We start from the raw sequence: 56,137 nt of genomic DNA, 5'->3' as shown, positions 1-56,137 counted from the left end.
TAAAGATCTTTCCGTTATAGGCTCGCTGTCCTTCAAAGACCGCGCCGCCATAGTGCAAGGCATGGGTTAACACATGGGCGTTACAGTCGCGCCAGGGGCGGTATTCACCGTCCATCCAGATCCAACCGTCGCGGTCATCATAAGGGGCAGATGCCATTTTAGTTCTCCAAACACACGAAACAAATAAGAATATGTCGCTTTTTACTTGATCGATGTAACATTCTGTCGATATTATGTCAATAACACTGACATATATCGCTAATCAGGCTTATGCAAAGAAAATTACCACATTCAAACCTTTATTTACGTGAGGAAGAGCTCAGGCGCGGCATCGAGTTGCTGTATTTCGCCTATCGCGACTTCACGCGTGACCCAGACAATATCCTCGCTGATTCGAGCTTCGGCCGGGCCCACCACCGCGTGCTCTATTTTGTCGGGCGCAATCCGGGCACGACTGTCTCCGGGCTCCTGAGCCTGTTGCGCATTACAAAGCAAAGCCTGTCGCGGGTTCTGGGGCAACTTGTTGAGGACGGCTATGTGGACCAGGTGTCCGGCGTTGAAGACCGCCGACAGCGGCTGTTGTATCTGACCGACAAGGGCAAGGCGTTTGAAAAGGAACTGTTCGAAACCCAGCGCCAGCGCGTAGCCGAGGCTTACAAGAAGGCTGGCCCCGAAGCAGTAGCGGGGTTCTGGGAAGTGCTTCTCAACATCGTGAATGAAGAAGAACGCGAAGCGGTCTTGCGCCAAATCGAAAAATAACGTGCAATAGGGCCTTCAGGTTGCAAAAGGAGCAAACCAGGCCCGAATGTTTAATCTGCCACCAGAGCTGGACCGTTTCTTTACCGTATGGAAAGCCCTCCCCCGAACGGCCCATTCCCTGCTTCCCTGCAAGAATGAAATAACGCCTGCTGCGCTCGGCGATCTCCTGCACTCTACGGGCATCGCCAAAATGGTCGCGCCCTTTAACCTGCAGGTCACATATGCTGGCAGTGGATATGAAAAAAGTGCAAGCACCCATGTCACCGGCAGCAATTATTACGACCTGTTGCCACCCGCGTTCCACAAGCCCATGGCCTTGTTCCACAATAACTTGTTGGGCACCCCCTGTGGCGCCTTTGTCGCAGATGTGATTACCACCACATCAGGCAGTCAGTATCTGCACGAGACCATCCAGCTGCCGATGGCCGACCCTCAGGGTGATCCGATTTATCTGGTTGCTTATGCCCATGGTCGCAAGCCATACGGTGATACTGGCGAACGGAAGCCCGGTAACCACAATGCTTCCAGTGTCAGGGATATGTTTTATCTGGATCTTGGGGCCGGTGCGCCTGGGGACTATATCAAAAACTTCCGCCTTTGCGCGCCAGCGGGTCGGCAGCCTGTTTGAACCATCCGCCCTTTCACCGCGTATCAATTAAGCAAAAAATAACCGGATTGCACCATGCTGAACAAGCGCGCAGCTGAAGGAAAAAGATGTTTGTACCACCCGGAGAATTTTCGCCGTTTCTGACAGCGTGGGAAAACCTGCCTCGCAAGCATCACCCTCTACTACCTCACAAGAAGGATATCAGCCCGGTGCGGTTCGGCGAATTCCTGCATTTGGTATGCATCAGTGAGTTTATCGGGCAACGGCAAATGGAGATCAGGTTCGCCGGCACCGAATTCGAACGCCTGGCGGGTTTCGGGACCGAGCTCAAGAATTATTATGACATGTTGCCAGAAAAGTTCGTCAAGCCCACCGAAACATTCCATCGCCTGATAAGAACCACCCCCTGTGGGGCGTTCGTTGGTGATGTCATCACGGCCACATCGGGTGCCCGCTACCTGCATGAAACCCTTCATCTGCCGCTGGTGGACGACGCCGGCGACGCCAGGTACCTGATGGTTTACGGTGTGGGCCGCAAGCCCTACGGTGACCAAACGCCCAGGTCGGCGGGCAACCATAACGAATCCAATATCAAGGAACTGCATTATCTTGACCTTGGCGAGGGCGCCCCAACGGCGCATGTAAGCGACTTCAGGTTTCATGCAGGATAAGCCTGAGCTACCTTCCCCCCCATAAAAGATATGCCCTGGATCAATCGCTGCAGAATTGCCATGCCCCCGGTTGCGTGCCAAGATAGCGCCTCTTGCACGAGGGGAAGCTGCATGAAGGTTTTACCGGAAACATTTCGTCCATTCACGGAACGATGGAACGACCTGACGCGGGGCGCGCATACTATCCTGCCCTGCCGCTCAGACCTGTCGCCCCTGCGGTTTGGGGAATTCCTGCCCCACATTTGCGTTACTGAAAGGATTGGACCAATGGACTTGCCAATCCGCTATGCCGGCAGCGCGTTTGAACGGGCCGCTGGCTATCCGTTGACAGGCAGGAACTATTACGACCTCCTGCCCGAGGCCTTCAAGAAGTCGGTAGCCGTTTTTCACGATTATATTGTGAACACACCATGTGGTGCTTTCGTCCGTGATATCATCTCAACTGACACAGGCAGCCGGTATCTCCATGAAACCATTCACCTGCCGCTGGCGGACGATGCCGGGCAGGTTCGGTATGTCATGGCTTATGGCCTGGGCCGAAAAGATATTGAGGACCGGGGCATCCGGCCACTGGAAGACCAGAGCGACTCACACATCAAGGATTTGTTCTATTTGGACCTCGGTGCCGGGGCACCGACAGATTATATTGAAAACTTCATCTTCCATAAAAACGGGTCCGGCAAAATCCCCGTCAAATTGACCTTGCAACACTCCGAAAAATGGACGAGTTAAGTCATATGAGCAAGATCGACGATCGCCTTATCAAGGGCTACCAGAAATTCAGGGATACGGTTTTCGAAAGTGACCGCGCCCTGTATGAAGAATTGGCATCCTCTGGCCAAAAGCCCCATACCTTGATGATTGCCTGTTCAGACAGCCGTGTACTTCCGCAGCAGATCCTTTCTGCCGGTCCTGGCGACTTGTTCGTTGTCCGCAACGTGGCGGCCATGGTCCCACCTTATGAACGCGACAGCGGGTATCACGGCACATCTGCTGCCATCGAATTCGCGGTCACCGTGCTTGAGGTCGACAACATCGTCGTGATGGGGCATGCGGGCTGCGGTGGTGTGGCCAGCGTCATCGACCACAGCATGCCTACCGACAGCTTTGTCCATAACTGGATGCGCCCCCTCAGGGAATGGCTGCGCGCCCACGAAGACTTCGACGAACAGGATGACGCGGAAAGCCAACGCATGTTGGAACGCGCCGCAGTGCACCTGAGCCTGCAAAACCTCAAGAGCTTCCCCTTTGTGCGGGAGCGCATGGAAGCCGGAACCCTATCTGTCATCGGCTTCATTTTCGACATCCACAACGGCGACCTGAGCCAGGTTCGGGCGAAACAGAAAATCACGCTTGATGTCGAGAGCCTGGGATAGTCATGTCACAGGAAACCCAGCAATCTGTTGCCGCCTGGGCAGAGGAAACCTTTGGTCCGGCCAAGGACCAGACAGTGCTTGTCCGGCGCGCGTTAGTGGAACTGGATGAGCTTCTGGAAGCGACAGCGGCAGGCGACAAAACAGAAATCGGAAAAGAAACCGCCGATATCGCCATCCTGCTTTATCGCCTGATGGAACTGAATGGCCTGGATCTCGGGGCTGAAGTCACCAAGAAAATGGCGGAAAACAGGGCCCGAACCTGGCGCGCCAAAGGCGACGGTACCGGCAGCCATATCAAGAATTGAATCTGTCCCAGCTTGCCAGCTGGAATGCCTATGCCTAAGCTCTTCCGAAATCCCAAGGGAGGGGACAGCAGCATGATTATGCCCACCATATTCCGGACTCTTTCGTCAGTAGCATTCATTGGTGCCTTTAGTTGGGTATCGAATGCCGATACGCTGACTGACCTGATGCCTGAACCCGCGCTTACGGCCATTGCCGAAGAAACTTCAGGCGTGCTCGCCAAACGGAATCTTGACCGGATAACGCTGTATCACCGCATGCGCGCCAGCGATCAATTCGACGAGGCGGCGGCCTTTGTTCTGTCGGAACTGAAGTCATACGGCTTCGACACCGCCGAGATCATGGCATTCCCGGCCGACGGAGAGACAATGTTCGGAACCCAAAAATCCCGGCTCGCGTGGCAAGTGGATTTTGCAGAGCTTTGGGAAGTTGAAGGAAAAGACGCCGGGGGAAAACGTATTCGCCGCCTTGCTGACTGGAAAGCTCGCCCACTGACCCTGGCCCAGGATAGCGACAGCGCCGACGTAAGCGCAGAGCTGGTCTATGTTGGCAAGGGTACAAATGCCACAGACTATGACGGCAAGACAATAGCAGGAAAAATTGTACTGACCTCCAGCCAGCCGGCAGCTGTTGAGGCCCTTGCGCTCCGCAGATATGGCGCTGTAGGCATATTGTCCTATGCAGCCAATCAGAAGTCGGCATGGTGGCAGCTTGACGACAGTCTGGTACGCTGGGGGCACCTGTCATCTTTCCGTCAGGAACCTGCATTCGCCTTCATGACCAGTCTTGGCGAGGCCCGCGCGCTGCAGGCACGCCTGACGGCAGGGGAAACGATCCGCCTCCACGCCAAGGTGGTCGCACGCCGTGAGCCCGGCGAATATCGTATTGTCACGGCAACCATTCCCGGGAGTGACCCGAAACTGGCCCAGGAAGAAATTGCCTTCAGTTGCCATCTGGACCACCCCCGCCCGGGCGCCAACGACAACGCCAGTGGGTGCGTGGCAATCCTGGAAGCCGCTCGTGTAATCAGGGGGCTGGTAAATGACGGCGCCCTGCCCGCCCCCAAACGCACTATCCGTTTTTTCTGGCCATCCGAGATAGAAGCCACTTTGATCATGCTCAATGCCCGCCCCAAGCTGGCAGCGCGACTGAAGCATGTCATTCATATGGATATGGTTGGCGGCGGGCCTGCCACCAAGGCCGTCTTCAGGGTGTCGCGCGGGCCCAAAAGCAGCGCGGATATCTCAGGCGAAATCGCTTTTGCTCTTGCGGACTTTGTCAACAGCCACACCCAGGCGTACGCGGACGGTAAAGCCACAGCCTTCACGCTTGCATCCCCTGAAGGGGGGCGCGAACCGCTAATGGCACTCAAGGAATGGCTGTCGGTTGGCAGTGACCATGATGTATTCGCCTCCGGCAGTTGGAACATCCCGGTAACCTATCTGCATGACTGGCCGGACCGCTATATCCATACGACAAAAGACGTGGCAGCCAACATTGACCCGACAAAGCTGAAGCGCGCTGCCTTTATCGGCGCCGCTCAGGCGGCCATTCTCGCGGGCCTGACAGACGGCGATGGCGATACGCTGGTCTCACTTATGGGGCCCAATATTGTGATGCGAACGGGCGAGCTGATGGCGCAAACCTCTGAGCTTGGGACTGATGACCGCAAGGCAGCCCTGCGAGGCCACTGGAGCATCGAGAAGAGGATAAGACACAGTATCACGTCCTATGTCCCTAATGTCGACATTGGGGCACTACACGCACTTCAGTCCGCCCTTGAACAGCTTATTGGAAATGGTGGGCAAAGCACCGCGGGCACCGTTTATATCCATAACCCCAATCTCAAGGGCACCATGCATGGCTTTGGTTATTCTTATCTTGAGGACAAGCTAGGTACAGCGGCGACAGCCGCTCTTGCGCTGCCAAGGCTGGAACTGGGATATGAAAAGGCCTATGAAGCGCTCAATTTCGTTGACGGCAAACGGACCGTAAATGATATTTACGACCTGCTCGTAGCAGAGTTCGGTCCCGTACCCTTCACGGCCCTGTCAGACTATCTGCTGGCGCTATCCAGCATCAATGTGATCAGCGCACGTTGATCATTGCGCGTCGGTCACTGTTGCCAGACACTCAATCTCCACCCTGGCGCCCAGCGCCAGACCTGACGCGCCCATGGCGCTGCGGGCAGGAAACTTCCCATCAGAGAAGTAAGTGCGGTACACGTCGTTCATCGCGGCCCACTCGTTGATGTCCGCCAGCATTACAAGACATTTCACCACATGGTCCATGTCTGACCCGTTGGCTTCCAGCGTGGCCTTGATATTGTCCATCGTCTGTCTGGTTTCAGGGCCAATGCCGCCGGGTACCATTGCCATCGTGCCTGGCTTTGCCCCGAGTTCCCCGGATAGATACAGCATGTCGCCCACACGCACCGCTTTGGAAAAGGGCAAGGACGCCTGTTCATCCGCGATAGCAGCGCTACCGGCACCAGCCAATGTGCACAGGGCGACCATCGCAGCACCAACTTTCAAGTTCACCTTCATAAGTCACCTCTTTTAATGTTGCGTTTGATCATACGTGCCCCAACACATGCGGGCAATGGGGCGGCAAATCGAATGCGGCAAATCAGACCAAGTCTCGCGCAACCCAGATATTGGCAAGATTAGGACAAATCCAATAGGCATGGCGCCCCAGAAGTGCTGATGTCAGGCGCAGATATAGGCTCAGCCACGCCGGCGGGGCATGCTTCCATACACCACCACCATAAGGGCTATAAACCGGATAATGATCACGCCATGCACGATGATCTTCAAAGATCAAGGTCTTTGCCTGCGGTTGAAACCGTTGCCGCAACCGCCGCAGATGCCACGGCGTTGGGAAATGATTGAACTCCCTATGCCTGACACCAAAAATCCTGCAGAAGCCACTACGCCAGGCAATGGGCAACCAATGGGAAAACGGCACGCGGGCATCATGGCTAACCAATGGCGAAAGCTGGTTCGGCGCTGTTAGAATAATAGCCTGACGGGTGATGCGGTCCATGTTGGCAACCGCCGCTGCAATATTGGCCCTCCCCACGTGCTCCAGTGTCTCGACAGACGCAAAGACATCGACGGACTTGTCAGGTAAATCCAGATCCTGGAGCAAATCGCTGCGGAACTCGCAACGATCAGCAACGCCCAGTATCTCTGCCAGCTCCCGTGCTGCTGACAGCTTACCGGCGTGGGGCTCCACCAATATGGCGCGGGCGCCACCCGAGAGCAGAAAGGCAAAAGAGAGCCAACCGAAACCTGCCGCGCAGTCGCACAAAACGGCATTCTTAATCTGGATATGGGATTGAAGCGGCGTCACATATAATGTGGCCATATAGTGCAATGTGTCGGCTACCGACAGGGTGTTATGCTCCCTGTTCCCGCTCAACCCATTGACCTGCCCAATCGCTGTCTGCTGCACAGTAGAAACAGTGAAATCAGACACTTCAACCCCCGTTCGTGCCAGTCCTAATTTGTATAATTTACGCGATCTAAACACAGTGGCAGGAATCCAGCAAGACTGAACCGCTGGTTCATGGCTTTGACTTTGGCGAGAAACCTAATCCGAGCAAAGAAAAAGGGCCGCGCAACGCGCAGCCCTTTCAATCATTCACTCTGGAAAGGCTTACTTCTTGTAGAAGTTTTTGCCTTCTTTAACCGGCTTCCAGATCTTCTTCATGGAGAAGTAGAGTACAACAACCAGCACCAGCAGATACAGCAGTACATTGAGGCCCATGTGGTGGCGAGCCTCAAGTTTCGGCTCAGCCACATACATCAGGAAGTTCACAACGTCCTTGGCCATCTGCTCTTCCGTTGCGGCAGTACCGTCTTCATATTCAACGATACCTTCCATCAGCGGAGGTGCCATAGAAATGTTGCCACCCGGGAAGTATGGGTTGTAGCTCTTACCAGCTGGCGCTTCGTGATCCGCAGGCGCGTCCTCGTAACCTGTCAGCAGGCTATAGAGGTAATTCGGACCATCGTGACGCGCTTTGGCGATCAGCGACAGATCCGGTGGCACGGCGCCGCCGTTGGATGCTGCAGCAGCTTCCGGGTTCGGGAACGGGCTTGGGAACGCATCCTGTGGCAGGCCATTGCGCTCTTTCGGATCCCCTGCATCGTCAACACCGTCAACAACGGTGTATTCAGCGGCCCATGCCTTGATCATATCCTCTTCGTAGCCCAGCTCAGCCAGGTTGCGAAAACGGAAATACTTCAGGCTGTGACACGCGGAACATACGTTCTTGTAGATTTGCCAACCGCGCTGTGCGGAGGCAAGGTCATACGTGCCGGTTGGGCCCTCGAAGGACCATTCCATTTGCATTGGATGCTTCGCAGCACCCGCGCCCATCGCAGTGCCGGCAAAGCCGGCAACAGCAGTAAGGGCAATCGCGATAGTCTTAGCGAGTTTCATCGTCATAATCCCCTTACTCTGCAGCTTTGACTACTGGGTTCGCGATGCTTTCCGGCAGCGGCAGCGTCTTCTCGAATTTAGCGAGGAGCGGCAGGACCACCAGGAAGTGAGCGAAATAGTAGGCTGTGCCGATCAAACCAATCACTGGCCAGATACCCTCAGGCTTCTTGCCGCCAACGATGGTCAGAACAACCATGTCGATCACCAGGAACCAGAAGAACCAGCGGAACATCGGACGGAACTTGCCCGAGCGTACCTTGCTGCGATCCAGCCATGGCAGGAAGAACAGCACGAGGATGGCAGCGAACATTGCAATCACGCCCAGCAGCTTCGCAGGAATGATCACAACATCAGTGAACGGGATGCCAATGTCGAACGTGATCGAGCGCAGGATCGCATAGAAAGGCAGGAAGTACCACTCAGGTACGATCGAGCCAGGCGTCACCAGCGGATCAGCCGGGATATAGTTGTCCGGGTGACCAAGCGCGTTCGGCATATAGAACAGGAAGGTTGCAAAGATGGCGAAGAATACCGCAGCACCGAAAGCGTCCTTGACCGTGTAGAACGGGTGGAACGGGATCTGGTCTGCGCTGGACTTCACATCGATACCCAGCGGGTTGCCGCTGTCGGATACCTTCTTGGCCCAAATGTGCAGGATAACAACACCGGCAATCACGAACGGCAGCAGATAGTGCAAGCTGAAGAAGCGGTTCAGCGTTGGGTTATCAACGGAGAAGCCACCCCACAGCAGGGTCACAATGCTGTCGCCCACAACCGGAATTGCAGAGAACAGGTTGGTAATCACGGTCGCGCCCCAGAAGGACATCTGGCCCCATGGCAGCACGTAGCCCATGAAGGCTGTTGCCATCATGAGAAGGAAGATCACCAGGCCGAGCATCCACAATACTTCGCGTGGCGCCTTGTAGGAGCCATAATAAAGACCGCGAAGGATGTGAATATAAACGGCAATGAAGAAGAAGCTGGCGCCGTTGGCGTGCATGTAGCGGATCAGCCAACCATAGTTGACGTCGCGCATGATGCGCTCAACGCTATCGAACGCCATCAGCGTGTTTGGCGTATAGTGCATTGCAAGCACGATACCGGAGATGATCTGCACCACCAGCATGAGGCCAGCCAGGGAACCGAAGTTCCACCAGTAATTCAGGTTACGCGGGGTTGGTGTGTCCACACCCACGACATTGTTCACGAGACCGATGACCGGAAGGCGTTCTTCCAACCAGGCGGCAGCCTTGTTTTTAGGCTTTGCGTCGATCCATTCAGCCATGATTGCTCCCCTTAACCGATCTGCAGCGTCGTATCATTGAGGAAGGTGTATTCTGGCACCGCGAGGTTCTTCGGTGCCGGGCCCTTCCTGATACGACCAGCCGTGTCATAGTGCGAACCGTGGCAAGGGCAGAACCAGCCGCCAAAGTCGCCTTTATCTTCACCGTCGGATGTACCAACTGGCACACAGCCAAGGTGTGTACAAATGCCGGTTACGACCAGCCACTCGTCGCGGCCTTCCTGGACGCGCTCTGCGTCGGCTTGCTTGTCAACCAGCTCAGACATGTCAACAGAGCGAGCTTCCTCGATCTCTGTGGCTGTGCGGTGACGAATAAAGATTGGCTTACCCTGCCACATCACCTTTACCGCTTCGCCTACGCCAATGGCGCTAAGGTCCACTTCTACAGTGGCCAGGGCCAGTGTATCGGCTGCTGGGTTCATCTGGTCGATGAATGGCCAGGCTGCCATAACGGCGCCCACGCCACCCAAACCGGTGGCAGCTACGTGAAGAAAATCACGCCGTGTGGCGCCCTCTTCACCCTCAATTGTTTCGTTGATTGTGCTCATCTAATCTTCCCTGACAGGAACGCGATGCGAAAGGCGATCACTCGTTTGCTTCCCGAATTTGCTTCCCGAAAGTTTATGTCCAGTCGCGCGTATTTCTACCCGAGCTTGGTTGCAAAGTCCCGCGTCACAAAGTCGCAGCAAATGCTTACCATAAATTCAATCGCCGGACAGCCCCTGCCCAGCGAATTGGGATTTGTTTAGTCGTCTGGACCACAAGAGGCAAGGCTTTATCCTGAATATTTCCAAAAAAAAGCCCAATTTCGCTCACTTGATCCCGCTTGTCATTGCACCGCCCGCGCCTTGCCATTAGCTTCGCCGCCATGGATATTGCAATTTTTCAACCAGACCAGCCACAAAATACCGGCACAATGCTGCGCCTTGCCGCCTGCATGGATGTGCCCGCGCACGTTATTGAGCCCTGTGGCTTTCCCTTCTCGGCCAAGGCCTTCCGCCGCTCGGCGATGGACTATGCTGACCTGGTCCAGCTCCACCACCATGGCGACTGGCAAGCTTTTGAGGCCTGGCGTACCGGTCAGCGCAAGCGACTCGTTCTCTTGACCACAAAGGCTGATTGCGCCTACACGGAATTCGCTTTTGAGCCGGACGATATCCTGATGGTAGGCAGCGAATCTTCCGGCGCGCCGGATTTCGTGCATGATAAAGCAGACGCGCGGATCACTATCCCGATGCAACAGGCAGCGCGGTCCATCAATGTCGCGGTCTCGCTCGCGATGGTAATCGGCGAGGCACTGAGACAGACAAACACTTGGCCAGATACAGGGCCGCGAGGATAACGAGATGAATATACAAGAAAAAAAGCAAGCCGCTGCAGACTGGTTCAAAGACCTGCGCGATCAAATTTGCGCCAGTTTCGAAGCCATTGAAGACGACAACCAGGGCCCGATGGCCGACCGGGAGGCTGGCCGATTCGAGCGTAAAACCTGGGACCGAACCAACCAGGCAGACGGAGCCCAGGGCGGTGGCGGCACCATGTCCATCATGCGTGGCGGCCGTGTGTTCGAGAAAGTCGGTGTGAACATCTCCACTGTGCACGGCACCTTCACACCGGAGTTCGCCAAGAACATCCCGGGCGCAGACGAAGACCCAAGCTTTTTCGCCACCGGCATCTCGCTTGTGGCCCACATGAACAGCCCGCGTGTCCCGGCAGTCCATATGAACACCCGGTTCATCGTTACCACCAAAGACTGGTTCGGCGGCGGGGCAGACCTGAATGCACCGCTTCCCAATGCCCAGGACACGGCGGATTTCCACAAGGCGCTTGAGGAGTGCTGCGACCGGCACGATCCGGCTTACTACGCCAAATACAAGAAATGGTGTGACGAATATTTCTATATCCAGCACCGGAACAGGGCTCGCGGCGAAGGCGGTATCTTCTATGACCAGCTGAATTCGGGCGACTGGGCCAAGGACTTCGCTTTCACCCAGGATGTTGGCCGTACCTTCAACGAGATTTACCCGGCGCTTATTCGCCGTCATATGAATGAAGAGTGGACGCCAGAAGAACGTGAAACACAGCTTGAGTATCGCGGCTATTATGCCGAATTCAATCTCGTCTATGACCGAGGCACTACCTTCGGGCTGAAGACCGGCGGCAACGTGGAGGCCATCCTGATGTCCCTGCCGCCCGAGGCCAAGTGGCCATAGCATGCCTGACCTTGCCATCTATGCTGGCTTGTTCCTGAACGCCTTTGTGGCGGCGACCTTGCTACCGGCCTACTCGGAAGTGACATTCGCGGCATTGCTGGCGGCCGGCAAAGGCGACCCAGGCCTCCTGTTCCTTGCGGCGACGTCCGGCAACACGTTGGGCGCCATCCTGAACTGGTGGATCGGCCGTGGGATCGCCCGGTTCCGTGACAAGCGCTGGTTCCCGGTGAAGGAAGAGCAGTTTGAGCGCGTGTCGCGCTTTTTTGTGAAATACGGTCGCTGGTCACTCCTGCTCGCGTGGGCGCCAATCATTGGCGACCCACTCACCGTTGTCGCCGGCACATTCCGTGTTCCCTTGCGCTGGTTTATTCCCCTGGTCGCGGCGGGTAAAGCCTTTCGTTATGGTGCGATTCTCTTCGGCATAGACGCCCTTGCGCTTGCACCCTGACAGGCCTAACCTGCACTGAAACTCCAACGAACACAGGCGGTTAGTATATGGCCACCCATACAGACTTTATGGCTGAAGCGCTCAAGCAAGCACAAAAGAGCTATGATGAAGGCGGCCTACCCATCGGCGCCGTCATGGTCGAGAACGGTGAAATCATCGCGCGCGGCTACAACAGACGGGTACAGGACGGTGATCCCACCGCCCACGGTGAGATGGATTGCCTGCGACAAGCCGGGCGGCGGGCGCGCTATGACGGTGTTACGCTCTATACCACGCTCAGCCCCTGCATGATGTGTGCAGGCACCATCGTGCAGTTCGGTATTTCGCACGTGGTAATCGGCGAAGCGGAAAACTTCCATGGAAACGAGGCGTTCCTGAGGGAAAATGGCGTAAACGTGATCCGCCTGGACGACCCGGATTGTATAGAGTTGATGAGTCGATTTATTGCTGAAAAACCAATCCTTTGGGACGAAGATATTGCCGGAAATGATCCGGCCTGAGGCCTGCTGTCACAGAGCTGCCACGTTTGCGGCATATCTCTGTTCCCAGGGACATAAACAAGAAAAGAGGCATCCCCATGAATGTACTTCGAATTTCGACAGTTCTTCTGTTGGTTTTCGCCGTTTCCATGCCCAGTTTTGCCGACAAACGAGAAAAGAAACGGCTGGAAATCCAGGAAATGCGCGAAGAGGTTCTCACTGACCTGTTCAGGGAACGCCCCCAGGCCCGGGCGGAAATTGATGAAGCCGAAGGCTATGCCGTTTTCTCGAACATCGGCGTTCAGATTTTCCTGATTGGCGGCGGCGGTGGTCGCGGCGTGGTTCGGGATTTGAAGTCAGGCAACGATACCTACATGAAAATGGCCACGGCCAGTGTGGGCTTGGGCCTCGGCCTAAAGGACTTCCGTGCTGTCTTTATCTTTCATGACCGCGAGGCACTGAACACCTTCATTGAAAATGGTTGGGACTTTTCAGGCGAAGCTGATGCCGCTGCTGTTTCCAACGACAAGGGCGGTGAAATCGGCGAAGCTGCGTCTGTCAGGAAGAAAGTCAGCGTCTACCAGTTCACGCAGGCAGGCCTTGCGCTTCAGGCGTCGCTGCACGGTACCAAATACTGGCAAGACAAGAAACTGAACAAGAAATAGCCACTGTATAGGGGATGGGGACCTTCCATCCCCTTCTAACACTTGGCAATTATCGCTGTAACCGCAGCAAGTCTTCTTTTGTGAGCTTAAAGTCGCTGGCGACCCAGGCTTCTTCCAACTGCTTCAATGCCTTGGAAATATCAGGTCCGGGCTCCATACCACGAGCGATCAGGTCCCGTCCCCGTACCGGCAACTCAGGGATAGGCCAGTTAGCCACCATGTCCGCCAATTCATGTCCGCACGCTTCCGGATGGGCCATCACCACGCCCTGCCCGGCATCACGCCCCTTCCGGTAAAGATAGACCCGCATGGATTGCGCGTCCTTGGGCACGGCATCGTGGAAGCCTGCGCTGAAATCCTTCAGCGTCTGCATGTCCCGGTTGGACATCTTCAGGAGCCGCCCGACAGACCCGGCCCGATTGCCCACCAGACCAACCAAACGCATCAATATGTCCGCGCCCATACCAAGCGTTTTCTCTGCGGCCATAACACGCTTAAGGCCATTGAGGTCCACATCGACGACAGGGGTATGCGACCAAATATCTGCCTGCTGCATCGCATCAAGGCACTGCAGCGGATTCGGCGCCGCCAGGAGCTTGCACAATTCATCCCGGATGCGCTCAACCGACAGGCGCTCAAGCATGTTCACATTGGCCTTCGCGGCCTGAAGCCCGGCTTCGTCCAATAGGCCACTGCCATAATGTGCGTGGAAGCGGAAAAAGCGCAGAATCCTGAGCGCGTCTTCGCGGATGCGCTCGCTTGCTTCACCGATAAATTTTACATGCCCTGCGCGGACGTCGGCTTCGCCACCGAAGGGGTCATAGAGCGTGCCGTCCACGGCCATATAGATGGCATTCATGGTGAAGTCGCGGCGTTTGGCGTCCGCGAGCCAGTCGTCGGTAAAAGCCACCACCGCGCGGCGGCCATCGGTTTCCACGTCATGCCTCAGCGTTGTGATTTCAATGACCTCTGCGCCTCGGACGGCAGTGACTGTGCCGTGATCAAGCCCGGTGGGAATAACCTTGATACCGGCAGCCTGCAACTTCTCCATTGTTTCGCCCGGCCGCCAGCGGGTGGCGGCATCAATATCCTTGATGTCGCGCCCCACCAAAGTGTCGCGCACCGCCCCGCCCACAAACCGGATGTCCGCCGGGCCAAGGATGAAGGCGATTTCCTGTATGAAGGGGGATTGGAGCCAACTAGCCTGGATCTTGCTCACGCTGGTCGTCGCTTTCCGGGTTGGTTTTATCAGCTTCTGCTGGCTCTTCGTCTGCCGGCACCAAACGGCCAGGCACAACTCGGCCATTCTCGCTGTGAGGAGGGATATATTTGGTGCCGGGAGCACCTGTGTTGCTGTCAGTGAATTTCAGCCCCAAACCGGCTCCAACCGCAACAAGGATAAGGATAACAAGTGTCTTCCGAAGCGTTGCCACATCCCGCACCAAATCGTCTTCGGTGCGGTCCGTCCGCATTCGCCACCGAAGCCACATCAATACCGCAACCACAGGAAGCAGCAGCAGAACAATTCTCAAAATCGCAGCAATCACGTGGCATTCTCCCGCACGGCTTCCATTACATCACACAGATTGACAAGCATAGCAGCCGTCGCGCCCCAAATGAAATAGTCACCATATGGCATGGCATAATATTCGCGCCGGATACCCTGCCACATTGCGCTCTCGCGCTGGTGGTTGTTGCGGTCCAACAGGAAATGAAGGGGCACTTCAAACGCGGCCTGCACTTCAGATTCCTGCAATGTCAGCTTAAAACCAGGCTGGACCAAGCCAACGACAGGTACAATCTCGAAGCCTGTACCCGTGCGGTAAGTATCCAAAAACCCGCAAACCTCCACATGGTTAGGCTCCAGGCCCACTTCCTCATGCGCCTCACGCAGGGCGGCTGCAACAGCGTCTGCGTCGCCCTCATCCACCTTGCCGCCCGGGAAGCTGACCTGCCCGGCATGTTTGGTCAGATGGTCTGTGCGTTTTGTCAGCAGAATTGTCGGCTCGCCAGGGTGATTGACAACAGGCACAAGCACGGCTGCATCCCGAATGGATTTGCCCTGCTGCTCCAGAAGCTTGGCATCGCGGTTCAGGTCATAGTCACTGCGCCGACCCCGGGCCGCCGGGTTACCCTCGCTGAGTGCATCGGCCAACCAGTTCCTCATGCGTCCTCAGCCTCCACACTGCCAAGGCTGAAACGCTTGCCAAGGCTTTCAACAGACAGTTCGCCGCCCTTCAGCTCAGCCCATTCCACCAGTTCATAGAACACTGACCGGTTGATCAACGCTTCCAGACGCCCCCGAACATGAATATACGGGCGCGGTTCACCGGTTTCCTCGTTCACTTCCACCCGGATTGGATGGTCGGGGCCTGCAATCACTTCATCGCCCACATTGGTAGTGAATTTGAAGGCTGTCTGGTCACCGTCTTCGATACGGTCCAGATGTACGGCCACAAAGGGCGCGTCATCAACGGTGATCCCGATTTTCTCAACCGGGGTCACCAGATAGGTTTTCCCGTCCTCGTCCTTGCGGAGGACTGTGGCAAACAGCTTGACCATGCGTTCCCGCGTGATGGGTGTGCCCATGTAGAACCAAGTACCGTCAGCCGCAATCCGCATATCGATGTCACCGCAGAAATCCGGGTTCCATTTTTCAACCGGCGGGCGCTTTTGCCCTTCCAGCTGTTTCAAAATATCTTCCAGTTTCAAGCCGGTATCCGTTTTCGCAGCCATATGATCCTCCTTGTCTCACTATATGGGAGTTCGTGAGCCAAAGAAAAGCATCAGGTTGGAAAAGATGCCTCGATGGTGGCTAATCAGGCCACTTCCGTCAGTAAGCTCGCAGCTGATGGCACAAGCACAGGTTCCGGCGTTGGGACCACAATCTTGCCCACCGACGGCAGCGAACTGATGGTGGCTGGCTGACGCACCAGAAGCCGCCGCGCATCCTTGCCGCCTGGTAACGTGATATAGCGCGGCAGCACGGGCTCGAACCCGAAGCGGGCATAATAGGCATAGTCGCCAACCAGCAAAATCCGCTGGTGCCTGGCGCCAGTAGCCGCTGCCAAGGAGTTATGCATCAACTGCGCACCGACACCTGCGCCCTGCAGGGCAGGCGATACCGCCAGCGGCCCCAACAGCAAGGCCTCCAAAGGCTTACCGCCCAGAAGATCATGCACGGCAATGGGCCAGTAACGGACAGTACCAACAATTTTGCCCTCATGCCGCGCGACATATGACAGGCCGGCAACAGGCTGGTTGTTTTTCCGAAGGCTGTAAGAAGATTTATTGAACCGGTCAGGTCCAAAGGCCACATCCAGCAGCTTCTCAATTGCTGCCTTGTCGAAGGGCCGTTCCCGATCAAGTGTGATCATCGGCTTTTCCCATATCCTTGGTGCATACAGCACCACTATGCAAATAACGCTTGGTGTTCAGTTGCTTAAGCGTCGTCGCATTCGGCAATGCCGTCTGATATGGGTGGTCTTTACCATGCCTAACATGATCCTTTTATGTCCGAATTGCGGAACATATGTTGCAGTCGAAATGCGCATTAACAACATTTTATGCAGTTATGCAAGAATTTTCTGCAGATTATTCTGTTTAATACACTGTATGCTGAACAATATAAACCAGCAAGGGAGCGCTCCATGGACCTGATCCGTATTATCATTGCCATCCTTCTGCCGCCGCTTGGGGTCTTCCTTCAGGAAGGCCTTGGAAAGCATTTCTGGATCAACATCATCCTGACCCTGTGCGGCTATCTGCCGGGCATCATTCACGCGGTCTATATCATCGCCAAACGCTGATCCCGCGCAAAAAAGCGGCGGGACAAAGCCCGCCTCAAAAAGTCTTGTCATACGGTGAAACAGGGTTGGCTTACCAGTCAACCTGGAAGCGCAGGCCCAGCGTGTCAGCGGAATTTTCCCCGTCCGCGCCATTAGCCGCAACGTCGAACGCTTTGTCGATGTTTACATAGCTGTAGTTGGCAAGGAAACGCGTGTGGCGGTTCAGATACCAGTTCACACCGAGGGTCAGCGTATCCTGCTCACCGCCATAAACGCCGTCGCCAGTCAGGTCGATACGGTCAAAGCGCGCAGCAATCTGCCAGCCACCCATACCGCCCTCGTGTACCGGGGCTTTGATCTTTGGCCGGTTCCAGACGCCTTTGGCAAGGTTCAACGGCTTGGTTTCACCGGTGATGAACCAACCGGCTTCGACGTAGCCGCCATAGAAGAAAGCATCACGGCCGCCAGCGCCACCGTTCTGGGCAGTCAGACCGGCCCATTCCGCCGTCAGGTTCAGGGAACCATACTGAACAGCGCCTTCAAGGCCATAGAAAGTGTCTTTCTCTGCAATGCGGCTGGTTGCCAGCAAGCGGTCAGCTGAGTGCAGGTACGCCCGTTGGCGGTAGCGCAGCAGGTCGCCGTCACCACCCACGTCGCGGAAACGAACGGACGCACCAAGCATCCAGTTACCATTGTCGAACGTGTCGCCATAGGTTGCCCGTGCGGCAAACACCTGGCCTTCATTGTCAACGGAACCATCATTACTGCCGCGGTAGACACCTGCATTGAATGTCCAGTTGTCGCCGCCGTTGCCGTACCCGATACCGATCATACGCGCCAGGGCGAAGGCGTCGGTAAAGGCTGCGCGTTCGATAAAGTTGCTGTTGAGGGAGGATTCCTGCTCCTCCAGCGAGTTAGGCGTCTTGAACTGACCGAATGTCCAGCTGCCCATGGACGTCTTATACTGCATGTAGGCATCTTTGACTTCGACATCATTGCCGGCGAAATCAGCCTCGAACTTATATTTCACGTCTTTCCAGGCTTTGCCTTCAACGCCGATCCGTGCGGCGCGAAGCTCGGTCGTGTCTTTATCCATGCTGCCGTCGCTATCGGACGACCAGCCAGCATCAGCAAGCACACGGCCGCGGATGTTGAACTCAAAAAGACCGTCGTCGGAGCCAAGGCTGAAAGCAGGATCGGCTTTCTTGACCTTCGGTGTTTTCTTCTGCTGCTTTTCAAGCTCTTCAATGCGTTTTGAAAGCGCCTCAAGCTGAGCTTTCAATTCTTCGATGGATTGCGCTTGTACAGGCGCGGTCATCGCTGTGGCCAAGGCTGTCGCAGCCATAAAACCCGCGATACGTTTCCCTTTGAGCATCATAATTTCCTATCATAACTTTTTTGGCTCGCACCCAACTGCGGCCTTTTTTCCTTGAACAGTTCGCCTCTTAAGCCTGGCTCGCATTTCTCGCAAACCGGCAGCGGGCGTTTCCGCTCATGATGGGCGCATTTAGAGCGACATATGTTTCCGTTTTATTACAAGCAGAAACAGAAAACAGCAACCAGAACTAAGCCTCTGATATTATTATATTTTTTAAATTTCGACCATTTCGGATGCCTATCTCAGGCAGTTGTTACGGCAGATGCCTGTTAAGCGACTCAATTCTGTTGATCTGATTTCGCTCGGGTTACATGCTTCTGGCTTGCTCAAGAAAGCGGCTCACTTCCAGCTTCTCAGCTGCCAATAAAGAAACGGATAAAACTGCCATGGTTCTCGCCGCGGTGCTGCCCACAAAACAAAACCCCCGGCACTTTCGCACCGGGGGCCTGTTACTCGAAACCGAGTTTTGTAGCAGGTTAGCTGGCTTAGAAGCCCATGCCGCCCATGCCGCCCATGTCAGGCATGCCGCCGCCGGCAGGCATAGCTGACTTGTCTTCTGGCAGCTCGGCAACCATGGCTTCGGTCGTGATCATCAGGCCCGCGATGGAAGCTGCGTCCTGCAGAGCAGTACGAACAACCTTGGTTGGGTCGATGATGCCTTTGGCAACCAGATCACAGTATACTTCGTTCTGTGCATCGAAGCCGAAGTTCACGTCGTCCTGCTCCAGAAGCTTGCCGGCAACAACAGCGCCGTCAACACCTGCGTTGGCAGCGATCTGACGAACAGGAGACTGCAGAGCACGACGGATGATGTCGATGCCTTTGTTCTGGTCGTCGTTCGCGCCTTCGAGACCTTCGAGAGACTTGGTCGCATAGAGAAGCGCAGTACCGCCACCGGCAACAACGCCTTCTTCAACAGCAGCGCGGGTTGCGTGCAGCGCGTCGTCAACGCGGTCTTTACGCTCTTTCACTTCAGTTTCAGTGGCACCGCCAACCTTGATCACAGCAACACCGCCGGACAGTTTCGCGAGACGCTCCTGGAGCTTCTCTTTGTCGTAATCGGAAGTGGTTACTTCGATCTGTGCTTTGATCTGCTCAACGCGGGCTTTGATATCTTCCTCGGAGCCAACACCGTCAACGATGGTGGTGTCTTCTTTGGTGATGTTCACGCGCTTCGCAGTACCGAGCATGTCGATGCCAACGTTTTCAAGCTTGATGCCCAGATCTTCGGAGATCACCTGACCACCCGTGAGGATGGCGATGTCTTCGAGCATGGCTTTACGGCGGTCGCCGAAGCCAGGCGCCTTAACAGCAGCGATCTTCAGGCCACCGCGCAGCTTGTTCACAACGAGGGTCGCAAGTGCTTCGCCTTCGATGTCTTCAGCAACGATCAGAAGTGGCTTGCCAGACTGCACAACTGCTTCAAGAAGCGGCAGCATTGGCTGCAGGTTGGTCAGCTTTTTCTCGTGCAGAAGGATCAGTGGGTTTTCAAGGTCCACAGTCATCTTCTCGGCGTTGGTGATGAAGTAAGGCGACAGGTAACCGCGGTCGAACTGCATGCCTTCAACAACGTCCAGCTCGCTCTCGAGGCCTTTGGCTTCCTCAACAGTGATAACGCCTTCTTTGCCAACTTTTTCCATCGCAGCAGCGATGTCTTTACCAACCTGAACTTCACCGTTAGCGGAGATCGTACCAACTTGCTCGATCTCTTCAGTGGTGGTCACGTCTTTGGTGCGGGCTTTGAGGCCTTCGATAACCTTGGTGGTTGCGAGGTCGATACCGCGCTTCAGGTCCATCGGGTTCATGCCAGCCGCAACAGACTTCATGCCTTCGCGAACGATGGCTTGAGCCAGAACAGTTGCAGTGGTGGTACCGTCACCGGCCACGTCGTTGGTGCGGGAAGCTACTTCCTTCACCATCTGTGCACCCATGTTCTCGAACTTGTCTTTGAGTTCGATTTCCTTGGCAACCGATACACCGTCTTTGGTGATGCGTGGTGCACCGAAGGATTTGTCCAGAACAACGTTACGACCTTTAGGGCCGAGCGTTACTTTTACTGCGTTAGCAAGGATGTCCACACCAGCGAGGATCTTCTTGCGCGCGTCTTCCTGAAGTTTAACTTCTTTAGCAGCCATGATTTGGGCTCCTGTATTTCGTGTGATTAACTAACTAATCGAGACGGGTATCGAGTGGATTACTCGATGATGCCCATGATGTCTTTTTCCTGCATGATCAGAAGGTCAACGCCGTCAACCTTCACTTCAGTGCCGGACCATTTGCCGAACAGGATCTTGTCGCCAACTTTAACGTCGAGCGCGATCACTTTGCCGTCTTCGGCGCGGGCGCCTGCGCCAACAGCGATCACTTCACCTTCGGATGGTTTTTCTTGTGCGGTGTCTGGCAGGATAATGCCGCCAGCGGTTTTCGCTTCGCTTTCAAGACGCTTGACCAATACGCGGTCGTGCAGCGGACGAAGTGCCATGGTTTGTCTCCTAAATGATAAACCGTAAAATTAGGGTCTGTTAGCACTCACTAGCCTTGAGTGCTAACTGCGAGACCCTATGTATGCCTGCGCGGGGTATGGTTCAAGGGGATTCAGAAGATTTTTTTGTGATTTTTTCAGGCTGCTTTTGTCCCAACGATCACTGGCTGGAAGAAAATATCGTTGACGCGCTTCACGTCTGCGAAGCCCGCTTCCCGGAATAGGCCCATCATCCGCGCGGGGCGAAGGGCATAGAAGCTTGAGCGCATCACGTGGGTCTTGAGCTCCGCACGCCCGTCATCAGCCGTGAAATACATGCTGAAATCATAGATGTCGTTACCGTCTCGCCAGTCCCAGACCTGATAGACACTCCAACGCACACCGTCCACATCCCGCACACCGAAGGGTTTGAACTGCACGCCGCCGCGCTCAACCGTATCATAGTCCCGCATGGAAACCAGGCATCCGCCGCCCGGTTTGGCGGCTTGATGGAATGACCTGAGCGCCCCAAGGATGGCTTCTTCGCTCAACAGATGGGTTACCGCGTTATCGGCCGACATCACAATGTCGAACTTGTCCTGATGGGCTTCATGCACCTTGCACATGTCTGCAACAGAAAAATCGATGCTGAGGCCGCGTTTTTCGGCTTCGGCCTTCGCCCGCTCGACAGCAGTACTTGAAAGGTCGCTCGCCGTCACGTCATAACCAAGCCCAGCCAGCCCCAGCGCCTGGGTGCCAATCCCGCAGGTGACATCCAACACAGTCTCCGCCCTGCCCCATGTATCTTTGATGATCTGGTCCAGGGCTTTCGACTGGCGCGTGATCGAGGCTTCCCAATCCCCGTGGATCAGGTGATAGAAAGGCGCCATCGGGTCATAAAAATCATTTGTGGTCATGTACAGGCCCGCCTAGCACTTATTGGTTAAGCCACCATAGTATGAATTGTAAAATAGCCACACAATCCGATCTTCGTCAAAACTGTATAAGGCGTTGAAGTCAGTGGGGCCGCCATCATGCATCCCTAGGTACGTTTGTGACGTTTCTTCAATCTCAGACGGACTTATCAAAGTCTCGAATATGTCGCGTGGCGCGCCCTTGACCCGCATAAATTTCTGACCGTCAACTTCAATACCCACATATTGTCGAAAACTGTTCTGTAGTAAGTCCTCTAACTGGTCGCCTTCATTGAAGTTGCATAACAAGGGGCGCAAAAATGCTGGCGCATCGACCGCATCTGACGGAGGGTGTTCATATACATGCTGCCGTAATGCCTTCTCAAAGCCCACCAACTGTTGCTCAGATGGCTGCCAAAATCCTTCAATAGGTTCTCCACGAAACTTCGCCTCCAACACACCGCCAAATACCTTAATGGCAAGTTCGCTCTTTGGATCCTCCACCGCCAGCACCACGCCAGGCACACCGTTCAGCATCGGCAGGTCAACGGTATAGGTCGGCTTGTAAGGCTCCGGCCACAGTTCATAGACACCGTATGCGGCCACAGCGGCAAGCAGCGCGAATACACTCGCGGCAATCTTCAGGAAAGTCTTCACGCCAGCCCCCATCAAGTTTCAGCATCAATAGACTTAAGCATTCGAACAGCGCGATAAAAGCCCCAACCAGAATTTTCTCGCCTGCCCCTGTGATTTGAGGCACAGTCACCGGCGGGGAAATATGGAAGACAGTTTTGAGTAACCAGTGGAGCACCTTCCAAAGGGGAACTGAAACATGTCACGCATTATCATTATGGCTTACGGCCTGGTCTGCTATGTCCTGGGCGTTGCAAGCCTTGTCCTTTTCATTCTGTTTGCCAACAACCACATCGGCCTCCTGCTGCCGGAATACATGAGCCTGGGGATCGACCACGCCAACACGGCGCCAACGGGGCCGATGATGGCCTTCGCGATCAATGTGGCACTGATTGTCCTGTTCGGGCTTCAACACACGGTCATGGCCCGGCAAAGCTTTAAAAGCCGGCTGGTCGCGCTGCTGCCGCCGGCGGCTGAACGCAGCACCTATGTGCTGATGACTGCCATTGTCATCATGGTGATGGCGCAATATTGGCAGCCCATGACAGGCAGCATCTGGCTTGTGGAAAACGAGACCGCGCGCCTGGTGATCACCGGCATCTATTATTTCGGCTGGGCCTTCACGTTGGCGGCAACCTATATGCTGAACCACAACCATCTGTTTGGCCTGCAACAAAGCTTCAAGCCAGACGATCCGGACGCAGGGGCCAAGGAATTCGTCACCCCCATGTTTTATAAGGTGGTGCGCCATCCGATCCAGACCGGTGTCCTGATTGCCATGGTGGCAACACCGGACATGACAGTGGGCCGCGCCACGCTGGCGGTCGGCATGACCGTCTATATCCTTGTCGGGCTGCATTATGAGGAGCGCGACCTGATCACCGAGTTCGGCGATACCTACCGCGACTATAAAAAACGGGTTGGCGGCCTCTTGCCACGTTTTAAGTAGTCAGGCACGCGTGTCAGGGCTGCGCGTCACCGTGCGGCCCTGCCCGCTTTCCTGAATAAAACATAGGTTTACGTATCCCTGACGACTTTCTATGCTGCCGCTACATATATCAGTTCTCTAGGGGGTAACGCACATGGGACGTACAGCCATCCTGACCACTGCTGTGGTCGGGGCCGCCGCTATCGGTGGCTATTTCTATCTTGCAAACAGCTTTGAAGCCCAGGTTCAGGCGCAAGTTGACAGCTTCATCAGCAATCCGGATTTCAAAGTAGATGTCACATATGACAGCCTGAAAGCCAACCTGCTGTCCGGGACAGCCATGATTGAAGGCATCAAGGTTATCAATCCGGAAAGGCCGGACGGTGAGGCAACGGTCAAGTCGGTCAACCTGGATATTGGCTTCAACCCCATAGCGGGCAGCGCCACCGTCGACGGCTTTCGCATCGAAGGTTTAGATTTTAGCGAGAAGGATGGCTCATTTTCCCTGGAATCCGGTGAAGTCAGGGGCGCAGATCTCCCCGCTGTCATGGCTGCCTTCCAGGAAGAAACCCTGAAAGACTGGCCTTTCACGCTTGTTGAACTTCAGGGCGCCAAAATGGAAGGCACGCCTGCGAATAACCCTTCGCAGAAAGTTATGATGTCCCTAAACACAGCACGCATGGCCACCAATGATGACCAAACGCGCGTCAATGAATTTCTGATCGATGACTTCGTGCTGAATGCAGCAAACAATGGGGCCTTCACGCTGGGGCGCTACGAGGTCACGGGCTTTGGCATTGGCTGGATCAAAGACCTGATAGCGATGAACAGGGCCCCGGAAGGCGAGGAAGGATCAGGCGATGCGTTGGAAATGGCCGCTGCTGCGTCCCTCGCCAAGGCTTCCCTCAACTATATGGGTATCGACTCCTTCAAGATTGAGGATTTCAAATTCGATATGCCGATGCAGGGCATGGCGATGTCGTTCAAAGAGATTTCAATAAAAGACCTTGTCCGCCCGGCTGACCTTGTTCTGGGGGGTACCATGAAAATCGACGCGTTCGAACTGAAGGGCGTGCAGAACACCTCACCGCAGGCGATGCAGATCCTCACCCTGGCTGACTTGGACACCATTCGGCTCGACATGGAGGTCCGCACACAGTTTGATGAAGCGACCGATGCGGTCACGTCAGTCACGACCCTGGCACTGGACAAGCTGATCAAGCTTCAAAGTGAAGGCACAATTGGCGGCATTGATGCCGCCCGGATGTCAGAAAAGCTGTTGGCCTACCAAACCGAGCAGATGCTTGAAGCCTTCCGTGCCGCTGACGGGGAAATGCCACCGCAGCAGGACCCGTTCGCCCAGGTTCTTGAGGCGCTCAGCGTCTACACAGGCTATTATGACAGCGTCGACTTGACGTTGGGCCTTGAAGACCAGGGCCTAATCTCACGCAGCCTGAAGGTCTATTCAGCGCTTTCCGGGATGCCGGAAGACCAATTGCGCGAGCAGTTCACCATGATGGCGATCGCGCAAACGGCGCCCGCGCTGGGTGAAGGCGCGCCTGAAAACCTGGCTGACGTCATCCAGGCCTATATGGCACCCCAGTCGCAACCGATGCGCATCAGCATGCGCTCACTAGTGCCGATGACAGAAGAAGCCCTGAACGGCATCACACCACAAACCTGGCAGGATGTATTCGGGCTGAAGCTGGAGACAGTTGCTTCCACAGGCACGCCAGCCAGCAACTAAACCACCATCACATAACAAAAAAAGAGGGCCGCGCGGCCCTCTTTTCCGTTATGGCAGATACTGCCTGGTCTTGGGCTCTAGCCGAAGATAAAGTCATCGGCACTGATGTTGCCGGCATTAAAATCTTCGAGGATGATCAGCGTCTTTCCTACCGTGATATAGGTATCATCGCCTTCCTGTGAGACATCCATGTGTTTCACATGCCCCTTCGGCAGGTCAGACAGGTCAATCAGGTCGACCCCATCTTCGAAGTCGCTGATGACGCCGCCATCGGCTTTCTTCTCAAAGACAAAGACATCGGCACCTTCGCCACCTGAAACAGTGCCGTTCACTTCACCGCCCCGGCCGAAGGTGAAGCTGTCGTCGCCCGCACCCAAGGAAACATCACCGTCGATCAGGCCGTAGTTCACGACCGTATCGTCAACGCTGGATACCTCATCAGGAAGAGACGACAACAGAATGGCGTAGCCTTCGCCATCGCCATCTGTATCCGCTTCGATCACGCCATCTTCCCCGTTCACGATCGACACCGAGCTCAGGGCGAAAATGCCGTCATCCGCGCTGGCAATCAGACCGTTGTTCTCAATGCTGGCGTCACCGATCAGGCCGAACAGGCCCACGCCCACAGTATCCACGAGGCCTAAGCCGTCGCCGCTGCCGTCACCGCGGCCTTCAATCACGCCATTGTTTACCAGGCTGAACGGAGACTGGATGTCGCTGCCGTCCGGCTGGATGCCCTGAACACCGATCCCTGCTTCGCCGCCGGTGAACAGGCCATCATTGACCACATGGCCGCCGCCAGAGAGCATGGCGCCTGCGCGGATACCATCCAGCACACCGCCTTCATGGTTGTTGATGGTGGTCAGCCCTGCTGCGATGTCTGCCTCGTCAGTTGAGGCTATCGCATAGGACGAGATACCATCATACGCAGCAAACACCGAGCCAATTACAGAGAGATCAAAGGAACCGTCGCTATGGATTGTTCCCCAATTATCGACGGTACCACCATGCATGCGGATACCGTCGTCGCCGCCAATGATTTCGCCATAGTTGGTGATGCTGGCGTGAGCTGACGTGTATTCCACGCCATTTTCATCCCAGTCGACCCTGATTTCGACGCCAAAACGCCCGCCGGAAATCAGACCTTCGCTGCTGTTCACCAGCACCATGTCGCCTCGGTAGGATGCCAGCCCGGCATCCCAACGGACCGGCTCACCGAAATCGATCATCAGGTCACTAATGATGGACCCGTTATTAAAGACGGTAAAGGTATCGCTGGCGCCCGAAAGCACCGCTGGCAGACCTTCATAATCACCCGCATAATAGATGGTGCCATTGTTGGTCAGAATATCATTGTCGCCAAGATATAGGTTCATATAGCCAGTAACGGTCACGCCCGAGACAACGGTGATGTCATCATCACCTTCGTCAAACTCCAAGTTTCCGTTTACGTCACTGTCGATAACAATCGGCATGTAAGGTATCCCCCTTGTATACGGTAAAAAGCGATTGGCTGGGGCTTTTCACCATGGTTAAAAAAGAGTTAATGATACAACCTACAGCAGATAAATCTGAGATCAACCAAAGTTGGCATATATTTAATTCAGGTCACAAAAAAGAGGCCCGCAGGCCCCTTTGGGAACGCCATATTTTCTGCGTGTCAGAGGCGAATTGGGGCCACACCTTCCATGTCACGGCTTGCGTTTTTCAGTAACGCTTCGATCGCGGCAGCTTCGGCATTACGGCCCTGCGCCTCATGCGTCCGCATCAGGCCGTATAGCGACCAGGCACTGTTCGGATGGCGCACCAGACTGGCCTTGAAGGCTTGTTCCGCCTCATCCAGCCGTCCGGCTTCAAAAAGCGCACCGCCCAGGCTTTGCTCCACAGCATAGTACCAGAAGGGTGGTTCGGTATAGCCCATGCTGTTCTGCACTTTCACCGCTTCAGTGAAGAGTGCGACAGCCGCATCTGGCGTGCCCGCCTTCATTGCCGACTTGCCCGCAATGGTCAGGCTGGCCAGCTTCAGAATGCTCGCGGCCGGAATACCCGCACTGGTAATCTTCTCATGGCTCATCAGCGCATCGATCGCGGCCTGTTCAACGGCTGCGCGTGCGTCCCCTGCTTCGGCCAGCTTCACGCCGCGGGCATAGTGCCACATGGCCTTAAGGTACGGCACCGCATCGCCGGGGTCCGGCAGTGCCAATACTTCATCCAGGTCACCAAACTGGGCATAGGCAAAATAGGGTGCTGCTTTGATCGGCGCGATCCATTCGGCGTGGGCCAGCACTTCTGTGGGCACCAATGGGTCCAGACGGCTGGCATAATCCAGCGCCACATCCTCATCACCCGCCATCTGGGCCGAGACCAGAACAAAATGAACATTATGCGGGTAATAGCCGTACCGGTAGAGCATCGATCCACTCACACTGTCCAGATAGGCCTTATCCACCGCCACCGCATCGATGTTGGTATCCAGGCTGTCCAGATAGCGGCCAATCCGAAAATAGATATGCCCCGGCATATGCACCAGATGCCCGGCACCAGGCGCAAGCCCTGCCAGCCTGTCGGCATAGGGTTCCGCCTTTGTCGCCATCGTGCTGGCTTCATAAAGATGAATATACAGGTGGATGGCACCGTAATGGTCCGGGTTGGCACCCAGCACCTTTTCAATCTGGTCAAGCGCAGTCCTGATATGCGCCTTCGGCGTGGTGAAGTCACGCTCCCAATAATCCCAGGGGCTCAGGTCCATCAGAGATTCGGCATAAAGGGTCGCCACATCCTGATCATCGGGGAACTGGGCCGCTACAGCCGCCATGGCATCTGCGTATCCCTGCGCGTCCACATCCATGCCCGCCCGGTAGCGCACAGCAAGCGCATCAATCAATGCCTGTTCACGCGCATCGGCCTTATCTTTCAGCGCAACGGCCTGCGCGATGGCCGTCAGGGCCTTTTCGTTGGCGTCAGCGTCCATCCCCGCGTTGATATTGGGCCCCAAGGCCACGGCTTCGCCCCAATAGCAAGCTGCACAATCGGGGTCCAGCATCTGGGCCGTTTTGAAGGCCCGGATGGCTTCCCAGTGATTAAAGCCGTAAAGAAGTGCGAAACCTTGCCTGAAATAGGCACGTGCTTCGGCGCTTTTGCTTGAGATGGGGAATGCCCGGTGATCCAGCCCCGCAATCAACGGCACAGATGCATCAGCCGTATCGCTGGCCTGCACGGCGCTCGCGATCAGGTGGGCAATATCCGGACGGAACAGGCTGCCCCGCTTGGACCCGATCGGGCCACAGATATTCTGGCGCACTTCGCCAGGATTGAAGCTAAAGCTGACGCCGTCCTCAAGCGGCGTTGTGGGCAGCAAGGTGTGAACGCCCGCAATCGCGGCAAGGCACACCGCTGGTGCAATCAATGACTTCATAATTCCCCCTATGGCCCTTCATAGGCCCCGATTTCCTATCATCAGGTTGAACCCCGAGTGAGCTTACCAGAAAGTGGGGGCCAAATCACCTGCTACGGCCTCTTGGCCCACGCAGGAAATCATGGCATGCTTTCCTCAAATATAAGGGAGGGACATATGGTGACTGAAGGCGCAGCGAATGGATCAGACACGCTATCGGTTGCTGTGATTGGCGCAGGCCCAGCGGGATATTATACCGCAGAGGCGCTCACCAAAAATGACGCCAATGTCCGGGTCGATATTATCGATCGCCTGCCAACCCCCTTCGGCCTGATCCGCGCGGGCGTCGCGCCCGATCACCAGTCCATCAAGAATGTCTCCCGCCGATATGAAGCCACCAACCAGCGTGAAAATGTCCGCTTCGTTGGCAACCTTTCCCTGGGGCGTGACGTCACGCTGGCCGAACTGCGCGACATATATGACGCTGTTGTTCTGGCGACAGGTGCCGCCAAGGACCGCTCGCTGGGTATTGACGGTGAAGACCTGCCGGGCGTGATCGGCTCCGGCCCGTTCGTCGGCTGGTATAATGCCCACCCCGATTTCAAAGACCTGAACCCGGACCTGCGGGTGGCATCCGTGGCTGTTATCGGCAACGGCAATGTGGCGATTGATGTGGCCCGTATCCTGGCCAAGACTGCCAGCGAAATGGCGGAAACCGACCTTGCCCCCCACGCTGCCAAATCAATCCATGGCTCTCCCATCCGCGACATTTACATTCTGGGTCGTCGAGGGCCGCTTGAGGCCAGCTTCACGCCCAAGGAACTGGGCGAATTGAACCAGCTGGAAAACTGCGTGGCCCTTGTGGACGGCAACCAACTGCCAAGCGAAGACATTGACGACATGATGACCGGCGCCCAGCGCAAGAATATGGCGGCGCTCCGACAGATGGCGCAAGCGGACCCCGAAAGTAAACCTGTGCGGCTGCATGTGAAATTCTTCCTGCGCCCCATGGCGGTGTTGGGCGACGAGTGCGTGTGCGGTCTGCGGCTGGAAGAAACCAAGGTCGAAGACGGCAAATGCGTTGGCACCGGCAAAACCGAAGTTCTGCCAACGGGCCTTGTGGTGCCCTGCATCGGTTACCGCACCAGCCCGATCCCGGATGTGCCTTACGACGAACGCTATGGCTGCTTTGAAAATGAAGACGGCCTGATAGGCCCGCGCCTTTACTGTGTCGGCTGGGCCAAACGCGGCCCCACCGGCACTATCGGCACCAACAAGCCGGACGGCGCTGAAGTCGCGCAAAAGATTCTCGCTGAGGTCAGGCCCGCAGGCCGCCCGGGACGGGCAGGTCTGGATGCGCTTGTCAAGGAACGAGACCTGCACATTGTAACCTTTCAGGACTGGAAGAAGATCGAAGCATCAGAAGAAGCCATGGCCGCAGAAGGTGCTCCGCGCCAAAAACTAACAGACATTGGCGAAATGGTGCGGATTGCCGAAAGCTAATCCGATCAGCCTTTATGCTCGCCCCTGCCCTTGACCTTCTTGATAATACCGCTGAAGGCCATGATCGTGCGGTCACCGGAAAAGATTTTACCACGCACGAAAATCAGCGACCGCGTGTCACGTGTGATCTCGCCTGTTGCCTCGACCAATTCCCCCGCCTGCCCGGCGGAAACGAATTCGCTGTTGAAAGCAACCGTGACGCCAAAGCCGCCCAGCGCTTCCTTCGCAATGGCGAAGAGGGCGAAATCCGCAAAGCTCATCAACAGGCCGCCATGTAGCATGCCGCCCGCGTTGCAGTGCCGTTCGGCTTCCGCCACGAAGGCCGACCGGTGTGTGCCGTCGCCATTGTCCTTCAGGTAGAAGGGGCCGATCAGGTCCTCAAACGGGTCCACGTCGCCCCAGGTTCTGTATCCTGCAGCCACAAGATCATCATTTGTTTCAATGGTCATAAAGCCCCGCCTTAATCAATCTCCAGCACCGTACATTCGATGCCGCGTATGCCTCTCTCGTCCGTGATATAGTAGGCAATTACAATTCGTCCATCCGCGAGTTGGGTTGCCGACGGATAACCCGTGTCGCGGCTTGGGCTATCGTCCCTGACAATGACCTCGGATGCGTCCTCAATCGCTTGCCCGGGCGCAACCAAACGGGCCCTGACCCCCATGGGGGCGTGCCTGTAGCCATATACCAACAAAAGCCGGCCATCCTGCAGCACGAACGGGTCATAAGGATGACCTTTGACCTCCACGGTCTGCGGGGGGCCGAACGTCGCGCCCCCGTCGTCCGATCTGGCTGTAACCAGCCTGTCGTCATTTTCCGAGGTTCGGTTGAAAACGGATATCGCGCCTGCAGGCCAAGGGGCAAGGGCCGGCTCCTGCAAACCAATATCATCCATGGCGACAACATCAGGGTTCAGCTGCCAGCTCGCCCCCATATCCAACGACTTGAAAACCCTGAGCGCGGTATATGGTCGACCTTCAAGACGCCCTTGGTAGCCAGCGACCATCAACGTGCCGTCACCCTGTTCAATCATTCTGCCGCGCAGCGCTGCACCGCCCGGGCGATGGCGATAGCCGAAATCGAAAGTTTTATCATCCACCGGCACCATCTGATGATCAGACCAACTGGCTCCGAGATCATCACTGAACCGCGTGTAGCCACCCCAGTTGAGATAGGCTTCGCCATCCTCTGACGGTCGTCTGAACCCCAGCAACCCATGGTCCATCAGTCGGTTCGCATCCGCAGTCGGCACTGGATACCAGAGAAAACCATACTGGATCAGCCGGCCTGTGCTGGTCAGAAACATATTGGCGTCCTGATCCGCCGCTTCGGCATGAGGGGGCAGGATTTTGACCGGTTGAATTGGCGCAAGCGTTTCATCCAGCTTCACGCAGGCTATGTGCGAGCGGAAATGCAGATGATCGACAGAGTCGAAATGCTCATCACGATGCTCGCCCAGCATCCAGCGGTGATCCGGCGCACGGCGAAAAGACAGGATTACCCCACCGTCCGGCAAGGTCACAACACAGGGGAAAGCTGCGAAAAAGCGCTCGTCCCGATAAAGGGTCCTATGTTCCTGAATGCGCAGGCCCACCGCCGAAGCCACCCTAGAAGTTGTCGCCGTCAAGCATACGCCCAACACCGCCCAAGATAGACCCTTCGCCTTTGTCTTTGCCACCATGCTGGGGCGCGCAGGCGAGAACGCGGCCTGCTAGCCGGCTGAATGGCAGGCTTTGCAGCCATACCTTGCCCGGCCCTTGGAGGCGCGCAAAGAAGACGCCCTCGCCGCCGAACACCATGGACTTAATACCGCCGACGCGTTCCACATCCATGTCGACTGTATCAGTCATGGCCGCCAGACAGCCAGTGTCCACATGCAGCACTTCGCCGGGCTTGAGCTCTTTTTCAACCAGCGTGCCGCCAATATGAATGAAGGCCCAGCCGTCACCGTCCAGCCGTTGCATGATGAAGCCTTCACCACCAAAGAGGCCGGTCAGGATTTTCTTCTGGAAATGGATGCCCACCTGCACACCGCGCGCCGCCGCCAGAAACGCATCCTTCTGGCAAATCAGCCGCCCGCCATAGTCCGTCAACTTGATGGGCAGGATATTCCCTGGGTATGGGGCCGCGAACGCCACACGCGCCTTGCCGCCGCCTTCATGAGTAAACACCGTGGTAAACAGGCTTTCCCCGGTCAGCAGGCGCTTACCTGCCCCCAGGAGCTTGCCCATGAAGCCGCCGTCCTGGCCGGACCCGTCGCCAAACACAGCGCTCATGCCAATATACTGGTCCTTGAACATCATGGCGCCGGCTTCGGCAATGGCGGATTCACCCGGGTCCAGCTCGACCTCCACAAATTGCATTTCGTGGCCCTTGATCTCGAAATCCACATCGTCGGCAACGCTGGCCGACCGGGCATGATGGCTTACAGGAACCTCTGGAACATGACTGGTCATTTGCTGTCTTCCTTAGTTTTTTCTCATTAATTCTTCAAAAGCGGGCACATTCTCGCGAGCCACCCTTGACGCTAGCGGTCTGAGGTCGCACTTTCATACTTAAGAAGGCATTTTTGCTGGCATATTTCAAGGTTTGGAGAAGCTCCGTATGAAGGGCGTGTGGGAAATCATTAAGACTATTTTCAAATTCATCCAGGGACTGGGTACCCTTACCCTCGGGATGTTGACCCTTTTCGCCATGTTCGGGATCGTCCTGGCCTTGTCAAGCAGGGGCGAACCCCGCGTCAGCGTGCCGAACGGCGCCGTGATGGTGCTTGATCCAGCCGGCGCGATTGTTGAGCAGGTTGAATATCCAGACCCGCTCGATGCGGTCTTTGCGTCCGAATTCAACCGCGAGCCGCCCCAAACCAGCATCCATGACATCACAGGTGCGCTCAAGCTGGCAAAAACCGATAACCGCATCGCGGCTGTGGCACTGATCACCGACTCGCTCGGCCCCATCGGCCCAAGCCACCTGCATACGATCGCCCAGTCCATTCGCGATTTCAAGGAAAGCGGCAAGAAGGTCTATGCACTCTCAACCGCCTACAGCCAGGCCAGCTACCTGCTGGCCGCTGAAGCCGACAAGGTCTATATGAACCCGGCGGGTAACGTGTTCCTGACCGGCTATGGCTTCTATCCGACCTATTTCAAAAGCCTGCTTGAAAAGCTTGAGGCCAATGTGAATGTGTTCCGTGTGGGCACCTACAAGTCCGCCGTTGAGCCTTTCATCCGGGACGATATGTCACCGGCGGCAAAGGAAGCCAACCTGGCGTTCCTCGGCAGCCTGTGGGAACAATATGAGGGTGCCGTTGTGGAAGCGCGCGGCCTTGAGGCTGGTGCACTGACAAACAGCATCAACAACCTGCCCGACCGGTTGCGGGAAGCGGAAGGCAATTTTGCCAAGCTGGCGCAAAACGGCGGCCTGGTGGATGAGCTGGCGCCGCGCACAGTTTGGCGGAATGCCCTGAAAGAGGAATTCGGCGAAAATCCAGGCGGCGGCAACACCTTCAAGCAAATCCATTATCAGAGCTATCTCGCGGCCAAGCAGGAAAGCCGCCGTGGCGGTAATGAGATCGCAGTGATCACGGCCCAGGGCCAGATTGTGATGGGCGATGGCCCGATCACCGTAAGCGCGGCTGAAACGCTTGTGGGCTATATCCGCAACGCGCGCAACAACCCGAACACTGCCGCGATTGTACTCAGGGTCAACAGCCCTGGCGGGTCAGCCTTCGCATCCGAACTGATCCGGCAGGAGCTGGTCGCGGCACAGGAACAAGGCCTGAAGGTTATCGCCTCCATGGGGCCCGTTGCAGCCTCAGGCGGTTACTGGATTTCCGCGACCGCTGACGAAATTTGGGCTGCCCCTTCCACCATCACCGGTTCCATCGGCATCTTCGGCGTGATCCCGACGTTCGAGAATACACTGGCGAAAGCCGGCGTCTATACGGACGGCGTGGGCACCACCGAGATGGCAGGCGCCTTCTCTACCGCACGGCCGCTGTCTGACATGACCAAGGATGTGATCCAGCAGTCTATCGAGAATGGCTACAGCCAGTTCCTGTCGCTGGTCGCAGAAGGCCGCAACATGACAGTTGAAGACGTGGATAAGATTGCCCAGGGACGTGTCTGGGTTGGCTCCACAGCCAAAGAGCTGGGCCTTGTCGACCATCTGGGCGGCTTTGGTGACGCTGTTGCTGCCGCGGCAACCGCAGCCGGCATTGAAGACTATGACGTTGTCTTCTACCGCGATTTCCCAAGCAAATGGGACCAGATGATCGCAGACATCCTGAATTCCAGCCTGGGCATCGACTTCAAGTCGCAAGCATCCCAAAGCCTGTCGCCGGTGATGCAGACGACCATGAAGCTGAAAGGCGAAGCCGACATGCTGCTGAACTTCAATGATCCGATGGCCAGCTATGCGCTGTGCCTCTTGTGCAAGGTGGAATAGCCATGACTGACGTCAAGAAAACGGACGCCGAGTGGCGCGAGGAACTGACGCCTGAACAATATGCCGTGTGCCGCTGTGGCGGCACCGAGGCGCCCTTCACGGGTGAATATTGGGATACCAAAACACCCGGCACATATCACTGCGCCGGGTGTGGTGCCCCACTGTTTTCAAGCGACACCAAATATGAAAGCGGTTCGGGCTGGCCCAGCTTCTGGGACGCAATCGATGAAAACGCAGTCGCGGAAAAAACAGACACCAGCCACGGCATGGTGCGCACCGAAATCCTGTGCGCCAAATGCGACAGCCATCTGGGCCATGTGTTCCCGGACGGGCCGCAGCCCACGGGCCTCCGCTACTGCACCAACAGTGCGTCCCTGAAACTGGAACCTCACGACAAGTAACGTTCGCAAATATGCAACGCAGGCTTGGGATTTATCGATCTATCTAACCACCTGGCACAACCCTATCTTTCCTTCAAACGCAGCATCCTATGCCCGTTATTGAAGGAAAGATAAATGACCAGCACCACGCAAGCACCCCGCACCATCCTGCGCGTTGACGGAAGCGTCCGCACCAATGGTTCCGTAACCCGTGACCTGACAACCCGCTTCATCGAGACCATCACTGAAAGCAATGATGTCGCCATTCTGCGCCATGACCTGGCTAAGGGGCTGCCGTTGATTGGTGAAGACTGGGTCGGCGCCAACTTCACGCCTGAAGAAGACCGCTCAGCCGAACAGAAGCAAACGCTGAAACTGTCCGACGACCTGATTGCGGACCTGAAGGCTGCGGACGTTCTTGCAATCGGCCTGCCCATCTATAATTTCGGCGTGCCAGCCGGGCTCAAAGCGTGGGTTGACCTGATTGCCCGCGCCCGCGTCACCTTCCGCTACACCGAGAACGGCCCCGAAGGGCTTTTGACCGGCAAGAAAGCCTATCTGCTTGTGGCGTCTGGCGGCACAGGCGTTGGCAGTGATATCGACTTCGCCACCACTTATATGAAGCACGCGCTGGCGTTCGTTGGCATTACGGATGTGACAATCATTGCCGCTGACAGGATGGCTGTGGATGCCGAAGCCAGCCTTGCAAAGGCAGATGGTGAACTGACAGCCGCGGCAAACACACTAAAGCTTGCGGCGTAAAGCATGACAGACGGCGCCCATCACATGGTGCGCGCCATCATGCGTCAGTTGTAAAGGCCGAGGTGTCCCCCATCAGGAGGTCGATAACGTCGATCTCCCCGAGGCCAGCAAATACGATGAAAAGCATCACCAACATCATCACAGCAAAATAGGACACCCAGATGGGCCCGGCCTTGAAAAAGGCCTTCAGCCAACCCTGCCCCTGGCCGATCTTCAACGCAATAATCAGATAGATCGACGTAACCCACCAGAAGATGGTGATGCTCAAGTCGCCACCATAGGTTGGCACGATCACCGTCATGGCCGTCATCAGCAGGAACAGGAAGGTATGGAAATGCAGTGAAAAGACAAATTGCTGCAGGTACACGCGGTCCTTGCCCCAATGGAACACGCGCAGAATGAACGCAAAAATCGGCATCAGCACAAATAGCGCCGGCGGCAGCCAGTCGTTGAACAGCTCGTTAAACGCCTCCGGGTCCTGAAGGGCTTCAGAAAAGCCTCTGGTCGCGCGTTTGAGAAAGGCCGGGTTTTCCGGATCATTGAGAATTTCGTCAATATCCTCCTGTTTCAACCCTTCCCGTGGGTCGTTGGAGTTTTTGACAAACATGGCGATTTCCACATCATAAGGCCAATCGGTGTCAATCCTGACATCGCCACCCGCGCCGCCCGGGTCGCCACCTCCCATCAGCGACCGGATCAGGTCATCACCGTCAATCTTGACGTTTTTACCGTCCTTGGCTTCCCGGATGGCCTGCTTGGTTTCCTCCGGCAGGCGTTCAAAGCCTTCGTCCCCCAGAACAAGGCGCACCTTTTCTTCCGGTGTCAGGTCCGGGCTTTTAATCGCTTCAAGGTCCTCTTTGGACAGGCCTTCCTTGGCAATTGGCTTGGTATCCTGCGCGGCAGTGCCGCCCTCGGTCGTGCTGGCCGGATCAGATTCCGCGAGCCCCGAAGACGCAACCTCCGGCGTCTGCCCCTCTGGTGGTGCCACGTCAGCAGGTGCTTCGACAACGTCTGGCCGGTCAATCGGTGTGACATGGATATCCAGGATGAGGATGTCGGCCACCTTCAAGATCACGAAAAACAGGATCGATATCACCAGATACAGCCGAAGCGGCGGCACAAAGCGCGCCCGCCTGCCGTCCCTGAACGCCCGCGTCAGACCACCAGGTACCAGCACAAGCAGGATCAATGTTTTGAAAAGGCGGCTGTCGGTTGAGATCACATCATCCAGAATTTCCCTGATCAGGGTCCAGATCGGTCGCTTCAGGTCGTCATCTTTCTGGCCGCAAATGTGACAGAAGGGACCGGTAAGCGGAGCATTGCAATTACTGCAAAGCGACCCGGTCTCCTTGATGGAGTTTTCCAGCGTTTTATAGTTGCCACCCTCGCGCAAATGCCGGTGATAGCGCTTGCGCTTAAGATGCAATATCCATTTGCGAATTAGATTTTTCATAATGCCAGCCCCTTAAAGCCCTTATACAGAAAGACTTTTTCAGGCGCCAGCCCAAATGGGGCTGTGGTATCAGGCGCTCCTTAGCGCCTGGTCCCCGACAAATGGGTTGGACTGCCGCTCTGCGCCGAAGGTGGACAGCGGGCCATGCCCCGGCACGAAGGTCACCTCGTTCCCCAATGGCCAGAGCTTCTTGGTGATGGCATTCACGAGATCATCCATATTGCCGCGCGGGAAATCGGTGCGACCAATGGAGCCCTTGAACAGAACGTCGCCCACAAATGCCACCTTGTGGGTGGGTTCAAAGAAAACCACATGGCCCGGCGTGTGGCCGGGGGCATGAATCACCTGCAGCGTCACATTGCCTACCGTGACTTCGTCGCCGTCATCCAGCCACTGGTCAGGGGTACAGCACCTGAGGCCCGGCATATTATAGTTGGCTGCGTGTTCTTCGATGCCGTCGAGCCAGAATTTGTCGTCCTTGTGCGGGCCGATGATCGGCAGGCCCAGCTGTTCCTTGATGTCTTTGGCGCCGCCAGCATGGTCAAGGTGGCCGTGGGTAAGCAGTATCTGCTTCACGTCCACGCCCAGCTGCTTGGCCGCCTGCAGAAGCTTTTCAGCTTCCCCGCCCGGGTCAACAAACGCGCCTTCCATGGTTTCATCGCACCAGATGATGCTGCAGTTCTGCTGGAAAGCCGTTACCGGAACAATTTGCGCTTTTAACATCCTATACTCCTTGGGGCCCCATACCTCTTGGGACAGCAATTCGGGCGGCACCCTACCCTGACAGGCGGCCGGCTGCAAGCAGGCCACCCCACTTTGACAATTTATGTCCTTGCCTTTGCGATTCAAGCTGAGCCAATCTAAGAACACAAATCGGGGAGGACATTTGGGTGAAGATACTGCTGGCGCTCATAATGGTGACTGGGCTTTGCGCATGCACCGTCGTCACCACGCCCATCAAGGTAGCCGCAACCGCTGTGGAAACCACTGTGGATACAGCCACAACAGTTGTCAGGGTGACTGGTAAAGTGGTCGATCTGGCGGCTGATACCAAAGATGTGGTGAAAAAGGCCGATGACGTGGCCCGAAATTAACAGCAGCCAGCCTTATTGAACTCCCCAAATTTATGCGATATGATGCATTTAGTTTAGACCTAAAATAAATGCAGGTGAGAGAATGGCAACCGACCGCAAAGAAGACCAGGGCCCCGCAACGTCCGTTGATGTAACCGGCGAGGATATCCACTGGAACCAGGACATCAGCTATGGCTCCTACCTGCAGCTGGATCGGCTTCTGGAATGCCAGAACCCGCTGTCGACCAAACATGATGAAATGCTGTTTGTCGTCATCCACCAGGCATCAGAGCTGTGGATGAAGGCCTGCATCCATGAACTGGGCGCGGCGATGAACCATCTGGCGGCCGATGATCTTGGCCCGGTGCAGAAGATGCTGTCGCGCGTTGCCAAAATTCAGGCCAACCTGCAGCAGTCGTGGGAGATCCTCTCGACCATGACACCGGCCGACTATGCCGCCTTCCGGGACGACCTGGGCCAGAGCTCCGGCTTCCAAAGCTTCCAGTACCGCGAGATTGAGTATCGCCTGGGCAACAAGAACGCCCGCATGGCCGAAGCGCACAAGGCCTCGCCCGCGCGCTATAACCACCTGCAGGAGGTGCTGGACAGCCCCAGCTTTTATGACCTGTGCCTGCAGCTTCTGGCGAGGCGCGGCTTTGACATCCCTGCCGACAAGCTGGAGCGCAAGTGGCGTGAGCCCTATGAAGCCTCGAAAGGTGTTGAAGACGCCTGGCTCAAGATTTACCAGGACACCACCAAATATTGGGATCTCTATGAGCTCGCCGAAAAACTGGTGGATCTGGAGCATCACTTCCACGCCTGGCGCTTCGCCCACATGAAAACCGTTGAACGCATCATCGGCTACAAGAAAGGCACCGGCGGCACCGGCGGTGTGTCTTATCTGGTGAAGGCGCTGGACCTCCGCTTCTTCCCTGAACTCTGGACGCTCAGGACAAGCCTGTGACCAGGATTTATGACATCAGCCAGACCATTCGCCCGGGCATCCCGGTGTGGCCCGGTGACAGGGACTTTGCGCTTAACCGCACCTGGAACATTGAGCCCGGCTGCCCGGTGAATGTGAGCGAACTTGTCATGTCCACCCACACAGGCAGCCACGCAGACAGCCGCCTCCATTTCGATGACAAGGGCGTGGACTGTGCCGAAACGCCGCTTGATGCCTATATCGGCCCCGCCACGCTGATTGACCTGTCGGCTGAGGTGCCGTCTGGCGGCCTTGTGGAGCCCCGGCATCTGGAAGGCAAGCTGCCCGCGCGGGTCGAGCGTGTGCTGATCAAGCTGTTTGATCGTTTCCCGCACGAAGGCTGGGACCCGAAGTTCCCCGCCATGCACCCGGACAGTATCCAGCTGCTGGCGGACCGGGGCTGCAAGCTGATCGGCCTTGATGTGCCGTCCCTGGACCCACAGGACAGCAAAACGCTGGACGCCCATTTCAAGGTGGATGCCACAGGCATGGCCATCCTTGAAGGGCTTGTGCTCGATAATGTTCCAACGGGCGACTATGAGCTGATCGCCCTGCCACTGAAGATTGAGGGCGCCGACGGCAGCCCCGTACGTGCTGTATTGAGGAGTATCCCATGATCCCAACGTCACTTGATTGGTGCCAGGAGCAAGACCGCAACGACCCGCTGGCTCCGATGAAAGATCGTTTCGATCTGCCGGAAGGCGTCATCTATATGGACGGCAACAGCCTTGGCGTGCTGCCAAAGGGCGTGGACGCCCGCATCGCTGACGTTGTCAAAAAAGAATGGGGCCAGGACCTGATCAAAAGCTGGAACACGGCGGACTGGATTAACCTGCCTGCCCGGGTCGGCAGGAAAATCGCCCCCCTTGTTGGCGCCAAGCCGAATGAGGTCGTGATGGCCGACAGCACGTCGATCAACCTGTTCAAGGTAGCCGCCGCCGCCTGCCGGATGAACAAGGGCCGCACCAAAATCATAACGGAACCCGGCAATTTCCCGACCGACCTTTACATGCTGCAGGGCCTCTCGGACTTCCTTGGCCCCGATGTGGCACTCCAGGTGGTCGACCGCGACCAGATTATTGAAGCCATTGATGACGACACGGCTGTCGTGGTGCTCACGCACGTGCATTATGTCACCGCCGATATGTTCGATATGAAAGCTGTCACCGAGGCCGCGCACGCAAAAGGCGCACTGATGGTCTGGGACCTCAGCCATTCAACCGGCGCTGTACCGGTGGACCTGAACGCAGCAGGCGCCGATTTCGCCGTCGGCTGCGGCTACAAATACCTGAACGGCGGCCCGGGCGCGCCAGCCTTCCTTTATGTGGCAGAGCGCCATCAGGCGGCCGTCAAACAGCCGCTCACCGGCTGGTTCGGCCACAAAACACCGTTTGAGTTCCTCGATGACTATGAACCCGCAGGCGATATCCGCCGGATGCTGGTGGGCACCACAAGTGTGATGGCCGCCAGTGCACTGGATGAGGCCATGAATGCGTTTGAAGGCGTGGACATGATGGTGGTCAGGAAGAAATCCCAGGCGCTGACGGACCTGTTTATCGCGCTCTGCCGCGAGAAGCTGAAAGACCACGGCGTTGGCCTGGCCACCAGCGAAAACCCGGGCAAACGCGGCAGCCATGTGTCACTCAAGTGCGAGAACGGCTATGCGGTGATGCAGGCGCTGATCGAGCGCGGCGTGATCGGTGATTTCCGCGCGCCAGACTTCATGCGCTTCGGCTTCACCCCGCTCTATCTGGGCTTCGAGGATGTCTACCGCGCCGTTGAGATCATGGCTGATATCTTCGAAACTGGCTTCTGGAAGGAAGCCCGCTTCAATGAAAAAGGCGCCGTGACCTAGCCTTAGCCCTGCCGGCGCCAGATTTTCCCGTCTGGCGCCACCTGGATGCCACCCACGTAACGTTCGGCGCCAACATGTGTCATCCAGTCTTCTCGCCCCTCAAGGCAGGCCCGGCCAAGGTCGGTGATGGTGAAGTTCATTTCCGGCCATGCATCACCAACAGCTGTAACCGCACCGCCGTCCGTCAGCCGCTTCAGGTCATACCAATACATCTGGTCACCCAGATACGGCAGCGGTTCGTGTTCATGGGTCAGCGCCTTGAACAGGTCACCTGCACGCATCTCGTTGCCTGTAGCGAGGATTTTGAGGGTCAATTCCTCTGTCAGGCTGAGGCCTGTTGATTTAGCCGGCAACTCCTTGAGGTGCCGCATGATGGCCGGGGCACACAGGGGCACATCGGGTGTGCCCTTTTGTGCGATGCGAACAAGACTATGCGGTGTGCCCTCCGTCAGTGCCGTCCACACCTCCGCGCCCAGTTTCAGCATGCCGTCCGTCACCTGAACGCGCGCTTCAAAAAGCTTCGCCAGGTCATCCCCAGCCAGTTGGCCAAGGCCAATAAAGCGGGGTTCAACTGGATAGTCACCGACACACACCAGCTCAAGCGCCGGGCGCTCTTCGAGCGCACCGAAATGCTTCAGCAGATACATCAGGATCAGTTGGTCGTAGCTGTCGTGCTCAAACCACAAAACAACCCGCTCATAGGCGGCAGCATTCGCCAGCCGGGCATACCTAAGCCGTTGTTTCTTCAAGGCCTGCGCAGGGTCCAGCCCATAGGCGCCGGTAATGAAATCCAGCCGGCTTTCAAGGAACTTCTCCTGCGGCAGGTCCAGCACCGGCCCCTGACAGAAGGGGTCGGAGAAATCGAGGAACGCGCCACTGATGCCTGCAGCCTCAAGCGCCGCCTGAATGTCGCTGCCGCAGCGGATATGCAATGTCTTGTCACTGTCCATGGACCGCACAGTTGCAGAAAAAACAAGCGGACACAACGCATTAGCGCTGCATGTCAGGATAAATTTCATGAAAATTCTGAAGAAGGGAGAACTGGCTGGGGCGGCAGGATTCGAACCTGCGCATGCCGATACCAAAAACCGGTGCCTTACCGCTTGGCGACGCCCCAACTGGTTCGTGGCGCGGTTTTAGTAGAACCGTCCGAGACTGTAAAGACTTTTTTTTGTACTTTTTTTTGGATTTCGATGACGGATCAACTTCACAAAATTTCAAGCATCTTTTTCAGCCGCCTCCAGCCCCCAGATAGTCCGCCATAACCCACCAATTCCTGCGGCTTTCACCAATTTTTCGGGCGGCGGCTTCAGCTTCCTCCGCCGTCTCAAAAAGGGCGAAACAGGTGGCCCCGCTGCCGGACATACGCGCCAGTGTAACACCGTCCTGGCACATGAATTCATCAAGCACATCCGCAACCGCCGGACAGATCGACCGCGCCGCGCCTTCAAGCGCGTTCCGGCTGCTGGCTGCAAGGTCATGCACATTGGCGCATAACACTTCAGCATTCTGAAGCGGTGCATCAAAGGCCGCTGCCGCAACGTGATAAGCCTTGAACACCGCCGGGGTCGAGAGCGGCTCCATCGGATTCACCAGAACAATACCGGCGTGCGAACCAAGCGATACAGGCTTCAGCTCTTCACCGATTCCGCGCACCAACAGAGGCACCTGATGCAGGCATGCCGGGACGTCAGCGCCCAGCTGAAGCGCGATTCCCTCAAGCACACTCATGGGCAGCTTCAGCTTCCAGAACTGGTTCAGCGCCAGAAGCGCCGCGGCCGCGTCAGATGACCCACCACCAATGCCCGCTGCCACTGGGAGGTTCTTTTCAAGCGTTACAGCTACGTTTGGCTCAAGCCCCGCATGAGACGCCAGCAGCATGACAGCCTTGGAGACCAGGTTGCCCTCGCCTGCCCCACCCAATGCCTCGAGAGCCGACGCAAACGGGCCTTCCAGTGTAAAGGTAAACTCTGGTGCTGCGGCCACAGTGACCCTGTCGCCACCTTTAGTGAATACGAACAGGCTCTCGAGCTCATGATAGCCGTCAGCGCGGCGGCCTGTGATATGCAGGAACAAGTTCACTTTGGCCGGCGCCGTCACGCTGACAGGCGGCAGGGCTGCCCACAAGGGCATGCTCATGACGGCTCTTCAAGCCCCAGCTCGAGCTTTTCCTTGAGGGATTCTCTCTCATCGTCCGAGGGGCTGTTGTCCATGGCGTGCCGCCACTGGAAGCGGGCTTCGATCTTACGGCCAACGCGCCAATAGGCGTCGCCAAGGTGATTGTTGATTGTGGGGTCTGTGGGCTCGAGCCGCACGGCTTTTTCCAGATATTGGACTGCGGCCAGGTAATCGCCTGTCAGGTAATGAACCCAGCCCAGGCTGTCGACAATGAAGCCATCATCTGGCTGTTCGGCCACAGCCTGTTCAATCATCGCCTTGGCTTCATCAATGTTCTCGCCCCGGTCAATCCAGCTATAGCCCAGGTAATTGAGCACACTGGCTTCTCCCGGGTTGAGCTGGAGCGCGGTCTTCAAGTCGGCCTCGGCCTGCTGCCAGTTACCCATGCGCTCATAACAGACACCACGGGCGAAGAAGATGAACCAGTCAGATTGCTGCGCAGAGCGAATCTGGCCAATCGCCTGCGTATAATAATGTACGGCTTCTTCAAATTTCTCTTCATCCCGCAGGAGATCCGCCAGCGCAGACAGATGAGCGCTCGAATTTGGTGCGTCCCTCAGGGCAGCGCGCAACAGAGCCTCCGCCTCGCCGTCCCGGCCAGCGGACCTGAGCGCCCCAATGCGACGCAGCTCCGCCAACGGCTTGAGCGGGCTGGTTTGCGGCACAGCAGCGTATGCTGACACGGCAGATTCAGGGGTATCAATCTGCTCCAGCAGGTTTCCCAGCAGGAAATAAATCTCGGACACCTCAGGTGTCAGGTAAGAAGCCACACGCAAATAAATGATTGCAGCTTGCTGCGACCGGCTTTGGGCAAACTCTGTGGCCAAACGGTAGAACACAAGCCCCGCCGCACCGCGCGGGTTGGTGGCGTCCTGGCTGGGGCCGAACCCGCCCGTGATGCGCATGCCTTCGCGCAGCAGGAAGCGGTTGTCGCCAAAGCGCTTGGTCTGCTCGCCCAGGAATTCCCGCGCTTGCTGTTCCTTGCCTGTGCGCGTCAACATGTCAGCGTAGGCCACAAGCGGCTGCAGAGATGCCGGGCGCTCATCGGACGCCAGGGTCTGATAGGCACTGGATGCCGCGTCATACCGGCCGAGGTGATCAAGGATATAGGCGTAATGCTCCTGCCCGATCACACCCAGTCGCGGGTCATTGATAAGCGGCGCAAGCGCCTTGCTGGCGGCCACCAGGTCATTTTCCGCTGCATAGCTCCAGGCCCCGAGGATCGGCGTAATCAGGAAACCGTAGCCAGCCCCCTCCTGCTCGCTCAACCGTTCACGTACAGCTGCCCAATCTTCATGCTTGTAGGCCTCAAGCACATACATCAGGTGCACCAGATCATCATCGACCGGCTCCTCCGAACCTTGCATCCTGACGGCGAGCGAGGCCGCCTCATCCATTCGGCCGGCATACACAAGCTGGAAGAAAGCACGATCAGCGACAAAGCCGCTTTCCGGGTCAGCATTCAGGGCTTCAAGGAAATAGTGGGCTGAAGAGGCGTGTTGCTCATTCTGCTGGGCAAGCGTGGCGGCGACAAACGGACCATACATGGTATTGTCCGCGTCCACCGCCCGAAATTCGCTATGAAGCGTCGATGGCGCCGGGGCCAGCGTGGCAGGGTCGGAACCCTGACCCGCGCATCCCACAAGCGCCAAGGCGAAAGCCAGTGATTTGATAGGCTGCATGCCTGCCCTTTGTGCTCAAAACGTTACATATTGGGGTAGTTGGGGCCTCCACCGCCCTCAGGCACCACCCAATTAATATTCTGTGTAATATCCTTAATATCACAGGTTTTGCAATGAACACAGTTCTGAGCATTGATTTGCAAGCGCTTTTCTTCGCCGTTTTCACCCACGAATTCATACACCCCCGCGGGGCAATAGCGCTGTTCCGGGCCGTTATAGTCAGCCAGATTGACTGTCACCGGAATGCTTTCATCCTTGAGCGTCAGGTGAATCGGCTGGTCTTCCTCGTGGTTGGTGTTCGACAGGAACACGCTTGAGAGCTTATCGAAGCTGATCACCCCGTCCGGCTTCGGATAATCGATTGGCTGGCAGTCGGCCGCCTTTTTGGTGGCTTCGTTATCCTTGTGGACATGTTTCAGCGTCGGCATCAGGAAACCAAGGCCAATGGTATTCATCCACATGTCGAAACCGGCATACATGGTGCCCCATTTGGCACCGAACTTGGCAAGTGCCGGCCGGGCATTCCTGACCTTATAAAGATCTTTGTGAATCCAGCTGGATTTGAAGGCGTCTTCGTAGCCGCTTAGCTCAGTTTCACCGTTCGAGCCCGCAGCGATGGCGTCAAATGCGCTTTCCGCCGCCAACATGGCTGACTTCATGGCGTTATGGGTGCCCTTGATGCGTGGTACGTTCACGAAGCCCGCCGCACAGCCGATCAGCGCACCACCAGGGAAGTAAAGCTTCGGCACGGACTGCAGCCCGCCTTCGTTGATCGCCCGAGCGCCATAGGCCACGCGGCGACCGCCCTCGAGAATCTTGCGTACTTCAGGGTGCGTCTTAAAACGCTGCATCTCATCAAACGGTGACAGATACGGGTTTTCGTAATCCAGCGTGACAACAAATCCGATGGCGATCTGATTGTTTTCCTGGTGATAGATAAAGCCACCGCCCGCTGTGTTGCCAAGCGGCCAGCCCTGGGTGTGAATCACCCGGCCCGGCACATGCTTCGATGGGTCGATGTCCCACAATTCCTTGATGCCAATGCCGTATGTCTGGAACTGGCAGTTTTCCCGAAGGGCAAATTTGGCCTCAAGCTCCTTCGAGAGCGAGCCACGGCAGCCTTCCGCGAACAGCGTGTATTTTGCGTGCAGCTCCATACCCGGCGTGTAACCAGCCTTTTGTTCACCGTCACGGCCAACGCCCATGTCGCCGGTGGCAACGCCCTTGACGCGCCCGTCTTCATGATAGAGCACCTCAGAACCTGCAAAGCCCGGGTAAATCTCAACGCCCAGTGCTTCGGCCTGTTCTGCCAGCCAGCGGGTCAGGTTACCGAGCGACAGCGTATACATACCGTTGTTCGACAGAAGCGGCGGCATCATGAAGTGTGGCAGAGAAGACTTCCCGGTTTCAGACAACACCCAGTGCTGGTTGTCTGTCACCGGCGTATTGAGCGGTGCACCCTTTTCTTTCCAGTCAGGGATCAGCTCATTGAGCGCGATGGGGTCGACAACGGCGCCAGACAGGATATGCGCCCCGATTTCCGAGCCCTTTTCGATCACACAGACCATCAGCTCCTGGTCTTTTTCCTGGGCCAGTTGCATCAACCGGATCGCCGCAGACAGACCTGCTGGCCCGCCACCCACGATCACGACATCAAATTCCATGGATTCACGTTCCATGTTGCGCTCCTTCAAACTTCCCTAACGTCCGGTGCCTAACTTCGCCACATCTTGCATGCGGCCTCAATCCCAAACTGGACCGAAAACAATCATTTTCAAGTGTTTATGCCGTGCGCAGTAGCAAACGTCAAACGCTTGAAAGCAGATTCTTTTCGCACTGCAACATAAGTCATTGATGACGCGACGTCAGGCAGGATTTTTTTATGTGACCTGAAAGCGGAAAGTTTGAGCAAAATTTCAATGCATTTTTTACCTCTGTCTGACTATAGTGGTGCACACGAGAGGCTGACAACTAACAACATTGGTTAAAAATGAGTTCACCTGAGCCCCAACATATGGACCCGGCAAGCCTTCTGGCATGGCACATCGCCATGGGCGCGGACGAGGCGATCGACATTGATCCGATCGACCGTTTCACGACAGAAGTACAAGCCCCGGTTATTGCCCGGCAGCACCCGCAGGCACAGAAGCCCGCGCCGCCTTCCGGTCCAAGACCTGTGGCTGCGAAGCCTGTGCAGGCCGTTGTTGGCGCCGGCCCCGAGGCCGCTGGCAGCGTTGCGGCGGAAGCGAGCACTCTTGAGGAACTCAAAGCTGCCATGGAAGCCTTCGATGGCGGCCTTCTGAAACGATCAGCCAAAAACACCGTATTTGCGGACGGCACCCCTGGAGCCCCCATCATGGTGATCGGCGAAGCTCCCGGCGCAGACGAGGACCGCGAAGGCAAGCCCTTCGTTGGCGTATCTGGTCAGTTGCTGGACAAAATTCTGGGGGCTGCTGGCTTCTCGCGCACTGAAAACGTCTATATCACCAACATGGTGCCTTGGCGTCCGCTGGGCAACGCCACACCGGACGGGGCGACAATCGCCATGTGCATGCCGTTCGTGAAGCGCCATATCGAGCTTGCAAAGCCGAAGGTAATTCTGATGGTTGGTGGCGTTTCCGCCAAGGCCCTTCTGGGCACGGAGGAAGGCATCACGCGCCTTCGCGGCCGCTGGAAAGAGCTTGACATCGGCGGCCAGAAAATCGCCGCATTGCCTGTTTATCACCCAGCTTATCTGCTGCGCCAGCCCGCGCTCAAGGGCCATGCCTGGCGCGATATCCTGTCTGTGAAGAGGAAACTGTCCCTGTCATGAGTATCCGTGCTGTGTTCCGTCTGATGTTCGCCTTCTCGCTGCTATCCACTGCTGCGCTCAGCGCAACTGCACGGGCCGACGTCGATGTGCCGGATGTGCTCAGCAAGGAAGATATCAATCGTTACCAGAGAATTTTTGAGCTTCAGGAACAGGCCCGCTGGGAAAAAGCGGACCGCATGATCAAATATGTCGAGGACCCCATTTTGATGGGGCATGTGTGGTTCCAGCGCTATATGCACCCCACCGGATACCGCAGCAGCTATTCGGAGCTGGCAGGGTGGCTCAAGTCCTACGCGGATCATCCCAATGCATGGCAGGTTTACCGCCTGGCGCGCAAGCGGCAGGGCAATGCACGGGCCCCAAGGCGCCCGATTGACACCCGCTATCCTGGCGTGACCGGCCAGGCCGCAGCACCAAAGCCGCCCCTGCCCCAGCGCACCCGGCTCGAGCGCACTGCCATCACCCGCTTCTTCGCCAACGTACGCCGGTATGTTCGCAACGGCCTGCCGGAGCGCGCCGAGAAGCGCTATTGGGCAATGGAAGCGCGTGGGCTTCTGGTACCCTATGAAAAGGCCGAAGCGCTGGAGCGCATTGCGTCGAGCTACTATTATAAATCCAACAACAGCAAGGCGCGCATCCTGTCGACAATGGCCGCAGAGTTTGCCCGGGAAATCGAGCCCCATGCCGATTGGATCGCAGCCCTTGCCTATTGGCGGGATGGCGATTATGCGACGGCTTACCGGCATTTCAAATATGTCGGTGAAGCAGAACGCGCCGGTGACTGGCTGGCCTCTGGCGGGCAGTTCTGGGCCGCGCGCGCAGCCTATCAGATGGGTGATCCGATCACCGCAACAGAGCACCTGCGCACGGCGGCCAGCTTTCAGGAAACCTTCTACGGCATGATTGCCGCACGCCAATTGGGCATTCGCCCCAAAATCGATTGGGCAGTACCGGACCTGGAGCGCGACGCCCTTGATAATCTGATGCAGTACCCTGCAACACGGAGAGCCATCGCCCTGGCCGAAGTGGGCTGGCACCATATTGCAGACGAAGAGCTGCGCCTTCTTTGGGGCCGTGAAGGCACCGCCGTGCAGGACGACCTGCTGCCGCTGGCGGCCAAGCTGAACCTGCCAAACATCCAGATCAGACTGGGCCGCGTTGGCGGCACAGGGCACCCGGCCTCAACGGCTGTGCGCTATCCGCTGCCGGACTGGGAACCTGCGGGCGGCTTCACCGTCGACAGGGCGTTGATCTTTGCCATGGTACGCAAGGAAAGCGATTTCCGTATCCGCGCCAGAAGCCACGCCGGCGCTGGCGGCCTGATGCAGGTTATGCCGGCAACGGCCAGCTACATCTCCAAGAACCGTCGCCTGCGCCGGGACCGCAAAAAGCTGTATGAGCCAGAATTCAACATGGCGCTGGGGCAGCAATATATCGAATATCTGATCGATTCCGATTATGCCGAAGGCAACCTGTTCATGGCGCTTGCCGCCTATAACGGCGGGCCCGGTAGCCTGATGGAATGGCAGAAGGAAGTGATTTACGAGCAGGACCCGTTGCTGTTTATCGAATCCATTGGCTTTTATGAAACACGCAGCTATATCGAACGGGTGATGGCCAACTTGTGGCTCTACCGTATGCGCCTGGGCCAGGAGACGCCAAGCCTGGACGCTGCAGCCTCAGGCGCCTGGCCAGTGCTGGAACGCCTGGATACAGAAGCGACCGCTGTTGCCATGAAGCGTGCTCAAACCCGAACCGTTACAAGGACAAGAACCCTTGCCGAAGATTGATGAAAGCCGCCCGTTCATTCCGGTAAACATTGCCGTTTTGACCATTTCCGATACTCGTACTTTTGAAGACGACCGCTCAGGCGATACGCTGGCGAGCCGCGTTGAGGAAGCCGGACATAAAGTGGCGGACCGGAAGATCATCAAGGATGATATCCCATCGATCACCAGTCAGGCCAAAGCCTGGATTGCTGATGCGGGTATTGACGTGATCATCGCCACTGGCGGCACGGGCCTGACCGGGCGGGATGTCACCCCGGAAGCATTTGAAGCGCTTTATACAAAGCCCATCCCCGGCTTTGGCGAGCTGTTCCGCATGCTGTCATACGACCTGATCGGCACCAGCACGATCCAAAGCCGCGCCACCGGCGGCCTTGCGGGAACAACCCTGATGTTCGCCCTGCCCGGTTCAACCGGCGCGGTGAAAGATGCCTGGGACAAAATTCTCGTCACGCAGCTCGATAATCGCTACCGCCCCTGCAATTTCGTGGAAATGATGCCCCGCTACGGCGAGAAATAGCGCCTTGCACAATTGCCATCAGTAATTGTATTTGATACAAATCCTTGAGACTTTCGTTTGGGGGATTGTTGTCATGAAACGTCATCTTGCTGCGGCACTGCTTCTTTCCGCGTCCTTGGGCATTACCACTCCAGCTTTTGCAGGTCTCAGCCTTGAGGAACATGAGGCACGGGCGCAAACCATGACGGTGCGCGAAGCCTATGCAGCCTATGAGGAATGGGTGAAGAAAGAGTCGCGTTATTATGCCGAACCTTACGCGCACCGCGTCTATTCCCTACTCAAAGAGGCGGCGGCACAAGACGAAAGGCATGCCAAAAATCTGGCACAGGCGAGCTTGAATTATGGTCGCCTGCTCTTGTCTGTAAATAAGCGCGATCAAGCGGAAGAAATCCTTGAGGAAGCCTTGGTACTTTTTCAGAACCAGTATGGCAATGATGCCCCAGAGGTTATTGATCCACTGATGGATCTCGGCCATGCAGAGACAAAGTTCCTGAGCGGGACAACCGGCGGCAAATATTATCGGCGCGCAATTGAAATAGCTGAAAAACTAGAAGGGGAAGACTCCGCCCTCGTCGGCCAGCTCTATTATGAGATGGCCGAACAGCAACTGGTTATGGGCGCAGGAAAACGTAATCTGGCAGTCGGCAATCTCAAAAAAGCCTACAAAATTTTTCAGGCGACACTGGGCGAAAATCATGGACGCACCGCCTTGGCAAGCTATCGCCTTGGCGAGCTGAAAAAGCTGGATAAGCGGTATGATGCTGCAGCGGAATTTCTGGAAGCCGCAGTGCGGGTCTACGATAGCGGCGCACCGAACGAGCGACTGACGCAACGCATGCATACCCTATTGGTAGAAACCTATGAAAAAATGGGCGAAAGCGACTTGGCGACCAAGCATTGTCAAGCCGTTGGCCGCATCAAGGAAGCCAACCGCGACCCCGTGGAGACGGGTGAAAGCTACGAACCCTTGTTTCTTGCCCAGCCCAAATACCCTGTATCCGCACAACGTCGAGGCCTTGAGGGCACAGTGGTGCTTGAACTGACCGTCACCAAGGATGGGCGCACCAGTGATTTTCGTGTGATGGAACGATATGGCCCCGATGACTTCGTCAAGGCTTCTATCGAGGCTGCCAGAAAATTTCGGTACTCCGCACGCCACGAAAACGGCCAGCCGGTAGACACAGCGGGGGTAAAATACCGTTTCGTTTACTCACTCCGCTGAAGCAGCCCTGAGGGCGGCAATGAAATCCCGCTATATTCGCCGGTCCGGTGACAACACAGCCGTAAACACGCCAGCTAGCAGCGGTACGGACCTGAAAAAGAAAATCCCGCACAGAAGACTGGAATCAGAATTTCATGCGGGATTCCGCCGTTTGAAGTCGCTCAACCAATTTTTGGCTTCCATCCGGGTGCCCCCTCGCCTACTCTGCCCGGCAAATAACACAAGATAACTCTGGGGAGAGGACGTGTTTCAGTTCAAGCGTATTCTGGCAGCTTTCATGGCTGCCCTCGCAATCACCGCACCGACATTGGCACAAGATGGTGAACAAACCGGATTTGTCGGTTTTCTTGTCTATCTCATCAACCAGTTAGATAGCTTTGTCTTCCAGACTATTCCCATTGCGGGCAACAATGTCGAATGGATTGTTATCCTGATGGGGGTCGCAATGGTCTCGCTGACCATTCTTTTTGGCTTTGTAAATGTTACAAGCTTCAGGCGGGCTTGGCGAATTGTGAAAGGCGACTATCACGACGAAAAGGCGGAAGGCGAAGTCACCCAGTTCCAGGCGCTTTCTACCGCCCTTTCCGGCACCGTAGGTCTTGGCAACATTGCAGGCGTTGCTGTCGCCATTTCCATGGGCGGCCCTGGCGCAACCTTTTGGATGATCATCATTGGCTTCTGCGCCATGTCCCTAAAGTTTGCTGAATGTACGCTGGGGGTAAAATACCGCGACGTGCGCGAGGACGGCACCGTGGCAGGTGGCCCCATGTATTATCTGGAACGCGGTTTAAAGAAACGCGGTCAAGGGTGGGCAAAAATTGGGAAGATTCTGGCTTGGAGCTACGCGATCCTAGCGGTGCCAACATTGCTCCAAGTCGCACAAGTCAATCAATCCTATGAAGCAATCACAGCTGTTACGGGAATTGATACAAACACGACTCAATGGGGCTTTGGCGTAGTCATCGCCATCCTTACCGCCATCGTTATCATAGGGGGCATCAAGTCAATTGCTGGTGTTACATCAAAACTTGTACCCCTAATGGCTGCTGTATATATCACAGGTGCCCTGGTCATTATTCTGGGGCATGCCTCAGAAGTACCAGCTGCCTTTGTCACCATTTTCGAAAGTGCCTTCAACCCGGATGCTGCAACAGGCGGCGTCATCGGCGTTATCATCATCGGTATGCGGCGTGCAGTTTATTCCACCGAAGCAGGTCTCGGATCAGCGACAATGGCGCACGCAGCTGCCAAAACAAAAGAGCCTGTATCTGAGGGGATGGTTGCCCTGATGGAACCATTTGTTGATACGATTGTCGTCTCCACCATGACAGCGCTCGTAATCGTTATTACCGGCAACTACACCATTGGCCAGGAAGTCCAAGGTATCTCAATGACATCTGCAGCATTTGGCAGCGTCATCAGCTGGTTCCCGTTGGTACTTGCTGCAGCCGCATTTATGTTTGCCTTCTCAACAATTATCAGCTGGGGCTATTACTCTGGAAAAGTGTGGGAGTTTGTTTTCGGCGGCGGCGATAAATCAATGAACATCTTCAAGATCATCTTTTGTGTCGCGTTGGTGCCAGGGGCCGCCTTCACTGCAGACCAAGTATACAAGCTCATGGACAGCCTGTTCTTTTTGATGGCCGTACCAAACCTGATCGGCATAGCGTTTATGGCGACCGAGTTAAGAACAGACCTGAAAGACTATCTGGCGCGCCTGAAGTCTGGCGCGATCAAAGCCAACAGCTAACTTTTTGGCGGCGCTGACGGCTGTCGGCGCCGCATCTATTTTCGGAGAGAGACCATGCGCACACTAATTGTATATTTTATCCTGATCTTCGGGTTTATGATGCCCGTCCTAGCCGATGATGAGGACCTGGCAGGGGTGAACCGCACGCTTGACACCTTTCATGGCGCTGCATCTGATGCAGATTGGGATACCTATTTCGCGCTGCTGACCGAGGATTCCATCTTCCTGGGCACCGATGCGTCAGAGCGTTGGGACAAGCCCACTTTTCAGGCTTATGCCCTGCCAACCAAGGGCTGGACCTACACGGTGCGCGAGCGACACGTCAATTTCACACCGGACGGCAACACCGCCTGGTTCGATGAGCTTCTGGATAACACCAAGTATGGCACCAGCCGGGGCACCGGCGTGCTGATTCGCACAAATGACGGCTGGAAGATTTCACAGTACCACCTGACCTTCCCACTGCCGAATGACCTGGCGAAGGGAATCACCGAGCAGATTCAGGCATTTGAAGCGGGGCAAAAAGCAGGCCAACAATAGGTCAGTAGCCTTGTCTTGAAACAGTAGCAAACGCGCCTCATGATTTCCCGACCAAAGGGGTTCCAATTGAGGGAAGAGGAGGCGTGTATGCCCGTTTCCGGTGTTTTGGGGCGTTTACTTGAGTATTGGCACACTTTACCGCGCGAAGCAGGCGCGGCCATGCCCAGAAAATGTGTGCTGCATCCAACAGATTTACACGAGCTGCTGCCACGCATCTCGCTGATGAAACGCATAGACCGCTATGACGTGCAGGTGTCCATGATTGGCACGTCACAGGATGCCCTCTGGCAGGCACCAATGGCAGGCATAAACGCGTTTGACCTGACAACACCGAACATGCGGGAAAATACAGCCCGCCTGTATGAAGCCATTCTGGACCAGCCCAGCGGCGTACAGATGCAGGAAACCGTCAGGCGCAGGACCGGCGACAGTGCTGAAGTGGAATCACTTTATCTGCCACTGGCCGACGATGACGGTACGCCAACCTTTATTATCGGCTGCTCGGTCTATCTGAAGCAACCACGGTATGGCCGGATCAATGACCGCCTGATGCTGGATCACCAGAAAGTTTCCAATCTGGAATTCCTGGACTTGGGACGCGGTAAGCCACAGGTGACGTTTGAAAAGCCAGCGCCAAGGCCACGACCCGAACCTGAAACGCGCTGGTGGGACCGCTTCATGCCGTCAAGGCCACGGCCAGGCAGCGATGAGTATCTTGACGCCTGAGAATCCTCCTGGAGGATGGTCGGGAGACAGGTGCCGCAGATGTAAATCCGTGCACTGATGCTCCCTGACCATCTTCAGGCCAATCTTCAGGCCAATCTTCAGGCCAATCTTCAGGCCAATCTTCAGCTCATTCTTTCAACCATCCTGAACAGCATATTGGGGAAAAAGCGCTTCACCCACAGGGCTTTCATTTCGCTGCCCTCGCCCACCGGAATCTCTTTTTTGCCCTTCTTGAACCCTTGCATGATGACCCGCGCGCAGGCGTCCACATCCATGCCGCCGGCGATATTCTTGTCTACCTTGGCAAATTCGGAGCCATCGCCTTTGAGGGCATTCTTGGCGATATTGGTGCGTATGAAGCCAGGCGTGATGGTGGTGACATGAATGCCGTCTTTCGCCACTTCAGCCCGAAGGGCGTCAAAAAAGCCCATCATCGCGTGTTTGGCAGCGCAATAGCCCGTCCGCTGGGATACACCGATCTTGCCAGCCACCGACGCTGTGACCGCCAGATGGCCACTTTTTTGAGCCAGCATGATCGGCAAAACAAGTTTGGTGAGGGCGATCTGGCCGAACACGTCGACTTCGAAAAGCCTACGGTAGGTTGCCATTTCCGTGTCCACACACAGGGACCGCTGCGAAATGCCAGCATTGTTGATCAACATGTCGATCCGGCCGGTGAAGGCCTTGGCCTCGGCAACCTTTCCTTCAAGCGCTGCTTCATCCGTGACGTCCAGGGGAAGGACGAGAATGTTACCCTTGTCTGCCCCCTCGCTGACACAGGCCTCCCGGACGCGCTCCAGTTCCTCTGCGCGGCGGGCAGACAGGATGAGCTTCGCGCCTTCTTTGGCAAACTGGTGTGCCAAGGCTTCGCCAATTCCTGACGATCCGCCAGTAATCCAAATGGTTTGACCCTCAAACATGATATTCTCCCGATATGATCTTGACGGTGATAATAAACCGAAAGCTTTTGGCTTCAACTGGCCGTGCTATCAAAGAACGGTGAATTTCCTTTTCAAAACAATCCCCTTCCCTTAGGTTGAGCGTGATCGGAGCAAACCCAATGCAGTTCCACACACCGACAATTGCGGGCCTTATAAAGGCCGCCATTCAAGCCGCAAAAGCCCGCTTTGAGTTGCTGGTGCTTTTAGGCCTGTTGGCCGGCATTGGCAGCAGCATTGTCTATGCCCCAGCCGTTGCAGTGCTTGAAGGGCTGATCGAAATTCAGCAGGAAACCGGCACACCAGACGAAAAGAGCGCCGAATTTGCCGCCGCCTTCAACGATGGAGCATCCATCTTACTCCTTGGCCATCTGGCAGCCACAGCCGTATCCACCTTCCTTCTAGTGCCATTTGCCAGGGCCTCGGCCCCGGGGCAATTAGTGCCGTCAGCAGGTGGATTGAAGGCCTTTTTGATACGGGGCCTTCGGTCGTTCCTCCATATGGTCGCGGTGAACGGTATCACCATTCTTGTCGGCCTCTTTGTCCTGTCGCTTACAGCAGGGCTCGCGTTAGCTTTGGGGCCACTGGCCAACGCACTTGCCATGGTCGGCGGCGGCGTGGTGATCTGGATGTCGATTGTCCTGACTAGCACGGCCCATCTGGCGATCGCCGCAGAAGCCCGCGACCGGCGCGAAACACTACCGTCAGCTTTTATGCGAGCCCGTCTTTTCATGGTACCCATTGCCGCTTCCTTGGGGCTGCTATTTCTGATTGCTGCGATATTCTATCTGGTCATCGGCAACCTGGCCTTAAGCCTGGTGCCGGAATCGTTTGAACCCCGCATGGGCCTGATCGTGTCAGGGTTTGTGGTGTATCTGACATCAGCACTGCATGTGGCGGCACTCTATCAGGTACCGGATTTTCGCGACCTTCGCCCCAACTAGGCCTCACTGCCCCCGTTCCAGCGGAAGGCAGGGCTACGCTTCTCAAGAAACGCCCTGACACCCTCAGT

The 56,137-nt window shown here is 56.3% G+C and carries 60 protein-coding genes and 1 tRNA gene (2 of these 61 cut by a window edge); 31 read left to right on the top strand and 30 right to left on the bottom strand.

The window, feature by feature from the left end; all coding sequences use genetic code 11:
• Positions 1–157, bottom strand: partial view of a branched-chain amino acid aminotransferase gene (locus tag B3Z17_RS01075; protein ID WP_286828197.1) — the start only. 722 nt of this gene lie to the left of the window's left edge; the window shows 157 of its 879 coding nt (coding positions 1–157); the start codon lies at positions 155–157; its stop codon lies beyond the left edge, outside the window.
• 113 nt (positions 158–270) lie between these two features.
• Here B3Z17_RS01075 and B3Z17_RS01070 point away from each other — a divergent pair, with 113 nt between their 5' ends.
• From B3Z17_RS01070 to B3Z17_RS01040, 7 genes are all read left to right on the top strand, one after another.
• Positions 271–759, top strand: a complete 489-nt coding sequence (locus tag B3Z17_RS01070; protein WP_068305109.1) for a MarR family winged helix-turn-helix transcriptional regulator — start codon at positions 271–273, stop codon at positions 757–759.
• A 46-nt stretch (positions 760–805) separates the two neighbouring features.
• Entirely contained in the window at positions 806–1,387 is a 582-nt protein-coding gene (locus B3Z17_RS01065; RefSeq protein ID WP_286828196.1) for a PAS domain-containing protein, read from the top strand.
• Between the two features lie 86 nt (positions 1,388–1,473).
• Positions 1,474–2,037 (top strand): PAS domain-containing protein, encoded by a 564-nt coding sequence (locus B3Z17_RS01060; RefSeq protein ID WP_068305106.1) that lies wholly within the window; start codon positions 1,474–1,476, stop codon positions 2,035–2,037.
• 30 nt (positions 2,038–2,067) lie between these two features.
• Complete coding sequence (locus B3Z17_RS01055) at positions 2,068–2,769, top strand: PAS domain-containing protein (protein WP_082714568.1); 702 nt, start codon at positions 2,068–2,070, stop codon at positions 2,767–2,769.
• 5 nt (positions 2,770–2,774) lie between these two features.
• Positions 2,775–3,413 carry a carbonic anhydrase gene (locus tag B3Z17_RS01050; protein ID WP_286828195.1) on the top strand — a complete coding sequence of 213 codons (639 nt, stop codon included), beginning with the start codon at positions 2,775–2,777 and terminating at the stop codon, positions 3,411–3,413.
• Between the two features lie 2 nt (positions 3,414–3,415).
• Positions 3,416–3,718, top strand: a complete 303-nt coding sequence (locus tag B3Z17_RS01045; RefSeq protein ID WP_286828194.1) for a nucleotide pyrophosphohydrolase — start codon at positions 3,416–3,418, stop codon at positions 3,716–3,718.
• A gap of 72 nt (positions 3,719–3,790) precedes the next feature.
• Positions 3,791–5,818, top strand: a complete 2,028-nt coding sequence (locus B3Z17_RS01040) for a M28 family peptidase (RefSeq protein WP_286828193.1) — start codon at positions 3,791–3,793, stop codon at positions 5,816–5,818.
• Here the strand turns inward: B3Z17_RS01040 and B3Z17_RS01035 are convergent, their stop codons facing one another.
• From B3Z17_RS01035 to petA, 5 genes are all read right to left on the bottom strand, one after another.
• Positions 5,819–6,232, bottom strand: coding sequence for a RidA family protein (locus B3Z17_RS01035; RefSeq protein WP_349680288.1), 414 nt, complete (start codon positions 6,230–6,232; stop codon positions 5,819–5,821).
• 112 nt (positions 6,233–6,344) lie between these two features.
• Positions 6,345–7,196 carry a class I SAM-dependent methyltransferase gene (locus tag B3Z17_RS01030; protein WP_286828191.1) on the bottom strand — a complete coding sequence of 284 codons (852 nt, stop codon included), beginning with the start codon at positions 7,194–7,196 and terminating at the stop codon, positions 6,345–6,347.
• A gap of 180 nt (positions 7,197–7,376) precedes the next feature.
• Positions 7,377–8,165, bottom strand: a complete 789-nt coding sequence (locus tag B3Z17_RS01025) for a cytochrome c1 (protein ID WP_068305092.1) — start codon at positions 8,163–8,165, stop codon at positions 7,377–7,379.
• 13 nt (positions 8,166–8,178) lie between these two features.
• Positions 8,179–9,450, bottom strand: a complete 1,272-nt coding sequence (locus B3Z17_RS01020) for a cytochrome b (RefSeq protein ID WP_068305090.1) — start codon at positions 9,448–9,450, stop codon at positions 8,179–8,181.
• Between the two features lie 11 nt (positions 9,451–9,461).
• Positions 9,462–10,016, bottom strand: a complete 555-nt coding sequence (gene petA / locus B3Z17_RS01015) for a ubiquinol-cytochrome c reductase iron-sulfur subunit (RefSeq protein WP_068305088.1) — start codon at positions 10,014–10,016, stop codon at positions 9,462–9,464.
• Positions 10,017–10,336: 320 nt separating this feature from the next.
• Here petA and B3Z17_RS01010 point away from each other — a divergent pair, with 320 nt between their 5' ends.
• The 5 genes from B3Z17_RS01010 (at position 10,337) to B3Z17_RS00990 (ending at position 13,273) form a co-directional block, all read left to right on the top strand.
• Entirely contained in the window at positions 10,337–10,810 is a 474-nt protein-coding gene (locus tag B3Z17_RS01010; protein WP_286828190.1) for a tRNA (cytidine(34)-2'-O)-methyltransferase, read from the top strand.
• Positions 10,811–10,814: 4 nt separating this feature from the next.
• Positions 10,815–11,681, top strand: coding sequence for an oxygen-dependent coproporphyrinogen oxidase (gene hemF, locus B3Z17_RS01005; RefSeq protein ID WP_286828189.1), 867 nt, complete (start codon positions 10,815–10,817; stop codon positions 11,679–11,681).
• Between the two features lies 1 nt (position 11,682).
• Positions 11,683–12,129, top strand: a complete 447-nt coding sequence (locus tag B3Z17_RS01000; protein WP_068305085.1) for a YqaA family protein — start codon at positions 11,683–11,685, stop codon at positions 12,127–12,129.
• Between the two features lie 47 nt (positions 12,130–12,176).
• On the top strand, positions 12,177–12,629 hold the full coding sequence (locus B3Z17_RS00995; protein WP_286828188.1) for a nucleoside deaminase: 453 nt from the start codon (positions 12,177–12,179) through the stop codon (positions 12,627–12,629).
• A gap of 77 nt (positions 12,630–12,706) precedes the next feature.
• Complete coding sequence (locus B3Z17_RS00990) at positions 12,707–13,273, top strand: YSC84-related protein (protein WP_068305081.1); 567 nt, start codon at positions 12,707–12,709, stop codon at positions 13,271–13,273.
• 49 nt (positions 13,274–13,322) lie between these two features.
• Here B3Z17_RS00990 and B3Z17_RS00985 read toward each other — a convergent pair whose 3' ends face one another.
• The 5 genes from B3Z17_RS00985 to B3Z17_RS00965 form a co-directional block, all read right to left on the bottom strand.
• On the bottom strand, positions 13,323–14,492 hold the full coding sequence (locus tag B3Z17_RS00985) for a CCA tRNA nucleotidyltransferase (protein ID WP_286828187.1): 1,170 nt from the start codon (positions 14,490–14,492) through the stop codon (positions 13,323–13,325).
• Positions 14,473–14,820: a hypothetical protein gene (locus B3Z17_RS00980; protein ID WP_068305077.1), complete on the bottom strand. Its 348-nt coding sequence runs from the start codon at positions 14,818–14,820 to the stop codon at positions 14,473–14,475. Before B3Z17_RS00980 ends, B3Z17_RS00985 begins: the two co-directional genes overlap by 20 nt.
• Complete coding sequence (locus B3Z17_RS00975) at positions 14,817–15,440, bottom strand: CoA pyrophosphatase (RefSeq protein WP_068305076.1); 624 nt, start codon at positions 15,438–15,440, stop codon at positions 14,817–14,819. Before B3Z17_RS00975 ends, B3Z17_RS00980 begins: the two co-directional genes overlap by 4 nt.
• A complete protein-coding gene (locus tag B3Z17_RS00970; RefSeq protein ID WP_286828186.1) occupies positions 15,437–16,009 on the bottom strand; it encodes a DUF1285 domain-containing protein in 573 nt (190 codons plus the stop codon). Before B3Z17_RS00970 ends, B3Z17_RS00975 begins: the two co-directional genes overlap by 4 nt.
• Positions 16,010–16,092: 83 nt before the next feature.
• Positions 16,093–16,650 (bottom strand): GNAT family N-acetyltransferase, encoded by a 558-nt coding sequence (locus B3Z17_RS00965; protein WP_286828185.1) that lies wholly within the window; start codon positions 16,648–16,650, stop codon positions 16,093–16,095.
• A 273-nt stretch (positions 16,651–16,923) separates the two neighbouring features.
• Here B3Z17_RS00965 and B3Z17_RS00960 point away from each other — a divergent pair, with 273 nt between their 5' ends.
• Entirely contained in the window at positions 16,924–17,082 is a 159-nt protein-coding gene (locus tag B3Z17_RS00960) for a YqaE/Pmp3 family membrane protein (protein ID WP_074519490.1), read from the top strand.
• Between the two features lie 70 nt (positions 17,083–17,152).
• Here the strand turns inward: B3Z17_RS00960 and B3Z17_RS00955 are convergent, their stop codons facing one another.
• From B3Z17_RS00955 to B3Z17_RS00935, 5 genes are all read right to left on the bottom strand, one after another.
• Positions 17,153–18,436 (bottom strand): porin, encoded by a 1,284-nt coding sequence (locus B3Z17_RS00955; protein WP_160328614.1) that lies wholly within the window; start codon positions 18,434–18,436, stop codon positions 17,153–17,155.
• Positions 18,437–18,924: 488 nt separating this feature from the next.
• Positions 18,925–20,574 carry a chaperonin GroEL gene (gene groL, locus B3Z17_RS00950; RefSeq protein ID WP_286828184.1) on the bottom strand — a complete coding sequence of 550 codons (1,650 nt, stop codon included), beginning with the start codon at positions 20,572–20,574 and terminating at the stop codon, positions 18,925–18,927.
• A gap of 59 nt (positions 20,575–20,633) precedes the next feature.
• Positions 20,634–20,921 (bottom strand): co-chaperone GroES, encoded by a 288-nt coding sequence (groES, locus tag B3Z17_RS00945; RefSeq protein WP_068305067.1) that lies wholly within the window; start codon positions 20,919–20,921, stop codon positions 20,634–20,636.
• A 137-nt stretch (positions 20,922–21,058) separates the two neighbouring features.
• Positions 21,059–21,817, bottom strand: coding sequence for a class I SAM-dependent methyltransferase (locus B3Z17_RS00940; RefSeq protein WP_286828183.1), 759 nt, complete (start codon positions 21,815–21,817; stop codon positions 21,059–21,061).
• A gap of 12 nt (positions 21,818–21,829) precedes the next feature.
• Positions 21,830–22,471 carry a hypothetical protein gene (locus B3Z17_RS00935; RefSeq protein WP_286828182.1) on the bottom strand — a complete coding sequence of 214 codons (642 nt, stop codon included), beginning with the start codon at positions 22,469–22,471 and terminating at the stop codon, positions 21,830–21,832.
• A gap of 175 nt (positions 22,472–22,646) precedes the next feature.
• Here B3Z17_RS00935 and B3Z17_RS00930 point away from each other — a divergent pair, with 175 nt between their 5' ends.
• Entirely contained in the window at positions 22,647–23,396 is a 750-nt protein-coding gene (locus B3Z17_RS00930; protein WP_286828181.1) for a methyltransferase family protein, read from the top strand.
• A gap of 133 nt (positions 23,397–23,529) precedes the next feature.
• Positions 23,530–25,122: a hypothetical protein gene (locus B3Z17_RS00925; RefSeq protein WP_286828180.1), complete on the top strand. Its 1,593-nt coding sequence runs from the start codon at positions 23,530–23,532 to the stop codon at positions 25,120–25,122.
• A 77-nt stretch (positions 25,123–25,199) separates the two neighbouring features.
• Here the strand turns inward: B3Z17_RS00925 and B3Z17_RS00920 are convergent, their stop codons facing one another.
• Together B3Z17_RS00920 and B3Z17_RS00915 are read right to left on the bottom strand one after the other, a co-directional pair.
• Positions 25,200–26,597: a hypothetical protein gene (locus B3Z17_RS00920; RefSeq protein WP_286828179.1), complete on the bottom strand. Its 1,398-nt coding sequence runs from the start codon at positions 26,595–26,597 to the stop codon at positions 25,200–25,202.
• Between the two features lie 185 nt (positions 26,598–26,782).
• Entirely contained in the window at positions 26,783–28,537 is a 1,755-nt protein-coding gene (locus tag B3Z17_RS00915; RefSeq protein ID WP_286828178.1) for a tetratricopeptide repeat protein, read from the bottom strand.
• 156 nt (positions 28,538–28,693) lie between these two features.
• Between B3Z17_RS00915 and B3Z17_RS00910 the strand changes: the two genes are divergently transcribed.
• The gene (locus B3Z17_RS00910) at positions 28,694–30,019 is read left to right on the top strand and encodes an FAD-dependent oxidoreductase (RefSeq protein WP_286828177.1); all 1,326 of its coding nucleotides are present in this window, start codon (positions 28,694–28,696) and stop codon (positions 30,017–30,019) included.
• A 5-nt stretch (positions 30,020–30,024) separates the two neighbouring features.
• Here the strand turns inward: B3Z17_RS00910 and B3Z17_RS00905 are convergent, their stop codons facing one another.
• Genes B3Z17_RS00905 through B3Z17_RS00895 form a run of 3 tightly spaced genes read right to left on the bottom strand, consistent with a single transcriptional unit; the run spans position 30,025 to position 32,475 of the window.
• Complete coding sequence (locus B3Z17_RS00905; protein WP_286828176.1) at positions 30,025–30,468, bottom strand: PaaI family thioesterase; 444 nt, start codon at positions 30,466–30,468, stop codon at positions 30,025–30,027.
• A gap of 11 nt (positions 30,469–30,479) precedes the next feature.
• On the bottom strand, positions 30,480–31,646 hold the full coding sequence (locus B3Z17_RS00900) for a sialidase family protein (protein WP_286828174.1): 1,167 nt from the start codon (positions 31,644–31,646) through the stop codon (positions 30,480–30,482).
• A complete protein-coding gene (locus B3Z17_RS00895; RefSeq protein ID WP_286828173.1) occupies positions 31,627–32,475 on the bottom strand; it encodes a TIGR00266 family protein in 849 nt (282 codons plus the stop codon). The genes B3Z17_RS00900 and B3Z17_RS00895 overlap by 20 nt, the downstream gene beginning before the upstream one ends.
• 148 nt (positions 32,476–32,623) lie before the next feature.
• Here B3Z17_RS00895 and sppA point away from each other — a divergent pair, with 148 nt between their 5' ends.
• The 3 genes from sppA (at position 32,624) to B3Z17_RS00880 (ending at position 35,607) form a co-directional block, all read left to right on the top strand.
• On the top strand, positions 32,624–34,465 hold the full coding sequence (gene sppA, locus B3Z17_RS00890; protein WP_286828171.1) for a signal peptide peptidase SppA: 1,842 nt from the start codon (positions 32,624–32,626) through the stop codon (positions 34,463–34,465).
• Between the two features lie 2 nt (positions 34,466–34,467).
• Positions 34,468–34,866, top strand: a complete 399-nt coding sequence (gene msrB / locus B3Z17_RS00885) for a peptide-methionine (R)-S-oxide reductase MsrB (protein WP_286828169.1) — start codon at positions 34,468–34,470, stop codon at positions 34,864–34,866.
• 114 nt (positions 34,867–34,980) lie between these two features.
• Positions 34,981–35,607, top strand: coding sequence for an FMN-dependent NADH-azoreductase (locus B3Z17_RS00880; protein WP_286828168.1), 627 nt, complete (start codon positions 34,981–34,983; stop codon positions 35,605–35,607).
• Between the two features lie 37 nt (positions 35,608–35,644).
• Here the strand turns inward: B3Z17_RS00880 and B3Z17_RS00875 are convergent, their stop codons facing one another.
• Together B3Z17_RS00875 and B3Z17_RS00870 are read right to left on the bottom strand one after the other, a co-directional pair.
• On the bottom strand, positions 35,645–37,060 hold the full coding sequence (locus B3Z17_RS00875) for a DUF3667 domain-containing protein (protein ID WP_286828167.1): 1,416 nt from the start codon (positions 37,058–37,060) through the stop codon (positions 35,645–35,647).
• A gap of 69 nt (positions 37,061–37,129) precedes the next feature.
• Positions 37,130–37,783: an MBL fold metallo-hydrolase gene (locus B3Z17_RS00870; RefSeq protein WP_068305033.1), complete on the bottom strand. Its 654-nt coding sequence runs from the start codon at positions 37,781–37,783 to the stop codon at positions 37,130–37,132.
• Positions 37,784–37,950: 167 nt separating this feature from the next.
• On the opposite strand from B3Z17_RS00870, the gene B3Z17_RS00865 reads away from it, so the two are divergent.
• From B3Z17_RS00865 to kynU, 4 genes are all read left to right on the top strand, one after another.
• The gene (locus tag B3Z17_RS00865; protein ID WP_286828166.1) at positions 37,951–38,154 is read left to right on the top strand and encodes a hypothetical protein; all 204 of its coding nucleotides are present in this window, start codon (positions 37,951–37,953) and stop codon (positions 38,152–38,154) included.
• Between the two features lie 82 nt (positions 38,155–38,236).
• Positions 38,237–39,097 (top strand): tryptophan 2,3-dioxygenase, encoded by an 861-nt coding sequence (locus B3Z17_RS00860; RefSeq protein WP_286828165.1) that lies wholly within the window; start codon positions 38,237–38,239, stop codon positions 39,095–39,097.
• Positions 39,094–39,732 carry an arylformamidase gene (kynB, locus tag B3Z17_RS00855; RefSeq protein WP_286828164.1) on the top strand — a complete coding sequence of 213 codons (639 nt, stop codon included), beginning with the start codon at positions 39,094–39,096 and terminating at the stop codon, positions 39,730–39,732. The genes B3Z17_RS00860 and kynB overlap by 4 nt, the downstream gene beginning before the upstream one ends.
• Complete coding sequence (kynU, locus tag B3Z17_RS00850; protein ID WP_286828163.1) at positions 39,729–40,970, top strand: kynureninase; 1,242 nt, start codon at positions 39,729–39,731, stop codon at positions 40,968–40,970. Before kynB ends, kynU begins: the two co-directional genes overlap by 4 nt.
• 2 nt (positions 40,971–40,972) lie before the next feature.
• On the opposite strand, the gene B3Z17_RS00845 is transcribed toward kynU, so the two are convergent.
• From B3Z17_RS00845 to B3Z17_RS00825, 5 genes are all read right to left on the bottom strand, one after another.
• Entirely contained in the window at positions 40,973–41,920 is a 948-nt protein-coding gene (locus B3Z17_RS00845; protein WP_286828162.1) for a DUF1835 domain-containing protein, read from the bottom strand.
• Positions 41,921–42,012: 92 nt separating this feature from the next.
• Positions 42,013–42,087 (bottom strand) — tRNA-Gln (locus B3Z17_RS00840).
• 113 nt (positions 42,088–42,200) lie between these two features.
• Complete coding sequence (locus B3Z17_RS00835) at positions 42,201–43,109, bottom strand: 4-(cytidine 5'-diphospho)-2-C-methyl-D-erythritol kinase (RefSeq protein ID WP_286828161.1); 909 nt, start codon at positions 43,107–43,109, stop codon at positions 42,201–42,203.
• Positions 43,106–44,830, bottom strand: a complete 1,725-nt coding sequence (locus B3Z17_RS00830) for a tetratricopeptide repeat protein (protein WP_286828160.1) — start codon at positions 44,828–44,830, stop codon at positions 43,106–43,108. The genes B3Z17_RS00835 and B3Z17_RS00830 overlap by 4 nt, the downstream gene beginning before the upstream one ends.
• A 23-nt stretch (positions 44,831–44,853) precedes the next feature.
• Complete coding sequence (locus B3Z17_RS00825; RefSeq protein ID WP_068305015.1) at positions 44,854–46,509, bottom strand: electron transfer flavoprotein-ubiquinone oxidoreductase; 1,656 nt, start codon at positions 46,507–46,509, stop codon at positions 44,854–44,856.
• A 311-nt stretch (positions 46,510–46,820) separates the two neighbouring features.
• Between B3Z17_RS00825 and B3Z17_RS00820 the strand changes: the two genes are divergently transcribed.
• The 7 genes from B3Z17_RS00820 to B3Z17_RS00790 all read left to right on the top strand — a co-directional run bounded on the left by B3Z17_RS00820 (position 46,821) and on the right by B3Z17_RS00790 (position 54,187).
• Entirely contained in the window at positions 46,821–47,642 is an 822-nt protein-coding gene (locus B3Z17_RS00820) for a uracil-DNA glycosylase (protein WP_286828158.1), read from the top strand.
• On the top strand, positions 47,639–49,432 hold the full coding sequence (locus B3Z17_RS00815; protein ID WP_286828157.1) for a lytic transglycosylase domain-containing protein: 1,794 nt from the start codon (positions 47,639–47,641) through the stop codon (positions 49,430–49,432). Before B3Z17_RS00820 ends, B3Z17_RS00815 begins: the two co-directional genes overlap by 4 nt.
• A complete protein-coding gene (gene moaB / locus B3Z17_RS00810; protein ID WP_349680287.1) occupies positions 49,419–49,949 on the top strand; it encodes a molybdenum cofactor biosynthesis protein B in 531 nt (176 codons plus the stop codon). The genes B3Z17_RS00815 and moaB overlap by 14 nt, the downstream gene beginning before the upstream one ends.
• A 73-nt stretch (positions 49,950–50,022) precedes the next feature.
• Positions 50,023–51,171, top strand: coding sequence for a TonB family protein (locus B3Z17_RS00805; RefSeq protein ID WP_286828155.1), 1,149 nt, complete (start codon positions 50,023–50,025; stop codon positions 51,169–51,171).
• A 244-nt stretch (positions 51,172–51,415) separates the two neighbouring features.
• Positions 51,416–52,921, top strand: a complete 1,506-nt coding sequence (locus B3Z17_RS00800) for an alanine/glycine:cation symporter family protein (protein WP_286828154.1) — start codon at positions 51,416–51,418, stop codon at positions 52,919–52,921.
• Between the two features lie 54 nt (positions 52,922–52,975).
• Positions 52,976–53,461, top strand: coding sequence for a nuclear transport factor 2 family protein (locus B3Z17_RS00795; RefSeq protein WP_286828152.1), 486 nt, complete (start codon positions 52,976–52,978; stop codon positions 53,459–53,461).
• Between the two features lie 87 nt (positions 53,462–53,548).
• Positions 53,549–54,187, top strand: a complete 639-nt coding sequence (locus B3Z17_RS00790; RefSeq protein ID WP_286828151.1) for a PAS domain-containing protein — start codon at positions 53,549–53,551, stop codon at positions 54,185–54,187.
• 122 nt (positions 54,188–54,309) lie between these two features.
• Here the strand turns inward: B3Z17_RS00790 and B3Z17_RS00785 are convergent, their stop codons facing one another.
• On the bottom strand, positions 54,310–55,107 hold the full coding sequence (locus tag B3Z17_RS00785) for an SDR family oxidoreductase (protein WP_286828150.1): 798 nt from the start codon (positions 55,105–55,107) through the stop codon (positions 54,310–54,312).
• Positions 55,108–55,247: 140 nt separating this feature from the next.
• Between B3Z17_RS00785 and B3Z17_RS00780 the strand changes: the two genes are divergently transcribed.
• Positions 55,248–56,069: a hypothetical protein gene (locus B3Z17_RS00780; protein ID WP_286828148.1), complete on the top strand. Its 822-nt coding sequence runs from the start codon at positions 55,248–55,250 to the stop codon at positions 56,067–56,069.
• Here the strand turns inward: B3Z17_RS00780 and B3Z17_RS00775 are convergent.
• On the bottom strand, positions 56,066–56,137 hold the end of the coding sequence (locus B3Z17_RS00775) for an enoyl-CoA hydratase/isomerase family protein (RefSeq protein WP_286828146.1). The gene runs 744 nt beyond the window's last position; only the last 72 of its 816 coding nucleotides appear in the window; its start codon lies beyond the right edge, outside the window — the gene reads right to left on this strand; it ends in the stop codon at positions 56,066–56,068. The genes B3Z17_RS00780 and B3Z17_RS00775 overlap by 4 nt on opposite strands.

The organism is Kordiimonas sp. UBA4487, from assembly GCF_002389025.1.
GTDB lineage: Bacteria > Pseudomonadota > Alphaproteobacteria > Sphingomonadales > Kordiimonadaceae > Kordiimonas > Kordiimonas lacus.
The sequence above is the reverse complement of the archived record's forward strand: the minus strand, read 5'-3'. Positions and strand labels throughout refer to the sequence as shown.

Bases quoted from the DNA above. Each gene is read 5' to 3' on its own strand.
- B3Z17_RS00955 (WP_160328614.1), bottom strand. From the start codon at position 18,436: ATGCTCAAAGGGAAACGTATCGCGGGTTTTATGGCTGCGACAGCCTTG.
- B3Z17_RS01000 (WP_068305085.1), top strand. From the start codon at position 11,683: ATGCCTGACCTTGCCATCTATGCTGGCTTGTTCCTGAACGCCTTTGTG.
- groES (WP_068305067.1), bottom strand. From the start codon at position 20,921: ATGGCACTTCGTCCGCTGCACGACCGCGTATTGGTCAAGCGTCTTGAA.
- B3Z17_RS00875 (WP_286828167.1), bottom strand. From the start codon at position 37,060: ATGAAAAATCTAATTCGCAAATGGATATTGCATCTTAAGCGCAAGCGC.
- B3Z17_RS01050 (WP_286828195.1), top strand. From the start codon at position 2,775: ATGAGCAAGATCGACGATCGCCTTATCAAGGGCTACCAGAAATTCAGG.
- B3Z17_RS00780 (WP_286828148.1), top strand. From the start codon at position 55,248: ATGCAGTTCCACACACCGACAATTGCGGGCCTTATAAAGGCCGCCATT.
- B3Z17_RS00910 (WP_286828177.1), top strand. From the start codon at position 28,694: ATGGTGACTGAAGGCGCAGCGAATGGATCAGACACGCTATCGGTTGCT.
- B3Z17_RS01010 (WP_286828190.1), top strand. From the start codon at position 10,337: ATGGATATTGCAATTTTTCAACCAGACCAGCCACAAAATACCGGCACA.
- hemF (WP_286828189.1), top strand. From the start codon at position 10,815: ATGAATATACAAGAAAAAAAGCAAGCCGCTGCAGACTGGTTCAAAGAC.
- B3Z17_RS00820 (WP_286828158.1), top strand. From the start codon at position 46,821: ATGAGTTCACCTGAGCCCCAACATATGGACCCGGCAAGCCTTCTGGCA.
- B3Z17_RS00975 (WP_068305076.1), bottom strand. From the start codon at position 15,440: ATGAGGAACTGGTTGGCCGATGCACTCAGCGAGGGTAACCCGGCGGCC.
- B3Z17_RS00965 (WP_286828185.1), bottom strand. From the start codon at position 16,650: ATGATCACACTTGATCGGGAACGGCCCTTCGACAAGGCAGCAATTGAG.
- B3Z17_RS01070 (WP_068305109.1), top strand. From the start codon at position 271: ATGCAAAGAAAATTACCACATTCAAACCTTTATTTACGTGAGGAAGAG.
- B3Z17_RS00895 (WP_286828173.1), bottom strand. From the start codon at position 32,475: ATGACCAGTCATGTTCCAGAGGTTCCTGTAAGCCATCATGCCCGGTCG.
- B3Z17_RS00915 (WP_286828178.1), bottom strand. From the start codon at position 28,537: ATGAAGTCATTGATTGCACCAGCGGTGTGCCTTGCCGCGATTGCGGGC.
- sppA (WP_286828171.1), top strand. From the start codon at position 32,624: ATGAAGGGCGTGTGGGAAATCATTAAGACTATTTTCAAATTCATCCAG.
- msrB (WP_286828169.1), top strand. From the start codon at position 34,468: ATGACTGACGTCAAGAAAACGGACGCCGAGTGGCGCGAGGAACTGACG.
- B3Z17_RS01040 (WP_286828193.1), top strand. From the start codon at position 3,791: ATGATTATGCCCACCATATTCCGGACTCTTTCGTCAGTAGCATTCATT.
- B3Z17_RS01045 (WP_286828194.1), top strand. From the start codon at position 3,416: ATGTCACAGGAAACCCAGCAATCTGTTGCCGCCTGGGCAGAGGAAACC.
- B3Z17_RS01060 (WP_068305106.1), top strand. From the start codon at position 1,474: ATGTTTGTACCACCCGGAGAATTTTCGCCGTTTCTGACAGCGTGGGAA.
- B3Z17_RS00930 (WP_286828181.1), top strand. From the start codon at position 22,647: ATGTCACGCATTATCATTATGGCTTACGGCCTGGTCTGCTATGTCCTG.
- B3Z17_RS00830 (WP_286828160.1), bottom strand. From the start codon at position 44,830: ATGCAGCCTATCAAATCACTGGCTTTCGCCTTGGCGCTTGTGGGATGC.
- B3Z17_RS00940 (WP_286828183.1), bottom strand. From the start codon at position 21,817: ATGACCACAAATGATTTTTATGACCCGATGGCGCCTTTCTATCACCTG.
- petA (WP_068305088.1), bottom strand. From the start codon at position 10,016: ATGAGCACAATCAACGAAACAATTGAGGGTGAAGAGGGCGCCACACGG.
- kynU (WP_286828163.1), top strand. From the start codon at position 39,729: ATGATCCCAACGTCACTTGATTGGTGCCAGGAGCAAGACCGCAACGAC.
- B3Z17_RS00870 (WP_068305033.1), bottom strand. From the start codon at position 37,783: ATGTTAAAAGCGCAAATTGTTCCGGTAACGGCTTTCCAGCAGAACTGC.
- B3Z17_RS00805 (WP_286828155.1), top strand. From the start codon at position 50,023: ATGAAACGTCATCTTGCTGCGGCACTGCTTCTTTCCGCGTCCTTGGGC.
- B3Z17_RS00970 (WP_286828186.1), bottom strand. From the start codon at position 16,009: ATGGCTGCGAAAACGGATACCGGCTTGAAACTGGAAGATATTTTGAAA.
- B3Z17_RS01035 (WP_349680288.1), bottom strand. From the start codon at position 6,232: ATGGTCGCCCTGTGCACATTGGCTGGTGCCGGTAGCGCTGCTATCGCG.
- B3Z17_RS01055 (WP_082714568.1), top strand. From the start codon at position 2,068: ATGCCCTGGATCAATCGCTGCAGAATTGCCATGCCCCCGGTTGCGTGC.
- B3Z17_RS00835 (WP_286828161.1), bottom strand. From the start codon at position 43,109: ATGAGCATGCCCTTGTGGGCAGCCCTGCCGCCTGTCAGCGTGACGGCG.
- B3Z17_RS01020 (WP_068305090.1), bottom strand. From the start codon at position 9,450: ATGGCTGAATGGATCGACGCAAAGCCTAAAAACAAGGCTGCCGCCTGG.
- B3Z17_RS00920 (WP_286828179.1), bottom strand. From the start codon at position 26,597: ATGCCGATTGTTATCGACAGTGACGTAAACGGAAACTTGGAGTTTGAC.
- B3Z17_RS00905 (WP_286828176.1), bottom strand. From the start codon at position 30,468: ATGACCATTGAAACAAATGATGATCTTGTGGCTGCAGGATACAGAACC.
- B3Z17_RS00790 (WP_286828151.1), top strand. From the start codon at position 53,549: ATGCCCGTTTCCGGTGTTTTGGGGCGTTTACTTGAGTATTGGCACACT.
- B3Z17_RS00990 (WP_068305081.1), top strand. From the start codon at position 12,707: ATGAATGTACTTCGAATTTCGACAGTTCTTCTGTTGGTTTTCGCCGTT.
- B3Z17_RS00795 (WP_286828152.1), top strand. From the start codon at position 52,976: ATGCGCACACTAATTGTATATTTTATCCTGATCTTCGGGTTTATGATG.
- B3Z17_RS00785 (WP_286828150.1), bottom strand. From the start codon at position 55,107: ATGTTTGAGGGTCAAACCATTTGGATTACTGGCGGATCGTCAGGAATT.
- B3Z17_RS00845 (WP_286828162.1), bottom strand. From the start codon at position 41,920: ATGGACAGTGACAAGACATTGCATATCCGCTGCGGCAGCGACATTCAG.
- B3Z17_RS00880 (WP_286828168.1), top strand. From the start codon at position 34,981: ATGACCAGCACCACGCAAGCACCCCGCACCATCCTGCGCGTTGACGGA.
- B3Z17_RS00995 (WP_286828188.1), top strand. From the start codon at position 12,177: ATGGCCACCCATACAGACTTTATGGCTGAAGCGCTCAAGCAAGCACAA.
- B3Z17_RS01025 (WP_068305092.1), bottom strand. From the start codon at position 8,165: ATGAAACTCGCTAAGACTATCGCGATTGCCCTTACTGCTGTTGCCGGC.
- B3Z17_RS00960 (WP_074519490.1), top strand. From the start codon at position 16,924: ATGGACCTGATCCGTATTATCATTGCCATCCTTCTGCCGCCGCTTGGG.
- groL (WP_286828184.1), bottom strand. From the start codon at position 20,574: ATGGCTGCTAAAGAAGTTAAACTTCAGGAAGACGCGCGCAAGAAGATC.
- B3Z17_RS00825 (WP_068305015.1), bottom strand. From the start codon at position 46,509: ATGGAACGTGAATCCATGGAATTTGATGTCGTGATCGTGGGTGGCGGG.
- B3Z17_RS00860 (WP_286828165.1), top strand. From the start codon at position 38,237: ATGGCAACCGACCGCAAAGAAGACCAGGGCCCCGCAACGTCCGTTGAT.
- B3Z17_RS00925 (WP_286828180.1), top strand. From the start codon at position 23,530: ATGGGACGTACAGCCATCCTGACCACTGCTGTGGTCGGGGCCGCCGCT.
- B3Z17_RS00815 (WP_286828157.1), top strand. From the start codon at position 47,639: ATGAGTATCCGTGCTGTGTTCCGTCTGATGTTCGCCTTCTCGCTGCTA.
- B3Z17_RS01065 (WP_286828196.1), top strand. From the start codon at position 806: ATGTTTAATCTGCCACCAGAGCTGGACCGTTTCTTTACCGTATGGAAA.